Annotated in this window: 49 protein-coding genes and 1 CRISPR repeat array; of the genes, 38 read left to right on the forward strand and 11 right to left on the reverse strand. The window is 45.6% G+C overall.

Features of this window, described 5'->3' with window-relative positions; all coding sequences use genetic code 11:
• Positions 1-186: 186 nt before the first annotated feature.
• The 7 genes from BN1234_RS08865 to cas2 all read left to right on the forward strand — a co-directional run bounded on the left by BN1234_RS08865 (position 187) and on the right by cas2 (position 8,307).
• On the forward strand, positions 187-2,616 hold the full coding sequence (locus BN1234_RS08865) for a CRISPR-associated helicase/endonuclease Cas3 (RefSeq protein WP_054956305.1): 2,430 nt from the start codon (positions 187-189) through the stop codon (positions 2,614-2,616).
• A gap of 214 nt (positions 2,617-2,830) precedes the next feature.
• Positions 2,831-3,550 carry a type I-C CRISPR-associated protein Cas5c gene (gene cas5c / locus BN1234_RS08870; protein WP_054956306.1) on the forward strand — a complete coding sequence of 240 codons (720 nt, stop codon included), beginning with the start codon at positions 2,831-2,833 and terminating at the stop codon, positions 3,548-3,550.
• Positions 3,547-5,463, forward strand: a complete 1,917-nt coding sequence (cas8c, locus tag BN1234_RS08875; RefSeq protein WP_054956307.1) for a type I-C CRISPR-associated protein Cas8c/Csd1 — start codon at positions 3,547-3,549, stop codon at positions 5,461-5,463. Before cas5c ends, cas8c begins: the two co-directional genes overlap by 4 nt.
• Positions 5,464-5,466: 3 nt before the next feature.
• Positions 5,467-6,330 carry a type I-C CRISPR-associated protein Cas7/Csd2 gene (gene cas7c, locus BN1234_RS08880; RefSeq protein ID WP_054956308.1) on the forward strand — a complete coding sequence of 288 codons (864 nt, stop codon included), beginning with the start codon at positions 5,467-5,469 and terminating at the stop codon, positions 6,328-6,330.
• Complete coding sequence (gene cas4 / locus BN1234_RS08885; RefSeq protein WP_054956309.1) at positions 6,320-6,979, forward strand: CRISPR-associated protein Cas4; 660 nt, start codon at positions 6,320-6,322, stop codon at positions 6,977-6,979. The genes cas7c and cas4 overlap by 11 nt, the downstream gene beginning before the upstream one ends.
• Complete coding sequence (gene cas1c / locus BN1234_RS08890; RefSeq protein ID WP_054956310.1) at positions 6,976-8,007, forward strand: type I-C CRISPR-associated endonuclease Cas1c; 1,032 nt, start codon at positions 6,976-6,978, stop codon at positions 8,005-8,007. The genes cas4 and cas1c overlap by 4 nt, the downstream gene beginning before the upstream one ends.
• Before the next feature lie 9 nt (positions 8,008-8,016).
• Positions 8,017-8,307, forward strand: coding sequence for a CRISPR-associated endonuclease Cas2 (cas2, locus tag BN1234_RS08895; RefSeq protein WP_054956311.1), 291 nt, complete (start codon positions 8,017-8,019; stop codon positions 8,305-8,307).
• 168 nt (positions 8,308-8,475) lie between these two features.
• A CRISPR array of direct repeats spans positions 8,476-10,568; the repeat unit is 32 nt; unit sequence GTCGCACCCTTCGTGGGTGCGTGGATTGAAAT.
• A gap of 203 nt (positions 10,569-10,771) precedes the next feature.
• Here cas2 and BN1234_RS08900 read toward each other — a convergent pair.
• The gene (locus tag BN1234_RS08900; protein ID WP_054956312.1) at positions 10,772-11,551 is read right to left on the reverse strand and encodes a protein-glutamine gamma-glutamyltransferase; all 780 of its coding nucleotides are present in this window, start codon (positions 11,549-11,551) and stop codon (positions 10,772-10,774) included.
• A 154-nt stretch (positions 11,552-11,705) separates the two neighbouring features.
• Here BN1234_RS08900 and BN1234_RS08905 point away from each other — a divergent pair, with 154 nt between their 5' ends.
• From BN1234_RS08905 to BN1234_RS08920, 4 genes are all read left to right on the forward strand, one after another.
• Positions 11,706-12,053, forward strand: a complete 348-nt coding sequence (locus BN1234_RS08905) for a hypothetical protein (RefSeq protein ID WP_170308013.1) — start codon at positions 11,706-11,708, stop codon at positions 12,051-12,053.
• Positions 12,054-12,246: 193 nt separating this feature from the next.
• Positions 12,247-12,699 (forward strand): HEAT repeat domain-containing protein, encoded by a 453-nt coding sequence (locus BN1234_RS08910; protein WP_054956359.1) that lies wholly within the window; start codon positions 12,247-12,249, stop codon positions 12,697-12,699.
• Between the two features lie 17 nt (positions 12,700-12,716).
• Positions 12,717-12,902, forward strand: a complete 186-nt coding sequence (locus tag BN1234_RS08915; protein ID WP_054956313.1) for a DUF3934 family protein — start codon at positions 12,717-12,719, stop codon at positions 12,900-12,902.
• 53 nt (positions 12,903-12,955) lie between these two features.
• Positions 12,956-13,243: a hypothetical protein gene (locus tag BN1234_RS08920; RefSeq protein ID WP_054956314.1), complete on the forward strand. Its 288-nt coding sequence runs from the start codon at positions 12,956-12,958 to the stop codon at positions 13,241-13,243.
• A gap of 147 nt (positions 13,244-13,390) precedes the next feature.
• On the opposite strand, the gene BN1234_RS08925 is transcribed toward BN1234_RS08920, so the two are convergent.
• Both BN1234_RS08925 and BN1234_RS08930 read right to left on the reverse strand, forming a co-directional pair.
• Positions 13,391-14,617, reverse strand: coding sequence for a multidrug effflux MFS transporter (locus BN1234_RS08925; RefSeq protein WP_245640136.1), 1,227 nt, complete (start codon positions 14,615-14,617; stop codon positions 13,391-13,393).
• Between the two features lie 206 nt (positions 14,618-14,823).
• Complete coding sequence (locus BN1234_RS08930; protein ID WP_054956315.1) at positions 14,824-15,579, reverse strand: YheC/YheD family protein; 756 nt, start codon at positions 15,577-15,579, stop codon at positions 14,824-14,826.
• 186 nt (positions 15,580-15,765) lie between these two features.
• Between BN1234_RS08930 and BN1234_RS08935 the strand changes: the two genes are divergently transcribed.
• Positions 15,766-17,118, forward strand: a complete 1,353-nt coding sequence (locus tag BN1234_RS08935) for an MATE family efflux transporter (protein ID WP_054956316.1) — start codon at positions 15,766-15,768, stop codon at positions 17,116-17,118.
• Positions 17,119-17,188: 70 nt separating this feature from the next.
• Here the strand turns inward: BN1234_RS08935 and BN1234_RS08940 are convergent, their stop codons facing one another.
• Positions 17,189-17,377 carry a hypothetical protein gene (locus BN1234_RS08940; RefSeq protein ID WP_054956317.1) on the reverse strand — a complete coding sequence of 63 codons (189 nt, stop codon included), beginning with the start codon at positions 17,375-17,377 and terminating at the stop codon, positions 17,189-17,191.
• A 164-nt stretch (positions 17,378-17,541) separates the two neighbouring features.
• Between BN1234_RS08940 and htpG the strand changes: the two genes are divergently transcribed.
• From htpG to BN1234_RS08960, 6 genes are all read left to right on the forward strand, one after another.
• Entirely contained in the window at positions 17,542-19,422 is a 1,881-nt protein-coding gene (htpG, locus tag BN1234_RS08945; RefSeq protein ID WP_054956318.1) for a molecular chaperone HtpG, read from the forward strand.
• 311 nt (positions 19,423-19,733) lie between these two features.
• Positions 19,734-20,630, forward strand: coding sequence for a putative RNA methyltransferase (locus tag BN1234_RS08950; RefSeq protein ID WP_054956319.1), 897 nt, complete (start codon positions 19,734-19,736; stop codon positions 20,628-20,630).
• A gap of 232 nt (positions 20,631-20,862) precedes the next feature.
• Positions 20,863-21,036 (forward strand): hypothetical protein, encoded by a 174-nt coding sequence (locus BN1234_RS23065; RefSeq protein WP_370733827.1) that lies wholly within the window; start codon positions 20,863-20,865, stop codon positions 21,034-21,036.
• Between the two features lie 61 nt (positions 21,037-21,097).
• Positions 21,098-21,211, forward strand: a complete 114-nt coding sequence (locus tag BN1234_RS23070; protein WP_370733829.1) for a DinB family protein — start codon at positions 21,098-21,100, stop codon at positions 21,209-21,211.
• Positions 21,212-21,289: 78 nt separating this feature from the next.
• A complete protein-coding gene (locus tag BN1234_RS08955) occupies positions 21,290-22,816 on the forward strand; it encodes a DUF4127 family protein (protein WP_054956361.1) in 1,527 nt (508 codons plus the stop codon).
• Between the two features lie 343 nt (positions 22,817-23,159).
• Positions 23,160-23,603 carry an OsmC family protein gene (locus BN1234_RS08960; RefSeq protein WP_054956320.1) on the forward strand — a complete coding sequence of 148 codons (444 nt, stop codon included), beginning with the start codon at positions 23,160-23,162 and terminating at the stop codon, positions 23,601-23,603.
• Between the two features lie 110 nt (positions 23,604-23,713).
• On the opposite strand, the gene BN1234_RS08965 is transcribed toward BN1234_RS08960, so the two are convergent.
• Positions 23,714-24,568: a MerR family transcriptional regulator gene (locus BN1234_RS08965; protein ID WP_054956321.1), complete on the reverse strand. Its 855-nt coding sequence runs from the start codon at positions 24,566-24,568 to the stop codon at positions 23,714-23,716.
• A 229-nt stretch (positions 24,569-24,797) separates the two neighbouring features.
• Between BN1234_RS08965 and BN1234_RS08970 the strand changes: the two genes are divergently transcribed.
• Genes BN1234_RS08970 through BN1234_RS08980 form a run of 3 tightly spaced genes read left to right on the forward strand, consistent with a single transcriptional unit; the run spans position 24,798 to position 27,293 of the window.
• Positions 24,798-25,973: an iron-containing alcohol dehydrogenase gene (locus tag BN1234_RS08970; protein WP_054956322.1), complete on the forward strand. Its 1,176-nt coding sequence runs from the start codon at positions 24,798-24,800 to the stop codon at positions 25,971-25,973.
• Positions 25,966-26,622, forward strand: coding sequence for a cyclase family protein (locus BN1234_RS08975; RefSeq protein WP_054956323.1), 657 nt, complete (start codon positions 25,966-25,968; stop codon positions 26,620-26,622). Before BN1234_RS08970 ends, BN1234_RS08975 begins: the two co-directional genes overlap by 8 nt.
• A 2-nt stretch (positions 26,623-26,624) precedes the next feature.
• Complete coding sequence (locus BN1234_RS08980) at positions 26,625-27,293, forward strand: DUF6198 family protein (protein WP_054956324.1); 669 nt, start codon at positions 26,625-26,627, stop codon at positions 27,291-27,293.
• Positions 27,294-27,416: 123 nt separating this feature from the next.
• On the opposite strand, the gene BN1234_RS08985 is transcribed toward BN1234_RS08980, so the two are convergent.
• The 3 genes from BN1234_RS08985 to BN1234_RS08995 all read right to left on the reverse strand — a co-directional run bounded on the left by BN1234_RS08985 (position 27,417) and on the right by BN1234_RS08995 (position 32,286).
• Positions 27,417-29,246: an ABC transporter substrate-binding protein gene (locus BN1234_RS08985; RefSeq protein WP_054956325.1), complete on the reverse strand. Its 1,830-nt coding sequence runs from the start codon at positions 29,244-29,246 to the stop codon at positions 27,417-27,419.
• A 75-nt stretch (positions 29,247-29,321) separates the two neighbouring features.
• The gene (locus BN1234_RS08990; RefSeq protein WP_054956326.1) at positions 29,322-30,830 is read right to left on the reverse strand and encodes an ABC transporter permease; all 1,509 of its coding nucleotides are present in this window, start codon (positions 30,828-30,830) and stop codon (positions 29,322-29,324) included.
• A 13-nt stretch (positions 30,831-30,843) separates the two neighbouring features.
• Positions 30,844-32,286 carry an ABC transporter permease gene (locus BN1234_RS08995; protein WP_054956327.1) on the reverse strand — a complete coding sequence of 481 codons (1,443 nt, stop codon included), beginning with the start codon at positions 32,284-32,286 and terminating at the stop codon, positions 30,844-30,846.
• Positions 32,287-32,430: 144 nt separating this feature from the next.
• Here BN1234_RS08995 and BN1234_RS09000 point away from each other — a divergent pair, with 144 nt between their 5' ends.
• The 5 genes from BN1234_RS09000 (at position 32,431) to desA (ending at position 38,338) form a co-directional block, all read left to right on the forward strand.
• On the forward strand, positions 32,431-34,179 hold the full coding sequence (locus tag BN1234_RS09000; RefSeq protein WP_054956328.1) for an ABC transporter ATP-binding protein: 1,749 nt from the start codon (positions 32,431-32,433) through the stop codon (positions 34,177-34,179).
• Between the two features lie 209 nt (positions 34,180-34,388).
• Entirely contained in the window at positions 34,389-35,024 is a 636-nt protein-coding gene (locus BN1234_RS09005; protein WP_054956329.1) for an SGNH/GDSL hydrolase family protein, read from the forward strand.
• Between the two features lie 480 nt (positions 35,025-35,504).
• On the forward strand, positions 35,505-35,960 hold the full coding sequence (locus BN1234_RS09010) for an acyl-CoA thioesterase (protein WP_054956330.1): 456 nt from the start codon (positions 35,505-35,507) through the stop codon (positions 35,958-35,960).
• A gap of 50 nt (positions 35,961-36,010) precedes the next feature.
• Entirely contained in the window at positions 36,011-37,006 is a 996-nt protein-coding gene (locus tag BN1234_RS09015) for a Gfo/Idh/MocA family protein (RefSeq protein ID WP_054956331.1), read from the forward strand.
• 255 nt (positions 37,007-37,261) lie between these two features.
• Positions 37,262-38,338: a Delta(5) desaturase DesA gene (gene desA / locus BN1234_RS09020; RefSeq protein ID WP_054956332.1), complete on the forward strand. Its 1,077-nt coding sequence runs from the start codon at positions 37,262-37,264 to the stop codon at positions 38,336-38,338.
• Positions 38,339-38,447: 109 nt separating this feature from the next.
• Here desA and BN1234_RS09025 read toward each other — a convergent pair whose 3' ends face one another.
• Positions 38,448-39,443 (reverse strand): DUF4003 family protein, encoded by a 996-nt coding sequence (locus BN1234_RS09025; RefSeq protein ID WP_054956333.1) that lies wholly within the window; start codon positions 39,441-39,443, stop codon positions 38,448-38,450.
• A 138-nt stretch (positions 39,444-39,581) separates the two neighbouring features.
• On the opposite strand from BN1234_RS09025, the gene BN1234_RS09030 reads away from it, so the two are divergent.
• The 11 genes from BN1234_RS09030 to BN1234_RS09080 all read left to right on the forward strand — a co-directional run bounded on the left by BN1234_RS09030 (position 39,582) and on the right by BN1234_RS09080 (position 52,943).
• Positions 39,582-40,718, forward strand: a complete 1,137-nt coding sequence (locus BN1234_RS09030) for a sensor histidine kinase (protein ID WP_054956334.1) — start codon at positions 39,582-39,584, stop codon at positions 40,716-40,718.
• Complete coding sequence (locus BN1234_RS09035) at positions 40,715-41,314, forward strand: response regulator transcription factor (RefSeq protein ID WP_054956335.1); 600 nt, start codon at positions 40,715-40,717, stop codon at positions 41,312-41,314. The genes BN1234_RS09030 and BN1234_RS09035 overlap by 4 nt, the downstream gene beginning before the upstream one ends.
• 310 nt (positions 41,315-41,624) lie before the next feature.
• The gene (locus BN1234_RS09040) at positions 41,625-42,869 is read left to right on the forward strand and encodes a cation:proton antiporter (RefSeq protein WP_054956336.1); all 1,245 of its coding nucleotides are present in this window, start codon (positions 41,625-41,627) and stop codon (positions 42,867-42,869) included.
• A gap of 90 nt (positions 42,870-42,959) precedes the next feature.
• Complete coding sequence (locus BN1234_RS09045; protein WP_054956337.1) at positions 42,960-43,448, forward strand: cation:proton antiporter regulatory subunit; 489 nt, start codon at positions 42,960-42,962, stop codon at positions 43,446-43,448.
• Positions 43,449-43,799: 351 nt separating this feature from the next.
• The gene (locus BN1234_RS09050; RefSeq protein WP_054956338.1) at positions 43,800-44,855 is read left to right on the forward strand and encodes a LacI family DNA-binding transcriptional regulator; all 1,056 of its coding nucleotides are present in this window, start codon (positions 43,800-43,802) and stop codon (positions 44,853-44,855) included.
• A 113-nt stretch (positions 44,856-44,968) separates the two neighbouring features.
• Positions 44,969-46,147 carry a Gfo/Idh/MocA family protein gene (locus BN1234_RS09055; protein WP_054956339.1) on the forward strand — a complete coding sequence of 393 codons (1,179 nt, stop codon included), beginning with the start codon at positions 44,969-44,971 and terminating at the stop codon, positions 46,145-46,147.
• Positions 46,148-46,190: 43 nt separating this feature from the next.
• Positions 46,191-47,150 (forward strand): ABC transporter permease, encoded by a 960-nt coding sequence (locus BN1234_RS09060; RefSeq protein ID WP_054956340.1) that lies wholly within the window; start codon positions 46,191-46,193, stop codon positions 47,148-47,150.
• 12 nt (positions 47,151-47,162) lie between these two features.
• Positions 47,163-48,044 carry a carbohydrate ABC transporter permease gene (locus tag BN1234_RS09065; protein WP_054956341.1) on the forward strand — a complete coding sequence of 294 codons (882 nt, stop codon included), beginning with the start codon at positions 47,163-47,165 and terminating at the stop codon, positions 48,042-48,044.
• A 41-nt stretch (positions 48,045-48,085) separates the two neighbouring features.
• The gene (locus tag BN1234_RS09070) at positions 48,086-49,705 is read left to right on the forward strand and encodes a type 2 periplasmic-binding domain-containing protein (protein WP_054956342.1); all 1,620 of its coding nucleotides are present in this window, start codon (positions 48,086-48,088) and stop codon (positions 49,703-49,705) included.
• Positions 49,706-49,719: 14 nt separating this feature from the next.
• Positions 49,720-52,089, forward strand: coding sequence for a DUF4091 domain-containing protein (locus tag BN1234_RS09075; protein ID WP_054956343.1), 2,370 nt, complete (start codon positions 49,720-49,722; stop codon positions 52,087-52,089).
• A gap of 20 nt (positions 52,090-52,109) precedes the next feature.
• The gene (locus BN1234_RS09080) at positions 52,110-52,943 is read left to right on the forward strand and encodes an MBL fold metallo-hydrolase (RefSeq protein ID WP_054956344.1); all 834 of its coding nucleotides are present in this window, start codon (positions 52,110-52,112) and stop codon (positions 52,941-52,943) included.
• 117 nt (positions 52,944-53,060) lie between these two features.
• Here BN1234_RS09080 and chrA read toward each other — a convergent pair whose 3' ends face one another.
• The gene (chrA, locus tag BN1234_RS09085) at positions 53,061-53,603 is read right to left on the reverse strand and encodes a chromate efflux transporter ChrA (RefSeq protein WP_054956345.1); all 543 of its coding nucleotides are present in this window, start codon (positions 53,601-53,603) and stop codon (positions 53,061-53,063) included.
• A complete protein-coding gene (gene chrB / locus BN1234_RS09090) occupies positions 53,600-54,169 on the reverse strand; it encodes a chromate efflux transporter ChrB (RefSeq protein ID WP_054956346.1) in 570 nt (189 codons plus the stop codon). The genes chrA and chrB overlap by 4 nt, the downstream gene beginning before the upstream one ends.
• A gap of 392 nt (positions 54,170-54,561) precedes the next feature.
• Here chrB and BN1234_RS09095 point away from each other — a divergent pair, with 392 nt between their 5' ends.
• Entirely contained in the window at positions 54,562-57,597 is a 3,036-nt protein-coding gene (locus BN1234_RS09095) for a family 10 glycosylhydrolase (protein ID WP_054956347.1), read from the forward strand.
• Positions 57,598-57,671: the final 74 nt, after the last annotated feature.

A 57,671-nucleotide genomic window follows, 5' to 3' on the forward strand; every position in this document is an offset into this window, starting at 1 on the left:
AATAACCGCCGCTTTTTTTGTTGATATTTGTTCAATTTATATAAATAAAATTCGGAAATTGTATAATTTAGGAAGGTATAGAAGTGAGTCTATAGAATTAGATGTATGAACTGAATTTTACATGAATAGTTCCGTTAGTCTATATGCAATGGGTTATAAGACCTGCATGGGTAGAGGAGGCTATATATGACTTATATTGCTCATATTCGCGAGAGCGACCAGACGCACCAAAGTGTTGAAGAACATCTGCTAGGCGTGAAGGGTTTAGCTGAATCTTACGGTGAAAGTCTTGGCATCAAACATATTACGGGATTGGCAGGAATGCTGCATGACATGGGCAAATATACGGTTTTATTCCGAGATTATATACTCGAAGCCGTTCGCAATCCGCATGCTCCACCTAAACGGGGAAGTGTAGATCATTCAACGGCAGGCGGGCGAATGCTATATACACTGTTCCATACTGGGAAAATCGATCGATATAAAGGGATTCTTGCAGAGGTTGTCGGAAACTCAATTATTTCTCACCACTCTTATCTGCAAGACTTTCTAAATCCGGATCTTGAATCAAATTATTTACAGCGAGTACGCGACAAGATTTTAGATGAATTTGATGCGAGCAAGCAGCATTTTTTTAAACAAGTGATGGGTGAGGAAGATTTTCAGCGCTATGTTGATCAAGCTGCCCTAGAACTGGAGGCCTATCTTACTAAGAATTCCTCACTTAACTATGAGGCCAAATGTATGTTTCTTACAAAGTTTGTTTTCAGCGCTTTGATTGATGCCGACCGGACGAACACGAGATGTTTTGAAGACAACCGTGAGGAAGAAACTGAGCAAGAACCACAGAAGCTCTTCAGTACCTATTACGACAGACTGATGAATGAGATCCATTCCTTAGCAAAACACAAAATCGCCGAGAATCCTATTAATGTACTCAGAAGACGGATGTCTGAACAATGTGATAGGTTTGCTGAGAAGCCGTCTGGTATTTACACATTATCGATCCCCACAGGTGGGGGGAAAACATTGGCGAGTCTTCGATATGCTCTCAAACATGCAATAACTCATAACAAAAAACGTATTATCTATGTCCTGCCATATACAACAATCATAGAGCAGAATGCGGCAGAGGTACGCCGTATTTTGCAAGATGATGTAAATATTTTGGAACATCACTCCAATGTGGTTGAGGATAATTACGATGACGATGAGTTCATGGACGGCATGGTCAATATACGCCAAAAACTGAAGCTGGCGAAGGATAACTGGGATTGCCCCATTATATTCACAACGATGGTGCAGTTTCTGAATGTGTTTTATGCCAGTGGCAGCAGGAACATTAGAAGGCTTCATCATTTAAGTGAATCGGTCATCGTGTTTGATGAGGTTCAAAAGGTCCCGGTTTCGTGTGTGTCTCTATTTAATGAAGCATTAAATTTCTTGAACAGGTATTGCCATTCCAGTCTTGTGCTATGTACTGCTACTCAGCCAGCATTGGATTTTGTGGAGCATCGGTTGAATCTGAGCCCAGACGCCGAGATGATTGATGATCTCGATGAGGTTATTGATGCGTTTAAACGTGTGGAGATATGGGATCATGCGACGGATGAAGTGCTCAACAATGACAGTTTGACTGAATTTATTGCAGAGCGAATGACGGATGTGAGCAGTATTTTGGTCGTTTTAAACACGAAATCCGTAGTGAAAGAACTGTACCAGCAGTTGAAGATGATAATGATCGACACTCCGGTATACCATCTGAGCACCTCTATGTGCGCGGCACACCGGAAAAATATATTGGATGAGGTACGGGATCATTTGAAGAATGGAAACAGGATCATCTGCATTAGTACGCCATTAATAGAAGCGGGAGTTGACGTGAGCTTCGAATGTGTCATCCGATCCTTAGCAGGACTGGATTCCATTGCCCAGGCGGCAGGCAGATGTAATCGGCATGGTGAGCGTGAGCTGCAGAAGGTGTACATTATCGATCATGAAGAGGAAAACTTAAATCACCTGAAGGAAATAAAAAAAGGTAAACGCATCACCAAGAAAATTTTGATCGACCTGAAACGAGATTCGACCTGTTATGGCGGGCATCTTCTGTCCGTTAAAGCGATGGAAAAATATTTTCAGGAGTTCTATTCCGACCTTAGTGAGAATCTTAATTATTCACTTCCTAAGTTAAATACAAATATGACAGCGTTATTATTTGGTAATAAAGTCGACAACATATTCTATCAGAATTACTGCACCAATAAAAAGGAAAGTCTCCCTTTATTTTTGGCTAACAGCTATAAGACGGCGGCAGAGAATTTTCATGTTATTGAAACCCTTGCAACACCGGTTATTGTTCCTTATGGAGAAGAAGGAGAAACAATTATAGCGGAATTAAACGGGGCAAGCCGAATTGAGGATATGAGCAGATTATTGCGAAAAGCGCAGCAATATACGATTAACTTGTTTCATTATGAGCTCGACCATTTGGATAAAAACGGTGGATTAGAGAGTTGTTTGGATGGGCAGATCTTAGTGCTCAAAGATGGGGCTTATAATTCAGAGTTTGGTTTGGACCATGAGAATGATAGCTGGACGGGATCGACAATAATATAAAAACCCATCTTTTTAAAGATAGGTTTCCACATCATACAATATATTTTTCAATCCACACTACGGTTAGGCAGCGACAATAGCGATAGTCATTATATCATGAACAAAACTCCAAATTAAATATTCATATAATGTATTATGTATTTACAAAATATATAAAGTTGGTTTATGCTACATTTAGTTAAATTATTCCTATTTCAGTTAAGGAGGTGAATCAATGAGAAACGCTATTGAATTTGTTGTTTATGGCGATTATGCGTTGTTTACAGACCCGTTAACCAAGCTGGGCGGTGAGAAACTCTCTTACCAAGTGCCAACATACCAGGCAATGAAAGGAATTGTTGAAAGCGTTTACTGGAAGCCGACGATTTTATTCTACATTGATATGATTCGCGTTATGAAACCTATCCGCATGGAATCAAAGGGTATTCGTCCTATCGATTATGGCGGAGGAAATACTTTGGCTAATTACACGTACCTTCAAGATGTTTGTTACCAAGTGAAATGTCATTTTGAATTCAACATGAATCGTCCGGAGATGGCATATGACCGTAACGAAAATAAGCATCACAATATATTGAAGCGATCTCTTCAAGCTGGAGGGCGTAGGGATATTTTCCTTGGGGCACGAGAGTGTCAGGGATATGTGGAGCCTTGTGTTTTTGGCGAGGGTGAAGGATTTTATGACCATTATGGTGATATTCATCTTGGAAATATGGTTCATGGAATCAACTACCCGGATGAGACAGGCCGTGATCAAATGGAAGTAAGATTGTGGAACCCAGTAATGAAGAACGGCATCATTACATTTCCAAGGCCGGAAGAATGTACGCAGGTTCGTAAAGTTTCAGATATGAAACCAAAGCTTTTTAATGAATCCAATGTTGAGGCCGTTGATGACCTGCTGGCCAGATGGGGAGAGGAGGGAGATGTATGAGCTGGCTGTTAAATTTGTATGAAACGTATGAATCGAATCTGGATCGTGTAGGTGAAATCGAAAGGACGTATGGCGGTCGTGAGTTCACACTGTTACCTGTATCACATACCACCCAGAATGCGCACATAGAAGTGACTGTGACGGAAGCCGGCGAATTTCATTCAGCTGAGGTCATTGATAAGAGTGACGCGAGCACATTGATTCCGAGTACGGAAAAGTCGGCGAGTAGAGCAGGATCAGTGATATCTCCTTATCCGCTGCACGATAAATTGAGTTATGTGGCAGGGGATTTCAGAGCATTTGGCGGTACGATCAAGGGGGAAGAACCTTTTGCAACGTATATACAAGAGCTTCACAACTGGGCGGAATCATCCTATGCACATCCGAAAGTAAAAAGCATTTATCAATACTTAAGCAAAAGAACCCTCATTAAAGATTTGGTAACACACAAGATGCTTTGTGTTGATGAGGACAATCGCCTTATAGATAAATGGGATAAGAAATATGAATCTTTATATCCTGAGAAGCCTGCAATTTTTAGTGTAATTGCTGGTGAACAGGACAGTGCCTTTATCCGTTTTAATGTCTATTCACCTCGATCTATTATGGCTAAAGTGTGGAAGGATCCAGAAATGTATGATTCATTCATTCGATATTACCAGGAGCATTTGGGGGATGAAGACATTTGCTATGTTACAGGGAAAAGGCTGCCCAGCACCGATAAGCATGCGAATAAAATACGAAATGCGGCAGACAAGGCCAAGTTAATTTCGGCCAATGATACCAGCGGATTTACTTTCAGAGGCCGATTTAACCAAAGCAAGGATGCGGCAAGCATCAGTTATGAAGTATCGCAGAAGGCTCATAATGCATTAAAATGGTTGATTAACCGTCAAGGTAAAACGATAGACCAAAGAGTATTCCTTGTGTGGGGGAATGATGCACTTGATATTCCAGATCCAACGGAGGACACCTTTGCTTTAGACCCTGATCTAACTCTAAATGTTCCCGTGAAATCGAATACAAACGATACTTTTGCAAATGAATTCGATAAAGCACTGGATGGATACAAGAATAAATTAACCTCAAAGTCAGGCGATGTGTTTAAATCTGAAGTGAATATTATGGTTCTTGATTCTGCGACTACAGGTCGAATGGCGGTTCTTTACTACAGGAATCTAAATAAGGAATTGTATCTTGAAAAGCTGATTAAATGGCATAAAACCTGCGCTTGGCTTCATAAATACCGGAAAAATGCAGAAGGCTTCACCTTATTTTATGGAGCTCCAGCGACCAAGGATATTGCATTTGCAGCTTACGGGCCTAGAGCTAGCGACAAAATCGTCAAGGGGCTTATGGAGCGAATGCTACCGTGCATTATAGATGACCGTGAAATTCCTGGAGATATTGTAAATAGCGCATTTCACCGGGCATCTAATCCGGTATCCATGGAGAAGTGGGAATGGGAAAAAACACTTAGTATTACATGTGCCTTAATAAACCGACGGGAGGGATACCAATTGGCTTTAGATACGGAAAATACGAATCGTGATTACCTGTTTGGACGCTTGTTGGCCGTAGCAGATGTTCTGGAAAGAAGAGCCTTAGGAGCGGACGAAAAGAGGTCGACAAATGCGATCAGATTTATGAATTCTTTTTCCAGACATCCGGAAAGAACCTGGAATACCATTCAACAGAGCTTGCAGCCTTATCAGGCACGAATGGGAGCAAAAGCAATCTATTTATCCAAAATCATTGATGAGATCGCCTCCAAGTTTGAGATTGAGGATTTTAACAATAAGCCTTTATCCGGAAAATATCTATTAGGATTTTATAGTCAACGTCACGAGCTTTACCAATCGAAAGATAAAAATGAGGATGCCGTAGAAGCATCTGAAAATGAGGAGAGATAAAATATGAGCAGCCTGGATCATAAAATTGATTTTGCAGTGGTGTTGTCGGTCACGAGTGCCAATCCTAACGGAGATCCTCTAAACGGAAACCGTCCAAGACAAAACTATGATGGATACGGTGAAATTTCTGATGTGGCTATTAAACGTAAAATCAGAAATCGTCTGCAGGATATGGGAGAATCTATTTTTGTCCAATCCAATGACCGTAAGGTGGATAATTATCAGAGTTTAAGAGATCGGGCAGATGGAAACTCGGAACTGAACAAAATTTTGAAATCGAAAACAGGTTCCAATGATGAGTTTGCAAGTATAGCATGCCAAGAATGGATAGATGTTCGGAGTTTTGGTCAAGTCTTTGCCTTTAAAGGTACAGGAAATGGCGGAGGAGTCTCCGTTGGCGTAAGAGGACCGGTTTCCATTCATACAGCGAAAAGCGTTCATCCGATTGACATCACAAGTATGCAAATTACGAAAAGTGTTAACTCCGAGTCTGGAAAGGACAGGGGCTCCGATACGATGGGAATGAAACACCGCGTTGATTATGGTGTTTATGTTTTCTACGGAAGTATCAACACACAGCTAGCCGAGAAGACCGGGTTTACAAACGAAGATGCAGATAAGATCAAGCAGGCGTTGATAACGCTATTCGAGAATGATTTATCTTCAGCTAGACCGGAAGGAAGCATGGAAGTGCATAAAGTATATTGGTGGGAGCACAGCTCGAAACTTGGCCAACACTCATCAGCCAAAGTGCATCGTTCTTTATCCGTTGAATCTCGGGTAGAAGAACCTAGGACATTTGAAGACTACACAATTGAACTGAATGAGTTGGAAGGTTTAAATGTAGAGATTATAGATGGACGTTAATGAAGATGATCATTACCTGATGCTTTCCGGTATTCAGCATTTTGAATTTTGCAGGCGCCAATGGGCGCTCATTCACATCGAACAGCAGTGGGAAGAGAATGTGAGAACCGTAGAAGGTCAATATCTTCATAGGAAGGCTGATCAACCCTTTATCAGAGAGAAGCGGGGAGAGAAGCTTACCGTACGAGCAATGCCTGTGAAATCGGAGACGTTGAAATTAACAGGTATCTGCGATGTCGTAGAGTTTATCCAAAGTGATGAGGGTGTTGAAATCTATGGCAGCGAGGGAAAATACTTAGCTTTTCCTGTAGAGTACAAACGGGGCAAGCCGAAAATGAATGACGCTGATCTTTTACAGTTAGCTGCACAAGCTCTGTGTCTGGAAGAAATGTTGCTGTGCGAGGTCCGGGTTGGTTATTTTTACTATAATGAGATTAAACACAGAGTCGAGGTTCAGCTAACAACAGAAATGAAAGATAAGGTGAAGTTCATTGCGGCTGAGATGCATGATTATTATCGGCGCAGGTACACCCCCAAAGTGAAAACCGGATCTTTTTGCAAAAATTGTTCTCTTCAAGAGATCTGCCTACCTGAAGTCATGAGCAAGCGTACGGTGAGGAGCTATGTTGAGGGGAAGATCAAAGAATGAAGAAGCTCTTGAATACATTGTTTGTTACGCTACCGGATGTATATCTGTCGCTGGATGGGGACAATATTGTGCTGCTGAAAGAGCAGGAGAAGCTAGGGAGACTTCCGCTGCATAATCTGGAATCTGTTGTGGCATTTGGATATACAGGAGCAAGCCCGGCTCTTATGGGGTATTGTGCTGAGAGAAACATATCCATAGTCTTTCTAACCATGAACGGTAGATTTCTGGCAAGGGTGGTGGGCTCAAGCAAGGGAAATGTCGTTCTTCGGAAAAAGCAATGCCTTGTATCTGATGATGAGGTTTTGTCGGCGAGAATCGCACGCAATTTTATTATCGGCAAAATTTATAATCACAAGTGGATTCTTGAACGAATGACCCGAGATTACCCACTGCGAATCGATGTGTCCGAATTCAAGGCTGCTTCCCAGCAGCTATCTTCTATTATGGTGAAAATAAGACAGTGTGAGGACTTGGATCAGCTTAGGGGATTGGAAGGACAAGCTGCTTTAGCCTACAATCAACGGTTTAATCAGATGATTTTACAGCAGCAAGAGGATTTTTATTTTCATACCCGTTCTCGTAGACCTCCCCTCGATAATGTAAATGCAATGCTATCCCTTGCTTATACGCTGTTGTCAAATGATACAGCATCTGCCTTAGAAGGAGTTGGGCTGGATGCATATATTGGATTTTTGCACAGAGATCGGCCTGGACGAGCTTCACTTGCTTTAGACATGATGGAAGAGCTACGCGGAATCTATGCTGACAAGTTCGTGTTGTCCATGATTAACAAAAAGGTAATGAACAAGGAAGACTTTGTGCGTAAGGAGAACGGGGCTGTAATCATGACGGATGACGGCAGAAAGAAGTTCCTGAAGGCATGGCAAACCAAAAAACAGGAGAAGATAACCCACCCATACCTAGGTGAGAAGATATCTTGGGGGTTGGTACCGCATGCACAGGCATTATTATTGGCTCGTCATTTGCGCAATGATTTAGACGAGTATCCTCCATTCTTATGGAAGTAGGTGCAGTATATGCTCGTTTTGATCACGTATGATGTGAGTACAATGAGTAGGGAAGGTCAGAGAAGGCTGCGAAAAGTGTCTAAACTATGCCAAGATTATGGTCAGCGTGTCCAGCATTCTGTCTTTGAGTGTGTGGTCGATGCTACACAATTTGCTAAATTAAAAATGCAGCTGATAGACATTATAGATGAGGAACAGGATAGCCTAAGATTTTACCAGCTGGGGAACCATTACAAAAATAAGGTTGAGCATGTGGGCATAAAAGCAGCCCTCGACATGGAAGGTCCGTTGATTTTGTAGTGCGAATGTCAAGTGCACATGATTTTGCAGGGGGATTCGCACTATATAATATACTTAATTTTTATTTAAAACCAAAATAAGTAATTTATATTGATGTGTATTCGACAATTTTAGCGAAATTATTGAATAAATGACCGATTTTTCGGTGAAATTTGCTTGAAAGTCGGAGTCGCACCCTTCGTGGGTGCGTGGATTGAAATTTTCAAGGCTTTCCCCTCCCCGTATGCGTCTTCGTCGCACCCTTCGTGGGTGCGTGGATTGAAATCGACCATCAGAAGGTAAAAGAGATCGCCGAGATCCGGTCGCACCCTTCGTGGGTGCGTGGATTGAAATTACATCCCCGGAATTGGTAAATGTCCCTCTATAAGCGTCGCACCCTTCGTGGGTGCGTGGATTGAAATATAGGGGACTCAGATAGTTTTTGATTAAGTTCTTCGTCGCACCCTTCGTGGGTGCGTGGATTGAAATATACCACAAACGATTGTCGCTTGTGATCGTATCGGTCGCACCCTTCGTGGGTGCGTGGATTGAAATTTCTTTCGCTACGCCAACTGAAGCGTATGAAGCAGTCGCACCCTTCGTGGGTGCGTGGATTGAAATAATATACTATGAGCGAGCTATTTATCACAAGCAACGTCGCACCCTTCGTGGGTGCGTGGATTGAAATTTTAAGGTAAAACTCTCGAAATGTATATGCTTCGGTCGCACCCTTCGTGGGTGCGTGGATTGAAATCGTTATGCGGGCCGATTACTGGGCGTCCACGTAGTCGCACCCTTCGTGGGTGCGTGGATTGAAATCCATGTGGTAGCTGCATACACCGGACCGCCCCAAGTCGCACCCTTCGTGGGTGCGTGGATTGAAATTCCCCTGGGTGATACTATCGACTTAATCAAATACAGCGTCGCACCCTTCGTGGGTGCGTGGATTGAAATATTCATACGGGCGTTATACTCGGCTTGCTTATTGAGTCGCACCCTTCGTGGGTGCGTGGATTGAAATTGGTATGGAATCTGTGAATAATGATGTTTCAACCAGTCGCACCCTTCGTGGGTGCGTGGATTGAAATCCTGCCGTACATCTCTTGGCTGCGCGTCACCCGGTCGCACCCTTCGTGGGTGCGTGGATTGAAATATTTGGAGGGGTACTGTGCCCATTCTCATAGTTAGTCGCACCCTTCGTGGGTGCGTGGATTGAAATCGGGTTATAGCTGTCCAACATGGCTTTCCATGGGTCGCACCCTTCGTGGGTGCGTGGATTGAAATATTACGTTTGTTTCATCCGTTTCCATCGAATAATGTCGCACCCTTCGTGGGTGCGTGGATTGAAATCGAGGGCTGAGATGAGTTCGAATCAGAACTTATTCGTCGCACCCTTCGTGGGTGCGTGGATTGAAATCGTGCTCAATTAAGTTCTATGGGGATCGACCCTGTCGCACCCTTCGTGGGTGCGTGGATTGAAATGTTTTGAGGTACAGCTCAAGGGGTGTCCGAACAGGGTCGCACTCTTCGTGGGTGCGTGGATTGAAATTTCCTACGATCCTCTTTGCTCTATCTCGAAGCCTAGGTCGCACCCTTCGTGGGTGCGTGGATTGAAATAATACGCTGCAGACCTCACTAAAAAGAAATGGGGGTCGCACCCTTCGTGGGTGCGTGGATTGAAATGTTTGCATCTTGTGCGGCTCTTATGCTGTCCTCGTCGCACCCTTCGTGGGTGCGTGGATTGAAATATTCAAGACGCACAATGCTATTTTAGCCAGCTAAGTCGCACCCTTCGTGGGTGCGTGGATTGAAATGGCACTCTCGGCAAGGGAATCGCTAAAGGTGCGCGTCGCACCCTTCGTGGGTGCGTGGATTGAAATTTCGCGCGTAATCGCCTCGTATGGAGCGAGTGTAGTCGCACCCTTCGTGGGTGCGTGGATTGAAATGGTTGATGCTATGACAGAGGAACTTTCAAGTGAAGTCGCACCCTTCGTGGGTGCGTGGATTGAAATTATATCACCAGCGAAGTCTTCGTCATCTAATCCAGTCGCACCCTTCGTGGGTGCGTGGATTGAAATTTCGATGTTGCCGCCGCATCTCCGCCCGCCGTTTTGCGTCGCACCCTTCGTGGGTGCGTGGATTGAAATTAGATAGGTATGGGATCAAACAGGAAGAAATCAGAGTCGCACCCTTCGTGGGTGCGCGGATTGAAATCGCAATGCTCCTGAACTAAAAGTTGAGAGCAGTAAAGTCGCACCCTTCGTAGGTGCGTGGATTGAAATATCAAGTGGATGAAATATCGATTATTCATTCTCAAGTCAGGATTGAAATTCGGCGTGCTGGTCGTACTCGGTATCGTAAGTAATGTCGCACCCTTCGTGAGTGCGTGGATTGAAATTTGCCAACTACTCCCTAGGTTACCATTCATCAAATATTTCAAAACCTTGGATGCCTTACTGCATTCAAGGTCTTTTATTCATAACAGCTATACCAGGTAATACCTGCGCACTCCTATTCTCGCTTGATAGGACGGATTCAGCCGGCGTAAATATTCGAAGTCCAGGTAGTTGATCTGATCGGTTAAGTAAGCGGAGGTCGTGCTGCCCGGAATTCTTCTTCTATTTAGGGAAAGGATCATTTCCTCCCCGTTCCTGACTCCAATCCCATGCCCGAAGTACCGGTCCGTCGACAGCACAATGGCGTTCTCTCCGCGCCACTGCGGGGTCAGGGGATTAAAGTCGGGGTTCGCAAAATAGACAACATCCCCCGGGTAGGCTTCATTCTTATTGTGAATAATACGGATCGGCAGGTCGCGGTCATACTGCCAGTCATACAAGAGCAGGTTCTGGAAATAGATATTAAAAGCTTCCTCTCCGATCGTATCCAGCACAGCTTTATACAAAATAACCACCATGGCTGTAGCGCACTCGAAACCGTATAGGCGGCCATTTACAAAAATGTCGTTGAGTGCATCCGAGCTGCGTACATCCGGTCTTTGCTGTAAACCCCCGTCTTCTCTCCGGTACCAAAACCTTTCATTTGCCTTGGATGTTTTAAAAGTGGCAAAGGCCGCATTGCTGGCATCCAGGGCTATGGCCGCCCCTACAATGTGGCTTCGCATCCTCAGTTCAAACCGCAAGGCGTCAGGGGATGGATATCGGTACACAACCGGGCTGTTCTGTTTTTGCTGCAAAATGCTTCTCTCCAGCTCCGTTAGCGTGGATGCATTGATCTGCCCTATATCTCCATTCATGATCTGAATCATGCCGTCCCTCCATTTAACAAGTGACATGTGCATTTAACTATAGGATATAGTACGGTCTAACCGGGTACTTCGTGTACAATTTAGTGTAATTGATTTTCAAATCCTAAACTCCTGCGATCACGCATACATTTGGTATAAAGGGAGTGTGATCCATATGGACAATAAGCTGAGACGATACCACCACCTCAAGCAGAAACAGAAAGAGATAGAGCAGGAATTAACGGAATTACGGAGTGAGATTATAGACCATTGCAGAAACAATGAAGTGACAGAGCTCGAACAAGGGGGATACAGGGCGAAGCTTGTTCTGCAGGAACGGAAGGAATTCGATGACAAGAAGCTGTATGAAGCACTTCCTGATCCTGTAGTCTGGCAAATGCTCTCCAAGGCAGATTCCACGAAAATATCGAGCCTGGTCACTTTGGGTGTCATTTCCGCGGAGAAGATTAAAGATACATACTCAATTAAGCAGGTCACACTGCTGCAGGTGGATAAGAAATGAAACGGATAATCCCGCCGCTTATGTTAGGGAGGGGTTATTTTTTTTGTTTCGGTTCGGATCGGTCATCTACCGCAATATTTCATCATGCTTGTATGAATAATCCTGGAAAGAGGATATAATGAAGGTCCGAGCTATTTTTTGAGAGTTACAGGGTGTATTGAAGAAGGGAATGAATGATTTGACTACAGAAGATATGAATCACGAAGTGAATGAAGAGATCGCCACATATCAAGAACTGAAGGCAGCGGCTAACCGTACAGCAGATTGGCGTGAGCGTCTGAGAGCGGTGGAGGCACTGGGGAAGATCGACAACCCGCAAGCACTGGATGTTCTGAAGCACCGGATGATGAACGACCCGGTATATAAAGTCCAAGAGGCTGCATATGTACAATTAAAGGAAATTGGCGAGAATGTAGAAAAGCCTGCAAGAAGCCAGGAGGAACCTGTTAAGGGGCTAACGAAAATGCTGGTTAGAATTAAAAAGAGTCTTCCAGCGGGGCATACCTACGAGGAGTTCAAAGAAAAGCTCAAGAAGATGAGAATTGACGTATATGACACGTACGAAGGAAACAAAGGCGAGGATTTCGACAAGTGGCTCGAAGAGAAATGGGCTTCGCTGCGGACAAGCCAGTCGAAAAAGGCATAACATAACGGAGTGATGATTTGAGCAAAGCAAAGGGTAAGGGCGGAACAGGCCGGGGAACAGGAAAGAAAGGCTGGAATCGCTGGCAGGCAAGTGCCAACAGAGCGAAGAGTGCCCCTAAACCATATAAGAGTAAGAACACAAAGAATCAGGACAGTGTACAAGCGGATAATTCCAGGATTGATGAGAATAAATTGGACATGTAGTCCATATGGTGTGAACTTAATTAAGGAGTGGTCATTTGAGGAAACAAAAACCAATGTCATTTGAAGAACTGCTGGCAGATTTGCAAGGGCAGAAGGCAGCCCAGAACGATCCTAACCATGTATCATTAGATGTTCTTTTTAATGAATCGTTCATGAGCAAGCACTCTAAATTCAACAGCTTTAGTGCTTTTGTTGAGAAGGGGAACTTTCAAGTAGAAACGCAGGCGGATATCGACAATATTCCAGATGAACTGTTTGACCGGCATATTGCCAGAGAGACGGATTTTCCGGACTGGAAATCGATGCTGGATACAGCGACGAAAGAATATGCCAATAAATAACTGCATCATAATAGACCTCACAAAGACACGGGATGATTGTATGATTTCGTGTCTTTTTGTGTTTGTCGGGTTTACCTCACGAAACGAGGGCATCCCAGGTCAACAGACCAGACCTATTGGGATGCCCTCGTTTTTGCATTACTTTCATTAGGATAATACAACACTTCTTCGTTCTGATCTCCTCACAAGCAGGACATAACACAATACAGCTCCCAGATCGGTACCGAAGATGACCATCCCCATCGGAACAGCGGTCTGGCTGCCCAGAATGCCCACAAGCGGAATCACAAGCGCCCCTAAAATATACGACAATAAACCAAGCAGGGCTGAGGCACTTCCTGCTGCATGTCCATAATTTTGCAGTGCCAGTGAAGCGCCGGCTGTACCGACAATACCAACACAGGAAACAACGATAAAGAGCGGCGGCAGGATAAGCCCAAGTCCAGCGCCGCTTGCGATAGCCAGCAGCAGCATAGAGCCGCCGATCATTGCCAGCACAACACCGGATAAGAACAATTTCTGCTCACTGACCCTGCCTGCAAGACGTCCTGTGATTTGTCCTGCGATAATGATACCGATCCCGTTGGCTGCGAAGATAAGGCCGAATGTCTGTGGCGAAACACCGAAGATATCCTGCAGCACAAAGGGGGATCCGGAAATATATGCGAACATGGCGGCTGTAACAAGACCCTGGCACAGAGCCAGTCCTATAAATCTTCGGTCCCGCAGCAAGGCTCCGAATGTGGAAAGAGTATTCATGACCCCGCCTTTGGATCGCTTCTCGGGGCTCAATGTCTCAGGAAGCCCGAATAGTACTGCAAGAAGCATCGCGATACCGATTAGCATGAGCACGATGAACACACCTCTCCAGGAGGTGAATTTCAGAAGCTGTCCTCCTATAATCGGAGAGAGAATCGGCGCAGCTCCGTTAACCAGCATCAGCATGGAGAAGTATTTGGTCAGCTCAGAGCCGGAATACATATCTCTTACAACAGCCCGGGAGATAACGATTCCCGCAGAACCTGCGATTCCCTGGATGAAGCGAAGGGCAATTAACATTTCAATCGACGTGCTAAAGGCACATAGTAAAGATGCGACTCCATAAACAATCATTCCGATAATAAGAGGCAAACGTCTCCCGCGTACATCACTTAGAGGTCCTGCAAACAGCTGTCCCACAGACAGGCCGATCAGGCAAGAAGTCAGACTAAGCTGTGTCAGGGATGTCGTTGTATGCATGGTCTTGGCCAATTCCGGTAAAGAAGGCAAGTACATATCCAGCGAAAAAGGGCCAAAAGCAGATAAAGCTCCCAAAATCAGAATCAGCCATAATCGGCCTGATCCTGGCTTCTTACGCTTCTCCGACTGCTCCAGTTGTTGCGTTACTTTATCATTTCTAATCGTTTGTTCTGATTCACTCAACAGTTGCTCAACCTTTCCTTCCTATGTATGTTAACAGCATCCTTCGTGAGCCTATTTCTATAAACATTAGCATATTACTACGTTCTGTGACCATTCAATTTTGAAACCTGATATATAAAAAAAGACCCAAGCGATTAGCCTGAGCTCTGGAGGTGGTGCTATTTGGTTCGACCGTATTGTCTGGCATATGACAGAATCCGATGATAAAGCGATTTGTCCTTCAAATTTTTCACCGGATAGAATTGAGGTCGTGTGTTTACTTCTAATATCCATGGCTTCCTGTGCTTATCCAGAGCGACGTCCAGCCCGAGCTCCTTAAAACCTTTGTGATGGCGGTCGAAGCTTTGTCCTACCGATATCCCAAGCTGCTTCAGCTGCGACTCCATGCGCTGGATAGCTTGATTGTCATATCCCGCACCGGCGAGGGTTTTATGAAAATATCCGATGGATCCGCCTTGATTGTAGTTGGTAGCAATCTTATTCGGCTTTCCGATTTTGGTGAATAGGCCTGGGCTTGCCCAGGAGCCCTTGTTCGTTTTCTGGATCATCACCCGAATATCAAACGGTCTTCCGTTACTCTTTGCCAAGGTGATTCCCTTTTGCAGAAGGAAGTCTGTCTTCCCTGCGAATCGCTTGAGCTCCTTATACAGCTGTTCTTGTGTTTTGTAAGTCGTTTTCGCTGCATTATACTGCATCTGATAACCGTGGCCTTGTCTCTTGATTCGAATGATTCTTGACCCTCCGCTGCCATTGGTCGGTTTAAAGAAAACGGTAGAATAGGAGGAGAGCATGGATGCCAGATTTCCTTGGCTGAATGGCATTGTAGCAGGTACGTATGGTCTCAAATGAGACTCTTCCAGAAGCCATTTGGTTTTCTTCCATTTGCTTTTGATTGTACTGCTTTTATAGGACATGGTAAAACGATACCCTCCTCATTTTTTGACAGCATATGAAGAGGCATACCTGCTTGTCACTGCCATTGCCTACTAGAAGGGGAAACTATTAAATATTATGCACCAGGAGGTACTGATTATTTCAAGTAATTAGTATATATTGGTTAAAGCGGCTTCATTATTTCAAAAAAAGAAGGGTTCCCTATCATGAGCTTATTTGTACGTGAGAAGCAGTTCTACAAAAGTTTTTTCTGGTTGACCTTGATCATTGGCCTTCAGAATATTATTTCTCTTGGTGTAAATCTATCAGACAACATTATGCTAGGCGGATATAGTGAATCGGCCCTTTCTGGTGTATCACTGGCGAATCAGATTCAGTTCCTCTTACAGATGCTTGTGATGGGTTCAGCTGAGGGTCTTGTCATTATGGCATCCAGGTATTGGGGAGCGAAGGACATCGTGTCGATCCGCAAGGTGGCAAGCATCGGTATGCGCATGGCCTTGGTATTAAGTGCGGTATTATGGGCGGTAGTGTTCTTTTTCCCTCATGCGACATTATCTGTCTTTACAAGCGGAGAAAATGTCATTGGAGAAGGCGTTAAGTATTTGCAGATCATATGCTTTTCGTATATTTTCTTCGCGATCACCAGCATCCTGCTGGCCTCCCTGCGAAGTGTAGAAACAGTGAAGATCGGTTTTATTGTGTCCTTGTCCACGCTTGTGATTAATGTGGTATTGAACTATGTGCTTATATATGGTCATTTCGGATTTCCGGAGCTTGGCATTCAAGGCTCAGCGATAGCCACGCTATTAGCCAGAATCATTGAAACAGTTATTGTTATCACATATATCAAGAAATATGACCGCAAAATATTAATCCAGCTGAAGGATTTCTTCCAGCTTGACCTGAGTTTGTTTAGACAGTATATAAAAATCGGCTCCCCGATATTATTGTCCAATACGATCTGGGGTCTCGCTATGGGGGCGCAGACAGCAATTCTTGGTCATATGGGAGCATCGGCTATTGCAGCTAACAGCATAGCAACAACGGTGTTCCAGCTCGTCACAGTTGGGATTTACGCTTCAGCCAGTGCAACCGCGGTGGTTATCGGGAAGACAATCGGGGGAGGATTTTCAGATAAAATCAAAGCCTATGCCAAAACGCTGCAAATCCTCTATCTGTTCCTGGGATTGGTTTCGGGCGCAGTCTTGTTTATTCTAAAGGATTATGTGCTGGATTTATATACGATTTCTGGTGAAGCGAAGGCGCTTGCCCTGCAGTTCATGGCGATTTTATCGATAACGGTGGTCGGCTCCGCCTACCAGATGCCGTCGCTAACAGGAATTGTGCGGAGCGGGGGCGATACGAAGTTTGTGCTGTACAATGACCTGATATTTATGTGGCTCATCGTGCTGCCGTCTTCGTTCTTGTGTGCATTTGTGTTCCACCTATCCCCGGTGATCACGTTTATTTGCCTGAAATCGGATCAAATCCTCAAATGCTTCGTAGCTATTGTGAAGGTGAACCGGTTTAAGTGGATACGATCGTTTGAATCCTGATCAAGAAACGCGAAATAGAAAAGCACCCGAGGGGTGCTTTTTTACGCCGAATATACTTGGTTGAGCAACACTAGTGTCCTACATTATGAGACTGAGCATCAATGATCTGCAAAATACCAAACACGATAAGAAATATAGTCATTATGATAAGTGAAATGCCAATCCAGATAATCAGACGTTTATTTTCTGTATCTTTTTTTGATTTTACAATCAAAAGAATTCCTGCTAAAAGAAATAGCAGCGCAAGTATAATTACCACTATGAAACCTCCTGTTTTCACCCAGTATACATTAAAAATAGCCGTACTCCATAACACTAAACATATTGACATAAAAAAACAGAACGTGTTAAATAAAAGAAGTGTTGGCACTCTCGTTAGTTGAGTGCTAAAAAAGCTCATTACGATTGAAGGGGGATTCATCCATGGCTAAAAAGGAATTTAAAGCTGAATCGAAACGATTGCTGGAAATGATGATTAACTCCATCTATACGCATCGTGAAATTTTTCTAAGAGAGCTCATTTCTAATGCAAGTGATGCAATCGATAAAATTTACTACAAAGCGCTTACTGATGAAAATCTGGTATTTAATAAAGAAGATTACTATATCAAAGTGTCAGCTGATAAGGCGAACCGCACGCTGACGATTACCGACTCCGGAATCGGAATGACTCAGGAAGAACTGGAGAACAACCTTGGGGTTATCGCGAAGAGCGGATCACTTGCCTTTAAGGGAGAGAATGAAGCGAAGGACGGCCACAATATTATTGGTCAGTTCGGTGTCGGCTTCTATTCAGCGTTCATGGTTGCAGATATGGTAACCGTAACAACCAAAGCGCTGGGCAGCGACCAGGCGTTTAAGTGGGAGTCCACAGGTACGGATGGCTATACGATTGAGCCTTGTGAGAAGGATTCGGTCGGAACGGAAATTGTCTTGAAGATCAAAGCGAATACAGAAGAAGATCAATATGATGAATGTCTGGAAGAATACCGTTTGAAAGCGATCATTAAGAAGTATTCGGACTTCATTCGTTACCCAATCAAGATGGACATTAAAGGACAGCGTCCTAAGGAAGATGCCGAGAATGAATTCGAGGAGTATGTAGAAGAGCAAACCGTCAACAGCATGGTTCCGATCTGGCGTAAAAATAAGGACGAGCTGACAGATGAGGATTACAACAATTTCTATGCGGAGAAGCGTTATGGATTTGATAAGCCGCTGAAGCATATCCATATTAAGGCTGACGGCGCAGTGGTCTACAATGCTATTTTGTTCATACCAGAGAATACGCCATTTGATTATTACACGAAGGAATTTGAAAAAGGTCTGGAGCTTTACTCGAACGGCGTTCTCATCATGGAGAAATGCGGTGACCTGATTCCGGATTACTTCAGCTTTGTGAAGGGTATGGTGGATTCCGAGGATTTGTCTCTGAACATCTCCCGTGAGATGCTTCAGCATGATCGTCAGCTGACGATGATTGCGAAGAACATCAAGAACAAGATCAAGAGCGCTCTGCAAAGCATGCTGAAAGATGAGAGAGAGAAATATGAGAAGTTCTACAGTGCCTTTGGCAGACAGCTGAAATTCGGCGTTTACAACGATTACGGCACACACAAGGACGTTCTGCAAGACCTGCTGATGTTCTACTCTTCTACAGAGAAGAAGCTGGTCACGCTGGACGAGTATGTGTCGAGAATGCCTGAAGATCAGAAATACATTTACTATGCAGCTGGCGAATCCACCCAGCGTATTGAGAAGCTTCCGCAGACAGAGATGGTGGCTGATAAAGGATACGAGATTCTGTACTTTACCGATGATGTGGATGAGTTCGCAATCAAGATGCTGATGACTTATAAAGAAAAAGAATTCAAATCTGTATCGAGCGGCGATCTCGGCATCGAGCCGGATGCGGAGGATAAGCCATCCGAAGCGGAAGAAGGCGAGAACAAGGAATTGTTCGAGTCCATGAGCAGCATTCTGGCCGGGAGAGTGAAGAGCGTGCGCGCATCCAAGCGTCTGAAATCCCATCCGGTGTGCCTCACGGCTGAAGGTGAACTGACGATCGAAATGGAGAAGATTTTGAAAGCCATGCCGAATGGCCAGGATGTGAAAGCAGATAAAGTGCTGGAGATCAACATCAACCATGATGTGTTCAAGTCGCTGAAAGAGGCGTACAAGGGTGATCAAGAGAAGCTGGCGCTGTACACGAACCTGCTCTATAATCAGGCATTACTGATCGAAGGATTGACCATTTCCGATCCGGTAGAGTTTACGAACGATATTTGCAAGATCATGGTGTAATGGACACCTATATCTAACGCGTATAATATGAAAAAAAGAACCGCTCTTATAAAATGGTGGCAAGTGCCCCCTTTTATCAAGGGGCGGTTTCTTTTTGTTGTCCGGGGTATTTATCATGCTGCTGATATTATGCCCGCTCAAGGATAGAATTTGGGGCTCGAAATGAACGGCCACCGCATCGCAATGTTGTTATGCGCTGCCTAAGCCGCCTTCTGCATCAGTCGTAAAGAGAATGCGAGGTATGGTATGATAGCCGGGTAGAGGTGATTCCGCAGGTGTATTTTCAGCTTGAGAAGTGGAGTGTTCTTAGAATGACAAAGAGCGGGAAATTGTTAGCGCGTGCCCGGTTAATGGAGCAGAATGAATCTCTGTTCAGGTGCCCGATATGCCATGGTGAAATTAAGGTAGACGAAGGGAAAAGTCTGCTCTGTACAAATGCTCATCGATTTGATTTGGCTAAACAGGGCTATGTGAATATGCTGACGGCTCCATCCAAGACGAAGTATGATAAACGGATGTTTGATGGCCGAAAAATGATGAATGAGGCAGAATTTTTCGAGCCTATGCTGAGCCGGGTCAGTGAAATGATATGCCAGTGGCAGGAAGCCGCCAGTAAACCGAAGGTTACACTGCTGGATGCAGGATGCGGCGAAGGATCTCATCTGGCCTCATTACAGGAGAGGGTAGGCCGGCAGGTACAAGCGGACGTCCTGGGAGTGGGGATTGATATCTCTAAGGAAGGCGTTCTGATGGCCGCCAAGAATGACGATGCTAACCTGTGGTGTGTTGCTGATCTGGCAAAATGTCCATTTGCAGACGGGGCTTTTAATGTAATTTTGAGTATTTTATCACCTTCCAATTATGCGGAGTTTGAACGGCTGCTTTCAGATGACGGGATATTAATTAAGGTCATACCAGACAAAGATTATCTGACTGAATTACGTTCCGTATTCTATGCGGAGAGTGATCGGCGCGAATATTCCAACGAGCAGACGATAGAGCTGTTTGATCACAGCTTTGAGCTGCTGAAGCAGGAGCGAGTTAGCTATTCTGTCCGCCTGAATCCGGTGCAGCTGGAGTATTTGGTGCATATGACGCCATTATCCTGGGGAGCAGCAGAAGGGCAGACAGAGCAAGCTTTGGACCTGGGCATTTCTGAAATTACCTGTGATTTTACGATCCTGGTAGGACGGAAAAAGAATAAGTAAGTATCACCGATCATACTCGTATGATCAAGTGAATTAATAAGAAAGTCGCCTTTGATCGGGAGGATGTTCGTACATCCACCCTGGTAAGAGGCGATTTTCTTATTATTTTAACTTGCTTCGATTTGGACTTCGTGTTCTTCCGCTGAAAGATGTGGACTTATGGCTGTTTTTGTTATAATAATGACAATAGCTGGAACTGTTATGGTTTGAAACAGGAAACAAGCATAGAACCATGATGATGTCAAAACTGATGAATGGAGTGAATGGAATGAGCGGTATGAATGAGGTGAAACAGCTGCTGTTTGAGGAGTTGGTGCTTATCGTCAGAACGACATCCGGCTTGATCCGTAAAATATTATCCGAGCAATTCGATTACAGGCCGGCTGAGAATATGAGGACATTATAGGAGCTGGTTCAGCATCTTGTATCCGTACCGTCCGTAGCCTTTTTATCTGGAGCATGGCTCGGTGCAGGCCAAGTGGTTAATTGAGATTGTGACCCATGCCCAGCACCACCGGGCACAGATGTTTAATTATTTAAAGACGCTGGGTTATCAGGTAAGCATGTTTGATCTGTATTAGATGCATTTCCATTAATAAAGTTTTAAATAATAGAGCAGTTTTCCATTATTCCGGGCGATGGGGTGAGTTGTGTTGAGTATGAATAGCGTCAAGATCGTCTATTTACCGCTGGATGAGCGGCCTTGTAATTATGATTTTCCCGCACTGCTGGTAAAGGATACGAAGATTACTATGGTTCGGCCGAGTCTGGAATGGATGGGACGCAAGAAGCAGCCGGGTAATACGGATCAGCTCGGTGCCTGGCTTCAGGAGGAATGCCGTGATGCTTATGGGGCAGTCGTATCATTGGACACATTACTGTATGGAGGCATTGTTCCTTCCCGGCTTCATGATCTGGATGAAGCGGCAATCCGGCAGCGAATGGAAAGACTTCGTGAAGTAAAGAGGGAGAATCCAGATCTCAAGCTGTTTGCGATGCATCTTATCATGCGCTGCCCGCAGTACTCCAGCTCAGATGAGGAGCCTGAATATTACGGGGTTTATGGACGTGAGATTTTTCGTAAAGGATACATTTCACATCGGATGGAGCTTGGCTTGGCCTCGGAAGCGGAGCTTGAAGAGCTGCGCGCGATTGAAGCGGTGCTGCCGCAGGAAGTGGAAGATGACTATCTGGGAAGACGCTTGGTGAATTTATCAGCGAATCAGTTAGCGCTTCGTTATGTTGAGGAGGGCATTATTGATTTTATGATTGTCCCCCAGGATGATTCTGCTCCCTATGGATGGACAGCGAAGGATCAGCAGCTTCTAAGAAGTGAAATGAGTCATCGAAACACAGAGCTTCATGCGCTCATGTATCCAGGTGCAGATGAAGCGGGATGTACACTCACGATTCGAATGATCAATGAGATGAATGGTGACATGCCCTTGGTGTACCCAAGGTATGCTGGAGCAGGCTCGCCCTTTGTGATTCCTCTCTACGAAGACAGACCTTTGTCCGAGAGTGTGAAATATCAGATCCTGGCAGCCGGCGGGCAGGTGGCGTCGAGTGCACAGGAAGCGGACATTATCCTGCTTGTCAATGCGCCTGGGGCGGAGATGGTGGAATCGAATGATCAGCCATCGACAGGCAGCTCATATCAAGTACTGCGTAATATTGTGGAGCTCGTGGAGTATGGCAAGTTTATGATGAAGCGATTCGGTAAACCGGTAGCGGTTGCTGATGTTGCCTATGCCAACGGTGGAGATCTGCAGCTTCTAAAGCTGCTCCGCCAGCAGGGTATACTCTTTGATCTTTCCGGGTATGCCGGCTGGAATACAAGCTCCAATACGCTTGGAACGGTGATCGCTCAGATGATGCTGTATCTACGTTACGGAAAGACAAAGGCCCATATGGACTTTCTGGCTCTTCGTTACACCGAGGACCTGGGCTACTGTACAGCTGTCCGAAGAAGCTTAACAGATAACGAGGTACAGGCTATGGGTTATTCCTATTTCAATATCGATGGAGAACGCGGCCAGATCGCTGGGCTGGTGAAGGAGAGGCTTGCACAGTTCGTTCGCGGGCATGTAGATACCGATGACATCAGGGTAGAAATTATGGACGTATACATGCCGTGGAACCGGATGTTTGAGACAGGAGTTACAGTAAAGGCAATAGAAAAATAGCCGTATCTCATAAAAGATTGAAGCTGCAGCTAATGGGTTTTAATCTATATAAAGAAAGCCGTTGTTTCGCAGTCCGGATGAAGCTGGGAAACAACGGCTTTAGTAATAAAGGGACATTTCACAGATTCAAGCCAAGCGTTTATATTGTTTGATAAATGCTGCTGTAATGGTGTTGATAAATACTGTTGAGTTTGTGATTATATTCACATAATTTTCCTCCTAAATCGATTATTCTAAAGGCGAGATAACTTGAAGTAATAAATATATAATTAATCCTATAGAATAAGTGTGATATAATCATTTTATATCTATCACTTAAATATCATGGAGAAGAGGGATTGTTATGCCAGTTGAGACATTTAAAGCGACTGCACATCTGCAAAAGGGAATGGTTGTTAAGGCAAGATCAAGAAACTTTGAGGTCACGATCGATGAGCCCAAAAACTTAGGCGGTACAGACGAAGGCATGAATCCGGTAGAGCTGGTTCTGTGTGCTTTGGGAGCTTGCCAAGCTATTGTTGCTCGTGTTTATGCCCGTCAATTTGATGTCAATCTGGAGGACTTCTGGGTTGAGACAGAAGGAAACCTGGACACCGATGGATTTATGAATAAATCGGATGTCCGCCGTGGATATTCGGATATTAGATATAACATACATATTAAGACAGATGCACCAAGAGAGCGGGTGGAGGAATTCGTAGCATTCATCGAACGTACCTGCCCGGTAGGAGATACGATTCAAAATCCGGTTAATGTAAAATTGAATGAAATCATCATTGAAGCTTAATAGCAGCTTATAAAAATGTGAGGCTGTCCCAAAAGTAGATCATTCCATTGAGGGATAGCTCTAATGCTTATTGTATTTTAATAGTTGTGCCTGAACAAAGATGCCAAGCTTTAGCCTGGCATCTTTGTATTGTTTTTTGCAGTAAACCCGATAGAAATTTGAGTAACATAATTCTGCGGATTGGCCTCTGAAACTTCATCAATTAGACTCTCTTCGTAAGCATAGTCATCTAAGATCAAATCGTTGCGTTTAGCGTATTCAATTAATATAGGATAAGATTTGTAGCTTTCCCCATAGTACCCTTTATGATATAGGACTAAATAGTTACCTGCAGGTTTAATTACATATTCCTCCATCTCCTCCGGACGATCTATTTGAGAAAAATAATATTTATATAAAGTTGAATTCTTTTCTTGATCCTTGTATTTATGTACTCTGGCTATACCCCCGATAGCACGACCGCAATGTAACTGATGAGCCAATCTATATTGAAAATGCTCTCCTAATACCTTATATCTTTCGGAATCTGAAGCATGTGAAGTAATTTTTTCGCTGCGTTTGATATACACTTCAGAATGATATTCTACATAGACCATGTTTAAATTTACTTTTCTTGCTTTCTCAATTAACGAGCACTTAACGGTCATCATATTAACAATGAGGTTCAATTCTGTAATCATATTCTTAATCACGTTTTTTTGCTTATTAAATAAACTATAGGTTAAATCGACATTTCTTTTGTTTAGAAATTCCTTTATTTCGGTTAAAGACAGTCCAATGGACTTCAAAGACCTTATAGTAGCTATAATGTCAAATTGGCTAAAACTATAATATCTATATCCATTTTCATCCGTATATTCCGGGGGAAATAACCCTGATCTGTCATATAAGATAAGGGTCTGCTTACTAACCCCGCATATTTTGGCAAACTCACCAATTTTGAAGAGGTTTTCTACGTCCTGCATCCATTTTTCCTCCCTATAATTTACCTCTTAGAAAAGAGCGTTATCGTTATTGACTATATATTTTGTATATACCTTAGTATTTTTGGTGTAGTCAATGACATTTCATATTTCTCCGCTGTACTAAGTGAATTAATTCACATTCAATAAGGTAATAGGACGATTTGATTCAAAATCTGCTTAACCTGCATTGGGCAGCGAAGAAAACTGCTTAATCTTATGGAGGTGTACTATGAATAATTTTTATCATGCAACAAGAATTTTGGAAGGTAACGGAACCCTAAAAGAAGTTGGTAATGAAGCCAAATTGCTGGGTGCCACGAAGGTTATGGTTGTTACTGATGATTTTCTTAGCAAAACACCTGTTTTTTCTACATTAACGAAGAGCTTGGAAGATGCCGGACTTAGCTACATGGTTTACACCAATGTAAAACCAAATCCGCGTTCCGAAGATTGCGATGCAGCTACAGTAGTGGCAAGAGAAGAAAATGTAGATTTGATCGTTGCTTTTGGTGGCGGCAGCGCTATGGACCAAGCTAAAGCAGTAGCAGCTTTATTGACTAACGGAAAGACTTGCAGAGATTGGGATAACGTTCCGCTGGATCACCCAATGCTTCCAACCATTTGTATTCCTACTACATCGGGTACAGGCAGTGAAGTTACATTTGTATCCGTTATTACAGATACAGAGCGTCAATTTAAAATGAGCATTTTCGATCCTCAAAAATTAATCCCAGCTTTAGCGATTTGTGATGCTGAAGTAACTCTGGGATTGCCTAAATCCTTAACGGCTGCTTGCGGTATTGATGCATTGACGCATGCCATTGAAGCTTATACCTCTAAAGTTGCCCAACCCATCACAGATTCACTTGCACTGACTGCCATTTCTTTAATTAGTCAAAATATTTTGAAAGCATATGAAGATGGGTCTAATCTCGAAGCTCGTCAAAATATGATGATCGGCAGCACGATTGCAGGGATTGCTTTTATTAATTCCAATGTTGGTGCGGTTCACGCTATTTCTGAAACGATCGGCGGATGGTTTGATACACCTCATGGTGTTGGAAATTCTATCTTCTTACCATATGTCATGGAATTTAACGTATCTGCCAATGTCAAAAAATTTGCAGATGTTGCAGTTGCATTAGGAGTTGAAGTCACTCCAGAAATGACAAAAGAAGATATTGCAGCAGCTGGTGTTAAGAAAGTAGCAGAGCTTAACAAACAGCTTAACATTCCAGCCTTAAAAGATCTGAGCTACATAACACCGGAGCATTTTGATGCGATCGCAGAGCGTTCTGCAAAAAATATGCTTTCCGATGACAATGCCAGAGATATCACGAAAGAAGACTACTTGGATATTTTAAATAAGGCTTACACTGCAGGGAGGGTCATTAGTTATGTTTAAAGTAAAAAAAGTGGTTGATTTATCATGGGATTTAAATGAAAACACACCTATTTATCCTGGTGATCCAGAGCCATCTATCAAAGTTGCTACGACGATTGAAAATGAAGGATACAACTTATTCGGAGTATATGTAGGTACACAAACAGGTACTCATGTCGATGCTCCATACCATTTCTCAAATACGGGTGAAACCATTGATAATATGGAATTGGATTTCTTCATCGGATCAGCTGTTGTCGTACGTGTTACGGATAAAAAAGCGGAAGAAGAAATCACCATGGAAGACTTGGCTCCATACCTTGATAAAATCCAAGAAAATACCATTGTTCTTTTCAATACAAATTGGTATAAAAAACGGGGAACAGAAGAGTTCTTCCATCATCCCTATTTAAACGGGGAAGTGGCTGAATATTTAGTTAGCAAGGGTGTACGCTTCATTGGTATTGATACCATTAATGCTGACAAAACGGGCGGAACAGAATTCCCGGTGCATGATTTATTCTCCGAAAAAAGATTGATGATCGGAGAAAACTGGGCTTACTTCGATAAAATTGATTTTGAAAATGTGGTAGTAGCAGCATTCCCTCTTAAAATCGTAAACGGAGATGGTTCTCCTGTCCGTGCTGTTGCCATGGAGGTTGAAATTTAATAATGAGTGACTTTTTTAAATCTTACCTCAGAAAATGCTTGGCTATACTTCCATCCGTACCTATTGCTGCATTGGGTGTTGTATTGTTTGTACATGTAGGCTGGGGCTCCGATCCATTAACTACGTTTGAAATCGGATTATCGAATGTCCTCGGTTTGCAGCTGGGTACAACTGCCCTTCTGTTTGAAGGATTAGTGTTTGTCGCATTTTTCTTCTTGAAGAGGAACCTTGTTAACTTTGGTACGGCTGCATGGTGTTTCTTAATTGGCCCATTTATCAATGTATGGACTGATGCCCTTACACCTGTCCTGCCTGCTGCCGATGAAATGAGTATTATATTGAAACTTCTATTTATTTTAATTGGTTCTATACTCATCATTTTTTCTTTGGCTTACTATATTCCGATTGACTTGGGATATCAAACCAGTGATATTTTAGCTTTTACAGCTGCGGACATGATTAAGAAAAGTTATGGAGTAGGATTGACTATAGCTTATGTGATCTTGTTTGCTTTAGGTGTGCTTATGAAAGCTCCTTGGGGAGTGGGAACATTGGTTGCCGTGTTTACATTTGGTAAAGTGATTGATTTCCTATTGCCTAAATTCGCTCCTTTCTCCAAGAAAATTGCTGGGATGGATCATGAGACTGATAAGCAATTCTCTGCGGTTTAATAGCAAAACCTCACCATTTCCTTCTTATATTTTAACCCTCGAGCTCAGGTTCGAGGGTCTTTTTTATTGAAAGAGGCCTCCCTCAGTCGATGGACTGGAGGAAGCCTCTTTTCATAACAGACTTTATTTGGAAGCTTCTTGGTATTTAGCCAGGTGTTCCTTCACCTTCGCCGGGTCGGCTTTCAGCTCATTACCGGTTTTCACTAGCGGGCTGACGGTGGAGAATGCCTTGATCTTGTTACCGCCGTAGTAGGACAGGATTTCGTCCTGATTGATGGAGTATAGAACTGCTTTTCTCAGGTCTTCATTCTTCGCAACATCGCGGTTCTTGGTATTGAAGAGCAGGTAAGATACCGCGTTGCTCTCAATGGTCTGCAGCTTCAGCTTGCTGTCACTTTTTACGACATCATATTTCGTTTCCGGAACGCCGTAATACAAGTGAATTTCACCGCTGCGCAGAGCAGACAAGGTGCTGTCTGCATCTTTAATGAAACGGACTCTTACCTGATTGATCTTAGGCTCATTTTCTGTACCCTTCATGTAACCAGGGTTTTTGTAGAATATAGCTTCATAATCGTTCTTGTAAGACAGAATGTACGGGCCGCTGGCATACAGTGTGTTGTTATACTTGTCGCCTTCGGTCACTGTGTTCTGGTCGCCATAAGGGATGTCCTTATTCACATCAAATTTGGCTACCTCATACGTGTTAATGCTCTCCACCTGCTTTTTGGATACGATACCAGCAGATTGGTGAGCCAGATAATTCAGTACTTGCGGGAACGGCTCGGTTGTTGTCAATTTAATAACCTGATATTTACCGTCTTTTGTGCTTGCCTGGTTCTTGTCTGTCACAAGGGAGGAGATTGGAGCATCCAGCCCTTTTTCAAGCGATTGTTTTACAGTTTCGTCGCTGCCGGACACCTTGACTGCATCAAGTGAGCCCAGGTCTTTCACCACTTCAACATCCTTGATGTGCTCGTGCAGCGTGTATGTCCGGTGATCCGGAACAGAGTTTTTATCTTTAGCACGGTTTAATGAAAAAATAACGTCATCTGCGCCAACGCGCTCACCGGAATCAGCAGCGAGCTTGTCCTTCACCTGAGCGAAGTTGATATCATCTCTAAGAATGAAATAATACTCGGAGTTTCCTTCTGCAATGCTGTGATTGTAGGAAAGAGAGCCTTCGGAAGTAATCTTGTCATCATCCGTCAGGTTAATCAGACGTACGTTCATGTTCGTGTTAATAATATTAATCGAGCCGTCGTTACCCTTGATAGGGTCAAGGGATGTCAGCTCCGAGATCGATTGAGATAAAATCAGCGGTTCCTTATCACGCTTGGACGGATCCTTGAAATCAACAGCTTCCCAAGGCAGAGAGCGGGATTTGGACAATCTTACGGAATTCTCATCGAGAATATCCTTATTGAATGCCTGGCTTTTCAGCGAGATATACAGCGGTGCAATATAGGCCTTGTCTGTCACGAGGCGCTGCTCCAGCTGGTTGTAAGTTTCTTTAGCTTCCTCAGGTGTCTGTGTAGCGGCCTGATCAATCAATTTATCAATTTCTTCATCGGAGAGCTTGCTGTAGTCCCCGCCCGTCTTGAACAGGGAGCGGACCGCGTAGTCCGGGTTACCTGTTACGGTTGTCCAGCTGGAGAGGGAAACATCGTAATTCCCTGCATCCTCTTGAGCCTTAAAGCTCCCGAAGTCTGGCTGCATATTCAGCTTTACATTGAACCCGTTTTTGGTTAGCTGGTCACGGATAATATTCATATCCGATTCAGCTGAGCTCATGCCGAGAAGTTCAATGGTAACTGCTGACGGATTTACAGGTTGCTGTTCGCCCGCAGGTTCGGATGGCTTGGGAGCCGCTTCATCTTTCGTTTTGACTGTGCAGCCGCTGACCACCATAACAAGTGCGAGCAGCAGAAGCAGTAACGATCTTTTTTTCATGATGTGTTCCTCCTGATCTGTTTTTGTAGCATTTATCAAAATGCTTATGTGGTGAAAATATAATGCATCATGCGATTAATTCATCTTGGGATCGAGTGCATCCCTTAAGCCGTCACCCAGAAAGTTGAAGGATAATACGAGTGCTATAATGGCAAGACCCGGATAAATCGCCAGGTATGAGTTCGTTTCAAGATAGGTGCTGCCAATCTTCAGAATATTTCCCCACTCCGGTATATGAGGCTCTACCCCAAGTCCTAAATAGCTTAAGCTGCTTGTAGAAATGACAGCTCCCCCGATGGTCAATGTAGATTTTACAATCATCGGTGCAAGGGAGTTGGGAACGATATGTTTAAAAATAATGGACAGATTACTTGACCCAAATGCTCTGGCGGCATCCACATATTCAAAGGTAGATACGAGCAGCACATTGGCTCTCATCGTTCTCGCGTATGTTGGGATAGCTCCGATGCTGAGTGCAAGAATCAGGTTGACTGTATTTGCGCCAAAAGCTGCGATTATCGCGATGGCGAGCAGAATGCCGGGAATGGCATACAGGATATCCAATAAACGCATGATGATGTTGTCCGTATGGCGTCCATAGTAGCCGGAAATTGCACCAAGGATCCCCCCGATCACAAGTGGAATCACCGTGGACATGAATCCGACGATTAAGGAAATACGGGCACCGAAGACAATTCTGGAGAACAGACATCTGCCGAAGTTATCTGTGCCGAGCGGATAGGCAAGGCTTGGATGCTGCAGAATTGCTGAGTAGTTGTTGTCTACAGCAAATCCGTAATCAAATGTAAGCAGACTGCACACCGATACGGAGAACAGGAAGACGATAAAGAACAGTCCCAGCATTGCGGTTGTGTTATTCGTAATCCGTACCCATACATCGGACCAGCGGGTAACTGCAGGATTGCCTCTCTTGCGAATCTTGGACAACAGGTTCATGCCCAAAACCAAGGCGAATATATTCCCGGTAACCGCCGTAAGAATGAGCGGAAATGCCAGCCAGATCAATTTTGGAGGGGCAGTATCCCTTTCCACATATTTAGCCACCAGAAGAAGGGCTATGAAATGGAAGACAGCGACGATCAGCAGGATTGCCATGCCCATCAGGAACGTATCAGCCACATAAGGCTTAAACATATTCAGCGCAGAGAGCGCAATGACGAACACTTGCGTCAGCAGCATATATACCGCGATCGTATATTCGGGATTTTTTTGCTTCTTAACGAGATTGAAGGCAAACGTGACAATAAAAATATTTCCTGTAACAATACTAAGCAGCAATACATAACCCAGTGCCCGGGTAGAACGGCGAATATGCCCGTCACGAAGCAGATCTTTTCGGATCAGGAGGGTGGCGGTGATTTGTAATATGGTAAATAAGGCGTAGGCGGCAAAAGCAGAGAAAACAAACGGCTTAAGCGTTTTGTCAGTGAAATCATAGCTGTTCAACAGCAGAATCAGGGTGAGTACCAGAGAGACAACGGTTGTGAAGCCGGCCTGGCTATACTCTTTCGAGGAATTCAGCTGATGCCCGGCTTGATGCTTGTTAAGTAGATTCTTGATCATGAGTACACCTGCTTTAGTATTGTTTCATCTTGGATCGGATTCTTGGATCAAAGAATGCATACAAAATATCAATGATGACATTCACCAGCGAGATGGTGATGGCTGTATAGACAACCCCGCCCATAATGGCAGGGATATCAGGGATAAACTGCTTATCCACGATATAACTTCCGATACCGCTGATATTAAATACTTTCTCGGTTACTGCAGATCCGCCGAGCATACCGCCGAATTGAAGCCCGATGACTGTAATAATCGGAATAAGGGCGTTTCGAACCGCATGTTTACGCAGGATTTGGCGCTTGCTCAGTCCCTTCGCTCTGGCTGTCATCATGTAATCTTCATGAATAACCTCAAGCGTCGAAGAACGAGTCATTCTTGCTACAGCAGCGGTTAATCCTGTACCCAGCACGATGACCGGCATAATGATAGACAGCCAGTTCTGCGGGTTAAAGGTGGCAGGCAGCCACTGCAGCTTAATTGAAAAATTAAGTATAAAGATAAGCCCTTGCCAGAAGCTTGGAATGGATAAGCCTAACAAGGCAATAAACATAAACGTATAGTCAAAAAACGAGTTTGGCTTGGTAGCCGAAATAATGCCGACCGGTATAGCGATAAGTAATGCCAGGATTAGCGAAATGACGGTTAACGTCAGCGTAATCGGGAATTTTCTTGCAATCGAGGCCGTGATCTCTTCATTACCGGCAAAAGATTTACCAAGATCGAAGGTAGCAATCCCCTTGATGTTATTCCACAATTGAGTCAGATAAGGCTGATCCAGTCCATGCATCTGATTAAAGGCAGCAATCTGCTCCTTCGTAGCCGTTTCCCCGAGAATGTTGGCAGCCGGGTTGAACGGGGACAAGTGCAGAATGGTGAAGACCAGAACCGAAACGCCGAATATAACAAAGACGCTCATGATAATGCGTTCAAATATATATTTCAGATAAGGATTGCTGTATAAAAAGATCAGGATATACATGAGCAAGCCCGGCAGTAAGGATATCGCAAGAAAAATCGGACGTTCTATGAGTGAGGCGAAAGTGTCGGCAAAAGTAATCCGGCTTCTTCCGCTTAGCTGCATTTCCTTGCGGGTCCGTTCGTCTACAACTTCCCGGAACTGGGCATCTGTCAGGGCCTCTGCTTCTCGCCTCAATTTACCCTCGTTTACCTTCTGTTTAAAGAAAGTATGCTTCCTAAGGAGCTGTTCTTTATTATCTGATAGCAGTTTGTCCCGAAAGTCCGATGCGAGGAGCTCAGCCTGGATTTTCGTTCTGAGCGTGGAATAAGCATCCTTTTTGCTCTGAACCATATAAATAAGGAACACCACCAGATTCACAGGCGCTCCTAATAATAGAAGAATATATTTATATGAAGGATTCAGAAGGATCTTTCTGTAAGTCTTGCTAATTGTGCTAGCTAACCGGATCTTACCGGCTGCTTCTGTCCCCGCCATAAGATGTCGATCCTCCTTTTTATATGAAATTGCATTAATCCGAGTGATATAGTATATTTTATTTTAGGTATTTTTAAAAGTCAATAGATTAAGAGGTTAACATAATTCAATGATATTTATATAGGATAAGGCAGGCGAAGTTAGATGGAACCGATACTGCAAGTGAAAAACCTGAGCGTATCCTTTCAATCCCGAGACTCGGAATTTCATGCTGTACGTGGAGTCAGTTTTGAACTTAACAAGGGGGAAACGCTCGGAATTGTAGGTGAATCCGGCAGCGGCAAAAGTGTTACAGCCCGTTCGATTATGAAGCTGCTTCCTTCACCTCCTTCTATAATGAAGGATGGAGAAGTTATTTTCCTTGGTGAGAATCTTGCCGGTAAGACAGAGAAAGAAATGGAGAGCATCCGCGGTCGTGATATGGGTATGATCTTTCAAGACCCGATGACTTCTTTAAATCCGACCATAAAGATCGGAGAACAAATATCAGAAAGTCTGATCAAGCACCAGAAGCTTTCGCGGAAAGAAGCGAAGAAGCAGGCAATGGACATGCTGAAGCTGGTTGGAATCCCGAACAGCGAGGAGCGTTATAATCAATATCCGCATGAGTTCTCCGGAGGGATGCGCCAGCGGGTTATGATCGGGATTGCCCTTGCCTGCCAGCCTTCCTTGCTTATAGCTGACGAGCCTACCACAGCACTGGATGTTACCATCCAGGCTCAAATCCTGAATCTGATGAAAGATATGCAGGAGCGCTTCGGCACTTCTATTATTCTGATTACACATGACCTCGGCGTTGTGGCAGGGATGTGTGACCGTGTAGCTGTTATGAAGGATGGAGTTATTGTAGAGACAGGAACGACGGAAGAGATATTTGAGAATCCACAGCATCCGTACACACTCAAGCTTCTTAACGCACTGCCTCGTCTGGACGAGAAGAAGAAGCCGAAGCCTGCTCCGCTGATCATAAGCGGAGCAGATCTGGAACGCCCGCTGATCGAAGTGAAATCGCTGAAGCAGTATTTCGATATGGGCAAAGGGAACGTACTGAAGGCTGTGAATGATATCAGCTTCCATATAAATGCCGGTGAAACGCTCGGCGTTGTTGGTGAATCCGGCTGCGGCAAGTCCACAACCGGAAGAGCGATATTAAGACTCCACCAGCCAACCGGCGGTGAGGTGCTGTATCAGGGAATGGCAGTTAACCGTCTGACCTCCTCAGAGATGAAAACGATGAGACGCTATATGCAGATGATCTTCCAGGATCCGTATGCCTCGCTGAACCCCCGGCTGAAGGTGCTGGATATTATCGGTGAAGCACTGGATGTGCATAAGCTGTCAGGAAGCAAGCAGGAACGCAGAAAACGGGTTGAAGAGCTTCTGGATATGGTAGGGCTTGACCCTGCATTCGCTTTGCGATATCCGCATGAATTCTCGGGCGGGCAGCGCCAGCGAATCGGGATAGCCCGGGCACTTGCCGTAGAGCCGAAATTCATCGTCTGTGATGAGCCTTTATCTGCACTCGATGTTTCGATCCAGTCACAGATCGTCAAGCTGCTCGAAGAGCTTCAGCATCGGCTTGGACTGACGTATCTGTTCATTGCCCATGATCTTTCCATGGTCAAGCATATCAGTGATCGTGTAGCTGTAATGTATATGGGTAAAATCGTGGAGCTTGCGGAAAGTGAAGAATTATACTCGAATCCCCAGCATGACTATACGAAATCATTGCTGGCAGCTATTCCGGTCCCGGATCCTAAGATCGAAGCGAAGAAGAAGCGTGTCTTGATGGAAGAGCGGACCGGTGCAGACAAATACAATTTAGAGCACTCCGAACTGGTTGAGGTGTCACAAGGGCACTGGGTTGCCCGCCCAATCGGCACTTCTGCCTAGAGTGCATACTTGTTATCTATATTACTTAGGGAGTTTCTCTACTTGGCCGTTTTGGCGGGGGGTGGGGAAGCTCCTTTTTTGCTGGGCCTGGATGTTTCTGAAATCGTCCAAGATTATACAAGGTTTATATTGACAATTTTTCTGTTTCGATTACATAGTTAATGGAAGGATAGGAACCCATTTTAGGAAGATTCTTAGGAGGAATTGGAATGAATCGATTGCGTAAAGGTGACATTGTGCTTTTTCAGGGAGACAGCATTACTGACGCAGGAAGAGATCGTAATCATCCGAATGATCTGGGTAAAGGATATGCGCTGATGACGGCCGGCCTGGTAGGTGCGGCGCACCCAGAAATGAATATCACCTTTCTGAACCGGGGAATCAGCGGTAACCGCGTAAAGGATTTACAGGCAAGATGGCAGGAGGATTGCCTTGATCTCAAACCGACTTGGGTATCCGTTTATATTGGTATTAATGATTGCTGGCGCCGTTACGATCATCAGGACCCGACCAGTGTGGAGCAATTCAAGGAAGGCTACCGTGATCTGTTGAACCAAACAAAGGATAAACTTGACGCGAAGTTAATTCTACTTGAGCCGTTCGTTCTGCCGCATCCGGTGGACCGTAAAGCTTGGCGGGAGGATCTGGATCCGAAGATAGCAGCGGTCAGAGAGCTCGCTGCTGCATTTGAAGCCTTGCTCGTACCGCTTGATGGCTTGTTTGCCGCAGCCGCAGCGCGGCGTGAGCCAGCTTACTGGGCTTCAGACGGTGTACACCCTTCACCTGCGGGTCATGCTCTTATTGCGAATGCTTGGATGGAAACGATGGGACTTCGCTCAAGATAGAGTAAGAAATCTATCAACTATCCCAATATAATCCGATAAAGTGTTACACTTATAAGGGGCTGTCCCCATAGTAGAATGTTTTCTACGAAGGACAGCTCCTTTATCTATATATTTTTTGATGAATGCACACGGGGCAGCAATGGAAGGAAGAATTCGTACTTGCAGCGTCAAATAGAAGACATTTCGTTATGCGGCTCGCACTTGAGATTTATAGCTTCAACGGAGAAGGCAGAATTAATCTGGAGAAGCAAAGCGTTCGCCTTAAAAGCTTTCCGGAGGAAAGCTGCATCGAAAGCATAAGCTTTCCCGGATTTCAACAATAATACTAATCCAGAAGAAATCCGGGAACAAGAGCGATCGGAAGATTGATCTGCATTCGCAGTGATGAGTTACTAAGTTTTGCCACGTCATTATTGACGAATATCACATTTTTTCATTATTCTAGTAGAAGTGACTTTCATCAGCAAAAGGGGAATCATCATGAAAAAAGAAAGCTTTGTAAAACCAGATCCTCAGAGTTGGTTGAATACATTCCATTTTTCCACTCCAATCAAAATTCGCTATTGCGAGACAGATATGCTGGGACATGTGAATAATGTCAGTTATTTTATGTATTTTGAACAAGGACGAATTGAATATTTCGAGAACCTGGGCTTGACGGAGGAGCTGTTCAGTGAGGAGAAGGTTTCCATTGTGGCTAATCTGGAATGCCAATACCTGGCGCAGATGTATCTCAAGGACCCTCTTGTTCTCCATGTAAGGGTTGCTGAGATTGGCCGTTCCTCCATGGATGTACAGTATGCCATCATGGTGGAAGACCAGTTGAAGGCTGCAGGACGCGGAACGATTGTGCTTATCGACACCAAGAGCGGTAAGAGCACGCCGATCCCTGACTTCGTCCGGAACAAAATTGCATCTTTCGAGGACTGGAAATAATCGCTGGCGGCGATGCGCCTGCATATAACAGGAAGGAAGGCGAAGAAATCATGAAAGTGCGCTTTGGAATTATCGGTACCAATTGGATTACAGAACGTTTCATACAGGCCGCTATGGAGACTGAGCAATTCGTACTGGCAGCAGTCTATTCCCGCACGGAAGAGAAGGGGAAGGCTTTTGCTGCAAAATATGATCACTCCCCCGCTGTATATACCGATCTGAAGCAAATGGCATCAAGTGATGAGGTGGACGCCGTATATATTGCAAGTCCGAACTCTTTTCACGCCGAGCAGGCCATTCTATGCATGAATCACGGAAAGCATGTATTGTGTGAGAAGCCCATTGCCTCAAACACAGATGAAGTGAGAAGAATGATCTCTGCCGCGCAGGAGAATGATGTGCTGCTTATGGAAGCATTAAAGTCAACGCTCATGCCTAATTTCAAAGCGGTCAAGGACAACCTGTATAAGCTTGGCCGGATACGCCGCTATTTTGCAAGCTATTGCCAGTATTCCTCCCGTTATGATGCTTTTAAACAAGGGACGATTCTCAACGCCTTCAATCCTGAGTACTCCAATGGATCTCTCATGGATCTGGGGGTCTATTGTATTTATCCGATGGTAGCTTTGTTCGGTAAGCCGGATAAGGTACAGGCTGCGGGTGTAATGCTGTCCTCCGGGGTGGATGGGGAAGGAAGCATACTGCTTCAATACCCCAAGATGGATGCTGTCATCATGCACTCAAAGATTAGCCATTCATATGTTCCTGCCGAAATTCAGGGTGAGAATGGAACGATGGTGATTGACAAGATCAATCAGCCTTATGATGTGAAGATTTATTATAGAGATGGAACGATTGAGGATATTACACAGTCCCAAACACATGAGTCCATGTATTATGAAGTGAATGAATTTATCGAGCTGCTCGAAACCGGCAAGAGAGACAGTGTAATCAACTCGCTGGAGAACTCGATCATTACTGCTGAAATTGCGGAGGAAGCAAGACGACAGATCGGTCTTCGTTATCCTGCGGATGAGAGACTATGAATTTGGCATGATAACATTGCGCGTCTATCAATCATTTTTATATAACTCAAGCTGCGGTGAAGCTTGGGTTTTTCTTTTGTTTATAGAAGAAGATTCAAGCCCTTACTACCCCTCTATATGACATTTGTCATATATACGAATTGACGTTTATGACTACTGCATATGACACCTGGTACTTATAATTAAAAGTAGGTTTATATATAACAGGTACTCAAGCATCAACGCACTTCATGAAAATCGAGGGGGAAACCTGCAATGGCCCAATCCAACAGCTTGTCGAGTTTGAAGAAAAATGTTGCGCCCTATGAAAAAATAGAGACGAAATCGAGTATCAAGCAGCTTTTTAACACGTTAGTGCCATTGATACTGTTGTGGTATGCCGCGTATTTAAGTTTATCCGTATCCTACTGGCTAACGCTTCCGATCGCCATCGTTGCATCGGGGTTTGTGGTTCGGACATTTATTATATTTCATGACACCTGTCATCAATCCTTCTTCAAGAGCCGCCGGGCGAACGAAATCCTTGGTACCATTACCGGTATAATCACGCTCGTTCCTTATCAAAAATGGAAAATAAGCCACTCTATCCATCACGCGACCAGCAGCAATCTGGATAAGCGCGGAACGGGAGACATGTGGGTTCTCACGGTAGAAGAATATGAGGAAGCTTCATTCTGGACTCGTTTATCGTATCGTTTTTATAGAAATCCCTTGGTCATGTTTGGACTTGGTCCGATCTTTATATTTCTGATAACGTATCGCTTCAACCGGAAGGGTGCGAAACGTAAGGAGAGAGTCAGCACCTATATCACCAATGTATCTCTAGTGGCTTTGTATTCACTGCTGATCTGGGCAATCGGCTGGCAGGCTTTTGTTCTCGTCCAAGCCCCGATCTTCTTTTTCTCCGGTATGATGGGGATCTGGTTGTTCTATGTACAGCATCAGTTCGAAGACACCTATTTTGAGCACGATGAGGAATGGTCGTATATCAATGCTGCAGTGGAGGGTAGTTCATATTATAAGCTTCCGAAACTGCTGCAGTGGATTACAGGTAATATCGGCTTCCACCACGTGCACCATCTGAGTCCCAAGGTTCCGAATTACAATCTGGAGAAGGCGCATAATGCTACACCACCTCTGCAGAAAGCAACGACGATTACGGTTCGTACCAGCCTAAAGGCAATCCGGTTTCGTCTGTGGGATGAAGAGAGCAAGTCGTTTATCACCTTTAGAGATTTGAAGCGGAGAAAGCAGGGGAAATCGATGGCTGATCGGACAGTACCTGTCGCAGAGGCGATGCATCGACCAAAGCCTGGGCTGCAAGGGAAATAAGTGTTAATGCAAATATAATAAGTAAAAAATATCGGTCAAAGCGGCGTTAATCCGCAGTCTTGACCGATATTTTGTTACCGGAACTTCCGTTCCGTGTTCACGGATCAGCTTATGAGTTCGAAGAAGAGGAAGCTGCAGCAGCAGCCGATGCAGCCGCAGCCGCGGCAAGAGCTGCTTGCTGAGCAATCACAATATTGGTAATGCTGGTCGAGAGTGCCGTAGTTAATACACCGTTTCGCATCTCATCAACATATTTGAAAGCTACAAGCGCGGCCGACAGAAGCAGTAATTCCTGTTTACCAATGGAGAAGCTGCCGAAGCCTTTTTTGGTACGCAGATGTTCAAATGTCTCCGAGATCTCTGTAACAAGATCCTCACTGCTGCAAGGGAGCAAAGATAGCACGCCAAGAGAAGAGAGCGTGTATTCCTTATGCATCTGAATGCCTTGGGCGCGGAACGCATCACGTAATACCAGTACACGGTCCGCTCCTTCCGGAACTTCATTACCAAGAACGAGCACCTGTGTCAGTGCTTGCACACTGTTCCCCGACAGAAATTCAGGCTTAAGTGAAGAATAGAGCTGCTCCATCTGTTCCACTCCGCTTTCAACCTCAAGATCAGAAAGACCAAGCATAGCGGAGAAGATATAATCATCCTGACGTGTGAGGAAACGGTGCTTGGCTTTCATACGATCGTAAAACATTTTGGCGCGCTCTACCGTAGATTGATATCGATCTGGAGTTGTATGAGCTGCGATTTGATAAGCAGCAACGACCAGATAATCAGAGGCTCTAAATTTGGACTCCTTCATGATGTCGTATACGATTAGGGTGTTTGAAAACTGCTGCTCCTTGTCTGGAGAAAGAGAGAGCATTGCAGCAATGTTGATGACTGACGCACCTCTAAATAAAGAGAACAGCCCGGTATTTTTCTTAATAAGCTCGTGGCTCGCACGAATCGCTTCCACATCTGCTTCTTTATTCGCGGCTGTGTACAGTAATCCCGCCAAACGGTTAATCATTGTATTTTGCCAGGGGAAAGCTTTTTTGATCCTCTGTGCATTCTCTGCGAATAAATCAAGCCTTGCTGCAAACGGTTCATTCATATGACACACCCCTAAACAAATTTATAAATTACTATTACATACGAAGAAAACTTAGATACAGATTCATTTTACGCAAAGTTAAAGCGGACGAATTATGATAGAATATTAGGTAATAAAGACGAACCGAGGTGAGGGCCTATGCAGAAGTGGCATCAGATTTTTCAGAGAAACACAGGGCTGAATCCGTATGTATGGGTCGTCTTTTATATTTTACCTTTTTACTTTATATTTCGCTCTTCATCCACCTATCAAATCGTAATCGGAATTCTTTTGATTGTGGTTTTCTTTATCTGTTATGTGCTTTCCTTTGTATCCAAAGGCTGGCTTGTGTATTTTTGGACAAGTGTTCAAATTCTGATATCGGTTACGATGTCACTTCTGTTCGGTTATGTATATTTCTCGCTTTTCCTGGCGTTCTTTATCGGGAATATTAAGAACAAGATCGGATTTTTCACCTTGTATTCGGTTCATCTCGTCACGACAATCATGACGATTAACTATGGATTTATATCCAAAACCCCGTGGTTCATGACGCAGTTACCCTTTGTGATAATAAGTGTGGTAGCGGTGATTTTGCTGCCGGTAACGACATACAACCGTAATAAGAATGATAAGCTTCAAAACCAGCTTGAGGATGCGAACAAAAAAATATCGGAAATGGTGAAGCTGGAGGAACGGCAGCGGATTGCTCGTGATCTTCATGATACATTGGGACAGAAGCTGTCCCTGATTGGCTTGAAAAGCGATCTTGCCAGCAAACTCATAACGAAGGATCCATCCCGCGCTCAGGCGGAGATTGATGATGTAAGACAGACGGCAAGAACAGCATTGAAGGAAGTACGGGAGATGGTTACCCAAATGCGGGGCACTCGGCTGGAGGATGAAATCTTCCGCATCAAACAGATTTTAAAGGCGGCGCAGATCGAGTTTACACTGAATGGAAGTACGGAGTTCAATAATGTTTCACTTATGAACGAAAATGTACTGAGCATGTGCTTGAAGGAAGCGGTTAATAATATTGTGAAGCACAGTAACGCCACTGCCTGCTCCATTTCATTTGAATCAAGCAGAAGCGGCATTACGGTCACCGTTCAAGATAACGGGATCGGCATACCGAGTGATGCGGTATATAACCGTGGAAACGGTCTGAGAGGAATGTGGGAGCGGCTTGATTTTGTAAATGGAAGTATGGAAATAAAGTCAGATCAGGGAACGATTCTGGTGATCAAAGTACCTTTTGTGCTGAAACAGCTGGAAGAGGGGGCGGAGAAATGATTTCAGTAGTTATAGCGGAAGACCAACGAATGCTACTCGGGGCTCTTGCCTCCCTGCTGGATCTGGAGGACGATATGCAGGTGGTAGGAACGGCGAATAATGGAGAGGATGCTGTAAAGCTGGTCCAGCTTCACCAACCGGATGTATGTATCATGGACATCGAGATGCCGATCAAGAGTGGGCTCGAAGCAGCCGAGGAACTCAAAGGTACGGGATGCAAAATATTAATATTAACAACATTTGCACGCCCCGGATACTTTGAACGGGCTTTAAAGGCTGGTGCTCATGGTTATCTGTTAAAGGATAGTCCGAGTGAAGAGCTTGCAACGTCCATTCGCAGCATTATGGATGGCAGACGCATATATGCTCCGGAGCTTGTGGATGAAGCTTATGGTGAGGAGAATCCGTTAACCGTGAGAGAGAAGGAAGTACTTGGCCTTATTGCAGATGGAAAGAATACGAAGGAAATTGCCAATGAGCTGTTTCTTACGACAGGCACCGTTCGTAATTATATCTCTGTTATCCTGGATAAGCTGGGTGTAAGCAACCGAATTGAGGCAATTACCCGGTTTAAGGAAAAAGGCTGGTTTAAATAAAAGTATGCTTGGAAGATAGAACACCTTTTTAAGAAAGGGTGTTTTTTATTTTTAAATATGAATTTTTATACATCAAAATGAATAGATTTAAACAAAGGAAGGCTGATAAAGAAATTCTTAAGGCCTCATTCCATACATATAATGTAAATACAAACTGCTTGATAAATAAGCACTTTATTTATATGAAAATATGAACATATAATATAATTTAATTGAAATTAAATGCTGCTTGCTATGTAATTCTATGCAAAATAAATGTATAATAGATAATGATTGCCTATAAATGACTAAGGGGGAGGATGAATGTTAGATGGACCATATGATCTTTGAAGTCGGTACGGCCCTGATGCTGATTGCCCTTGCTTCTGTATTGGCAGGTAAACTCAAGTTTTCCATTATTCCGTTTCTGATTGTACTTGGAATGCTCGTGGGGCCACACGCCCCAACCATTGGAATCCTGGATTTCAGGTTTATTGAGAGTCAACCTATTATTGATTTTCTAGGAAGAATCGGGGTATTATTCCTATTATTTTATCTGGGGCTGGAATTTTCGGTTCAGAAATTAATCAAGTCGGGTAAAAATATTGTTTTTGGCGGCACGGTTTATGTCCTGTTAAATTTCTTACTTGGACTCGGATACGGCTTCTTATTCGGGCTCCCGTTATATGAGACGTTAATAATAGCAGGAATGCTCTCTGTTTCATCGAGTGCCATTGTGGCTAAGGTTCTGGTTGATCTCAGACGTACCGGTAATTCGGAAACCGAGCTGATTCTTGGGATGATATTATTTGATGATATTTTCCTCGCTGTATTTCTATCCGTTATGTCCGGGCTGCTGCTTGGAGGAGCTACTTCGGTAGGAGCCACACTGTTATCGGTATCCATTTCTATCGGATATATGCTGCTGTTCTTCTTTATCGCAAGAAAAGGAACGCCGATTCTGAATAAGCTGCTTAACATTACATCAAGTGAAATTTTTATCATTGTAGTATTCGCTTCGTTATTCTTCATAGCCGGCTTTTCGGAGACGCTGCATGTAGCAGAAGCTATTGGAGCGCTGCTGTTCGGGCTCGCCTTATCGGAGACAGAGCACAGTAAAAGGATTGAGCATCTTGTTGTGCCTTTCCGGGATTTCTTCGGGGCTATTTTCTTCTTCAGCTTCGGGCTGAGTATTGATCCATTGGCACTCGGAGATGCAGCCTGGATGGCACTAGGAGCCATCGCTTTAACAATCATCTGTAATGTTATCGCAGGAATGATTGCCGGGCGCAATGCGGGTCTCTCTCATAAGGCTTCTGCTAATATTGGTCTGACTATTATGGCTAGGGGAGAATTCACCATCATTGTTGCTAATCTCGGGATTTCAGCAGGGCTTGCTCCAATCTTAAAACCGTTCTCGGCGCTGTATGTATTGGTACTGGCTATTCTAGGTCCGCTGTTGACCAAGGAGTCCAAGCATATTTACAAAGTGCTGAACAAGGTGTTTAAATGGAGCGAACCAAAATCAAAAGAAAAAATAAAAGAAAAAGAAAAAGTGAAAGAAATAGGAGAATAATTGCTACGAGGGTGCTAAAGTATGTTATCTTCTTGGTAAGGCTATAAATGAAAGCATTATAAATGCTGTTTGAACAGGAGGATTCAAAGAATGAGCATGATTAGGGAAACCGATCTGCCTGGGATCGGAAAAAAGTTTCAAGTCGATATGAGATCTGGTGATAAACTGGTGATTGTTATACATGATGATGGTCGCAGGGAACTGTATCATTTTGAAGATGATGATCCGGATGAGAGTATTTCCATGGTGTCGCTTGAAGACGATGAAGCCCGTCAAATCGCAGGGATTATCGGGGGAATGACGTACAAGCCCAAGGCCCTTGAGACCATTGAGGTGTCCCTTGATGATCTGATTATCGAATGGTTCCGAATCGATCCCCACTATCCGACAGTCGATAAGACGATTGAAGAGCTTCAGATCCGTCAGCGCACGGGAGCTAATGTACTTGCGATCGTGAAAAAGAATGAGCAGAAGATCAATCCTGGACCGGACGCTCGTCTAACGGCAGGCTCAACACTTGTTATCTCAGGAGAGCGCAAGCAGATTATGCAGTTGAAAGAGCTGTTGGTACAAGGGTAACCTTTTAAACTATCGATCTTTTGCAGAAAAAAATTCTAGTGGAACAGTAAAATGTACCCTATAAAGCAGACACCTCAATGAGGGCTGCCTTATAGGGTACTTTTCTTTTTAAGTCAGGAATATCAGACTTGGTGACGGCAAAAGAAGAATTGCACCAAATGTAATTTGGGGCCAAATTCATAACGTATTATGTAGAAAAATCGTCTTTATAAACCTTTGACAATTGCTGAAGGTCCCTGCTATGATGGCATTATTAACCAATTCATTTTTGGGACCAAAAGTTTTGGGCACAGGATGCATCATTATTTATGAATATTTCAATCTGGCATTGGAGGGAAGCAAAGCGTACATATGTCTACACTGAAGGATATTGCCCAGCATGTGGGCGTTTCGATTTCCACCGTTTCCCGAGTTATGAACAACGATTACAGCCGGCATATAAGCCAGGCAACACGAGCCAAAATCGTGGCGGCGGCCGAGGAGCTGGGATACGCCTCCCAGAAAGAACAGCGTCCGTCGCAGCCTAAGCTTCAAGTCGTACAGGAAGCGCCGTTTCGGCAGATTGGCTGCATCGTATCCGTAACTCAAAATAAATACAATCATCCTTATTTTTCACCGATTCTGGACGGAATCGAGAAGAAGCTGTCAGAGATGAACAGCGTGCTGGCTTATGTCACCACTATGGAAGAGGTGCAGGGCGAAGGAGCTATTCACCAACTGATCCGGGACAAAAAACTGAATGGCATGATTATTATTGAGGGCATCACGCCCGAGATATATGATTTCATCAAACAGGCCATTCCCGCAGTAGTCGGCATCGACATTGCCGATCCAGACGTTCCGGTTATTCATTACAACCGTGTAGAAGCGGCAAAAGCAGCGGTAGAACATTTGATCGAGATGGGGCACCGGCGAATCGGGTTCATGGGGGGACCCGGCCTGACCGGAGAGCTAAATCGGGAAAAGAGATATCGCGGATACCGGCAGGCGCTTGAGGAAGCGGATCTTGAATTGGATCCCCGTCTGGTCGTCAACACCGGCTGGAACGTCAGTGAAAGCTATACCTTGGCGTGCAGACTGATGGAGCTTCCGGTGGAGGAGCGTCCGACGGCTGTGTTTGCGGCTAGTGACATGATGGCGATATCCGCTATTCGAGCGGCCACGGAGTATGGGCTTTCGATCCCGGAGGATATAGCATTTGTCGGACTGGATAACATTGAGGTGTCACAGTATACATCGCCTCCCTTGTCGACCATTCATATTCCCAAACAGGAAATGGGTATGATGGCTGCCAAGGTGCTGATTGACGAAATCGAAGGTAAAAACGCCCTGCCGTTCAGGCTGGCTGTTCCCCATAAGCTGTTGGTACGAAAGTCGTCGGACTATCGTTTACCGGATAAAAGATAAACTGCCCATAGAAATGAATAACCGAGGTGCACAAGGCGCCTCTCCTTACTTTTGCCCTTTTGGGAAAAACATAGGGGATTTGGGGCCAAAAATATAATTTGCAGGAGGAAGTCATGGATAAAATACGAATTGGAGTGATTGGTCTCGGTCAGAGATCAGGGTTTACGAAATATTGGCATCAGCCGAACGGCGGTCGATCTATTGTCGTCGCAGGCGCGGATATCGATCCCGCCCGGTTGAATAAATTCAGGGAGCGGGTCAATCCCGATGCCGATGTCACACTGGACTACCAAGAGCTGCTGCAGCGGAAGGACATTGATGCCGTTGTTATAACTACACCGGATAATGAACACGTTAAACATGCTGTGGAAGCGCTTAATGCCGGGAAGCATGTGTACTGCGAGAAGCCGCTGGCGATTACCGTGGAGGACTGCGACCGTATTCTGGATGCCTGGCAGAAATCCGGCAGACATTTCATGATCGGCTTCAATATGCGCTATATGAACATGTACCGTACGATGAAGGCGATTGTTGATAGCGGTGAGATTGGGGAAGTGAAGGCAGTTTGGGTTCGCCATTTCGTAGGGCGGGGAAGCGATTACTATTATCACAGCTGGCATGGGAATTCTGCCAATACAACTTCGCTCCTGCTTCAGAAAGCGTCGCATGATATTGACATCATTCACTATCTGACTGGGCGGTACACGAAAAAGGTCACAGCGTTCGGCGGCCTCGATTATTTTGGCGGCAACAAGCCAAATGATCTGACCTGCCTTGAATGCAGTGAGAAATTGATCTGTCCGGAATATCGTACAGGCCCGCTCGTTCAATGTGCATTCCGGGAGGAAATTGACGTGGAGGACAACAGCATGGTTCTGATGGAATTGGAAGGCGGCATCAAGGCGTCCTACCTGCAGTGCCATTTTACGCCTGACTACCAGCGGAATTATACGATTATCGGTACCGAGGGACGTATCGAAAACAGCGAGTATGAGCAAAAAGTATTTATGAAAACGCGTACATCAAAAACCTGGAGGGAACTTTCAGATCGTGTCTATGAGATTAAGAAGGCAGAGGGTTCGCATAACGGGGCAGATCCGATCATCTGTGAGGACTTCCTCGACATGATTCTGCTGAACAAGGAGCCGGTCGCAGACCCGCTGGCAGGCCGGATGAGCGTGGCTGTCGGCTGTGCGGCAGCGGAATCCATGCGCGCCGGAGGGCGCGTAGTCCATGTAAAAGAGCCTGAACCGTGGATGTCCGGGACCAGTCCAAGACTTATGGACGTTTGACGGCGTGGAGACAGGCAAGTCAAGCACAAGGGGGAATATTCAAATGAATTCAGCGCCGGCGACACAGGTGAAAGCGCCGAAGGCAAAGTCTCGGAAAAGGACGCGCTTCGGCAAGTCGTTCCGCAAAAACTGGGAGCTGTACCTGCTCATTTCACCCGTCATTGCCTACTTTATTATCTTCGATTATCTGCCCATGTACGGCGTCCAGATTGCTTTCAAAAACTTTATGGCTGCCAAGGGAATTTGGGCAAGCGACTGGATCGGACTTGATCATTTCGTACGCTTTTTCAAGAGCTTCTACTTCGAGCAAATCATCTTCAACACGATTTCCATCAGTCTTTATCAGCTGGCGATCGGCTTTCCGTTCCCGCTCCTTCTCGCGCTCCTGATCAACGAGGTCGGGAGCCAGAAATTCAAGCGTTTCACACAAACGGTTACCTACGCACCCCACTTCCTTTCAACCGTTGTCATGGTAGGCCTCATCATGATCTTCCTTTCTCCTCAGAACGGCATCATCAATCATCTCATTGATTTTTTTGGCGGACAACGCATTTCTTTCATGATCGAATCGGAATGGTTCAAATCGATCTACGTATTCTCTGGTGTCTGGCAGGGCATGGGCTGGAGCTCGATCATTTATCTGGCTGCTCTCGCGGGTATTGATCCCACCCTTCATGAAGCCGCCCGGGTGGACGGCGCCAGCAGGCTCCGCCGTATCTGGCATATCAACCTTCCGGGAATCCTGCCTACGGTCGTCATCCTGCTCATTCTGAACGTCGGTCAGGTGATGAGCGTCGGGTTCGAAAAAATTTACCTGATGCAGAACGACCTGAATATCGAAAGCTCCGAAGTCATTTCCACCTATGTGTACAAACAAGGCATCATTGGCGCCCAATACAGCTTCTCGGCTGCTGTTGGCCTGTTCAACTCTGTCATCAACCTTGTGCTTCTCGTCACCGTGAACCGGATTGCCAAAAAAGTAAACGAAACCAGTCTTTGGTAAGGAGGAAAAGGGATGAAAGAGTCTTTGCAGGATCGCATTACGCTCGGCGTCATCTATGTGCTTCTTTCGATTATTCTTGTTGTTGTGCTTTATCCGCTTATTTTTGTAGTCAGTGCCTCCATTAGCGATCCGCTTTCGGTCTCCAAGGGAGAAATGTGGCTGTTTCCGACGGATCTGTCTTTTATCGGATATGAACTTGTATTTGCCAACAAGGAAATTTGGACCGGATATGCCAACACGCTGCTTTACACCTTCGTCGGCACGTCCATCAATCTGGTAATGACCATTCTTGCGGCCTATCCGCTGTCCCGGAGCGATTTTGCAGGGAGAAACGTCATTACAGGCTTTATGGTATTCACCATGTTTTTCAGTGGTGGCCTCATTCCGACCTACCTGCTGATCAAAAATCTTCACATGATCAACACCATGTGGGCGCTGATCATTCCAGGCGCTGTATCAGTATGGAACATCATCATCATGCGGACATTCTTCCAGACCTCCATTCCGAATGAAATCCAGGAGTCCGCTTCGATTGATGGGTGCTCCACCATGCAGACTCTTTGGAAAATCGTGCTGCCGCTCTCCATGCCGATTATCGCCGTGATGGTGCTGTTCTACAGCGTGGGCCACTGGAACGCCTACTTCAACGCATTGATCTACCTGAACGATCGGGATAAATATCCGCTGCAGCTGTTTTTGCGGGAAATCCTGATCAAGTCCCAAGTCGATCAGATGGCCGGCAGTATGGATTCGTCGGTACAAAAGCATCTCATGGAGGCAGAGGCGATTAAATATGCGATTGTTATTGTGGCCAACCTACCGGTGCTCGTGCTGTATCCATTTTTGCAAAAGTATTTCGTGAAAGGCATTATGATTGGCGCTATCAAGGGCTAGACTCTTGTTCGCAATATAAAATCAAGGTGGAGGTCTAAATAATGGTGAAGAAGAATTTCAAGCGCTTCACATCGCTGCTGCTGACAGGAGTCATGACCATGAGTCTCGTGGCGGCATGCGGAGGTGGCGACAAGGAGAAACCGAAGGGGGAGACCCCCGGGGACAACAAGGAAAAAACCGAGGCGGTAAATAAAACCGGCTTTCCAATCGTCAACGAGCCAATCAAGCTGACGTTTTTCGCGGGGAAAGCAGCTTCCGCTCCTCCGGACTGGAATGTTCTTCCGGTATGGCAGGAGTACAAGAAGATGACGAATATCGACGTCAACTTCCAGCTCACGCCAGCAGAAAGCTTGGGGGAAAAACGTAACTTGGTTCTCTCGGGCGGGGATTATCCGGATGCGTTTCATACAGCCCGCCTGACGCCCAGTGATTTGATGAACTACGGGGGACAGGGCATTTTTATTCCTCTTAACGATCTGATCGACCAGTATGCGCCGAATTTCAAAAAGCTGCTGGAGCAGTATCCGGAGGTTAAAAAAGGTATGACCATGCCGGACGGCAACATTTATTCCTTTCCAACCTTCTATGATCCGAATTTTAAATCGGTGCTGATCGGCACGAAACTGTGGTACAACAAGGCGTTCCTGGATGCGCTCGGCATGAAGGAGCCGGCTACGACAGACGAGTACTACGAGTATTTGAAAGCGGTTAAAACACAGGATCCGAATAAAAACGGCAAACAAGATGAAATTCCATTCGCCGCGAGCGGATATGGCTCCCTGCTTGACGAGCTGAAGGGTGCCTGGGGTCTCGGTAACCGGGGTAACCTCCATCCACGCGTGGATATGGATCCAAGCAGCGGCAAGCTCCGTTATCTGCCTGTCGATCCGAAATATAAGGAAGTTCTGGAATACCTGAATAAGCTGTACAAGGAAGGTTTGATGGTTCCGGATATTATGACGATCGAGGGACCGCAGGTGAACGCGTTGATGGATGAAGGCCTGGTCGGCTCCGCGGAAACGAACAGTCCTCACGCCATCCCGGGCGTGACGATTGAGAATTTTGTTGGTGCACCGACCTTGAAAGGGCCTTATGGCGACCAGATTTTCTCGAGAGCACGTTCTCCGCTCATTGATGTTGGAGCCTTTGTCATCACGGACAAAAACAAGCATCCGGAAGCGACTGTTCGCTGGATTGACCACTTCTATAGCGAAGAAGGCAGCAAGCTGTTCTTCATGGGTGTCAAGGATGTCAGTTATATTGAAAAGCCGGACGGTAATATCGAATACACCGAAGAAGCGGAAAAGGAAAAGTCGAAGTTCCTATCCTGGGCCGGTGGCTTCTATCCAGCCATGCTGACAGACAAAACGTTTAAGGCAGGCGAGGCAACGAAGGAGAGCCTGGAGGCTGCAGCTAAGGTAGAAGCACAGTGGCCGGAGGAAGTTTGGCCGGCGTTCACGTATACGCAGGATGAACTGGTACGGTTCACTCCGCTGGAAGCGGACCTGAAAAAGTACGTAGATGAAATGACCGCCAAATTCATTGTTGGAGACGTGCCTTTCAGTGAATGGGATAAATATGTGAGCACCATTGAAAAAATCGGCCTTGCCGATTATTTGGAAATTTACACGGCCGCTTATGAGCGGTACAAAGCGGATTAGGAGGACTTTTTTGGATGAGAAATAAGCTGTTTCTGTTCCTGCTGTCGGTACTCCTGCTGACGTCTTTTCTTCCCAGCAACGCCGAGGCGAATACCGAAGCGATGTTTGATGTATGGGTGCCTACGAATACGGAAAAGGTTCTGCGGAACCAGCCGTTTCCCGAGCCGGCCAATGCGGTCATCCGCCTTGGCGCAGCACGCAACGAATATGAAAGCGCACAACTCATTGTAAAGGCGGGCAATCAGCCTTTGCAGAAGCTGCAGATATCGATGAGTGAACTGAAACAGAAGGATGGATCAGCCAAAATATCCAAAGATGACATTCAATTGTTCCGTCAGCATTATGTTGAAGTAACAGTATCCACGACTGCCGCGTATCCGAAGGGATGGTATCCCGACGCCCTGATTCCGCTGGATGGCACACTGGATGTTGCTGCGGGCAATAATCAGGGAATATGGATTAAGGTCCATATTCCTAAGGGACAGCCGGCGGGGACTTACACGGGAGAAGTCATGCTGCACGAGCTGGGTAACCCCGTCCGGGTGACGGTGGAGCTTACCGTTTGGGATTTCGAGCTGACGGATGAGAGCCATGCGAAAACGAATTTCGGCGTCTGGGGAGGACCGGTTCAGGAGCATCATGGCAACGTGGTTGGTGAAGAAGCCTGGAAATACATTGAGAAATATTATATGGCTTCAGTCGAGCATCGCCTGACGCCGGGATTTCTGCCCATCCCTGATACGGATATCGAAAGCTACGTGGAACGGGCGCCGAAATATATCAATGACCCAAGAATTTCAGCTTATCGACTGCCCTATTACCGCACAGCGGACGGTGAGCCGGATATTGAGCGGATCCGGCAGCTGGTTGACCGGCTGAGAGAGAAGGACCTGCTGTCCAAAGCCTATTTCTATGTATCCGAAATCGATGAGCCGACCCGGGACAAATACGACCGTGTCAAGCAGATCGACCACGCTCTGGAGGAAGCTGCTCCTGGTGTACCTCATCTAGTCACCATTCAGCCGGTGGATGAGTTGACAGGGGATGTCGATATCTGGGTGCCGGACATCGAGAAATTCGATCCAGTGTTTGCGAAAGAGCAGCAGGCCGCGGGAGATTCGGTATGGTGGTACACGTATGTGAAGCCGAAACATCCGTACCCTTCCTATCATGTTGATGATGATCTGGTAGGAACGAGGCTTCTGACCTGGATGCAGCGGGACAATGGCGTGGAAGGAACGCTGTATTGGGCAACGACCCAGTTCGGAAAGTATGATTACGCATTGAAAAAATACATCCCTCGCGATGTATGGAAAGACCCACTCGCGTTTCCAGGCGCGAATGGGGACGGATATTTGTTCTATCCGGGTACCGAGGTCGGCGTGGATGGCCCGATCGGCACGATCCGTTTGGAGGTACTCCGCGAAAGCATGGAGGATTACGAATACCTGTGGATGTATGAGCAGGGACTGCGTAAAGCCGCCGCACAGCTGGGTATTGAAAATGAATTCCCATATCGAGAGGCTGTACGTCCGTTTTATGACCGGTTGTACGAGAACATAAAGACCTTTGATGAGGATCCGTCCAAGGTCATGCAGGTACGGACCGAAATCGCGGAGGAAATCGCCGCGCAGGCGGACAGCGTACCCGTGCTGGTGACGGTGGATACGCCGAAGGATGGAGCGCGGAATGTAACGGTTTACACGGAAAAAGGCTCGGAGGTAACGATCAACGGGCAGCAGATGCCGGCAGTAGAGCAAGGGGAACAGCACACTCGTTTCTCGACAGAGCTGGCTCTGGAGGCGGGCGTTCACGAGCTGGATATTGCGGTAAGCAGGGATGGAAAGACTACGGTGGTGAAGCGCCAGCTGGTTGTCTATGAAACCGATGCGCCGCATTCAATCGTCCTGAACGATGCCGAAACGCCGGAGGCGGTCAAGCGCTTTACCTCATCCACGGTGAAAACAGGTCTCTCCGAGCAGCATGTAACGGAGGGGACGTATTCCATGGAGGCGATATACCCGGCGAACGTCAACTTCCCGAACCTGCGTCTGTTTGAAGCAGGCAAGGGATTCCGGTCCAGTGACTGGTCGGCATTTGAAACGCTTGAGTTTGATGTGTTCAATCCGGGCGAAACAGTGCAGTTTTATGTGAAGTTCCATCAGCTCGACGGAAAGAGCGATGATACCTTTATCCAGACGGTCCGGGCGGGCCAGGACAAAAAGGTGGTAATCCCGCTGCGCCAAGTCAATCTGGATATGACCAAAATCAAGGGCATTGAGCTGTGGATGTGGCGGCAGTCCGCTCCGCAGACGCTGTACTTTGACAACTTCCGTTTCACTTCGGCAGCTCCTCAGGAGCCTATGATACCGGGTGGAAACTAGAGAAGGAGAACCGGAAAAATATGAAGCTTACATTTTTGGGAACCGGAGCGGCGGAGGGAATCCCTTCCCCGTTCTGTGATTGCCCGGGCTGCGAGTATGCCAGAGCTCATGGTGGGCGAAATGTCCGCCGGAGACAGAGCGTGCTCGTCAATGATGATATGCTCATCGATTTCGGGCCGGATATTTTTCCGTCCTGCGCGGCGCTCGGCCTGTCGCTGTGCGGGTTGAAGCATCTGCTTGTCACGCACAGCCATGCGGATCATTTTAATGTAGACCATCTGAAAATGAGAAGCAGACCTTTCCGCCTGTCCACTGAGCTTCCGGAAATGACGATGATCGCCGGACCTTCCGTGTGGTCCAAATGGAGCGAGCTCGGGGGCAGCGACCAGGGGGCGGGGATCCGGAGGAGAATCATTCTTCCGAGGCAGTCACTGGAGCTGCCGGAATATTCGATTGCATCTCTCGCAGCCTGCCATCATCTGCAGATCGGCGACGCGATGAACTATATAATCGATGACGGCACTGTAAAGCTGCTGTACGCTTCGGACAGCGGGTATTATGACGAGCCGGTGTGGAAGGAACTTCAGAATCACTATTTTGACGCAGTCATCCTGGAGGGAACGATCTGGAACCGGCCGGCGGGCCGGGAGCATCTGAATGAAGGCGATTTTGTCAGGATGAAGGATCGGCTTCGCTCCATTGGAGCCATAACCGATGAAACGCTGGTGATTGCAACCCACTTCTCACACCAGTCGGTGGATTCCCATGAGAATTTGGAGAAGAGCGTAGCCTGGCACGGCGCACGCTGCGCCTATGACGGGATGACGGTAGAAATCGTTCCGGTGAAGAAATAAAAGCATACTGCTCTGTCATGTTAATGGTAGAGCATATGAAGGATGCAGGTTCGGTCGTCAGCCCTTGCGGCTGGCGGTCCGAGCCTGTTCTTATATTATCCGTGCAGACAGTAAAATTCACACCATGTGCGATAATACGATCGCACCATAAGCAAATGCTGCAACAATGACCAGTGCAGGATGAATTTTTCGGATGTTCATCGCCCAAAAGGCTACGGCGGCGATGCCGAGCGTTTGAATGGTTCCTATGGAAACCATAGAGCTCTTGCCCATCTGCCAGGTCAGTGTCACCATCATGATTGCAATGACCGGCTGAACAAGCAGGGTCATACCCTTAACAACCGGTGATGTCCGGTATTTCTGAAGCAGCTTGAGCAACAAAATGAGAGCAGCAGCCGACGGGATAACGGTAGCAGCAAGCGCTGATGTGAAGCCAGCCCATCCGGATACACCGTAACCGACAAAAGCTGCGATTTTCGTAGCGATCGGACCCGGGAGAGCATTTCCCAGGGCAAGCATGTTGGAGAAATCCATATCACTAAGCCAGGCGCGGCGAGTGACGACTTCATCGTACATCAGAGGAATCGAAGCGGGACCTCCTCCGTATCCAAGGACATTAGCGACAAAAAAACTGATGAACAGTTCAATCCATTCCACTATTCAGCGTCCTCCTTTTCCCGTCTTTCCTTCTTCAGTTTAGCAACGACTTTAAAGTGCACCGCACCGTATGCAAGGAAGAGGATAATCACGATGGCCGGATGAACCTCGATGATTTCAAGCAGGAGGAAGGATATCAGGAAGAACCCGATGCCTGCATATATACCGAGTCCTTTCACAGCCTTCTCAGCAAATTCATATGCCATGGTACCCAGCATAACGGCAATCACAGGAGTGACGCCGGCTATCATGCCTGCTATAATTTTGGAGCTGCTTAGATATTGTACGGCGGACAGCAGTAAAATCATGGCGATACAGGTCGGCAGAATATGAGCAAGTACGGCAATGATGGCGCCAAGTGTCTTTTTTTGCTGATAGCCGAGATAGGCGGCCATTTTGGTTGCAATGGGTCCCGGAAGCGCGTTGGCAAGAGCGAGAACCTCTCCGAATTCATCGTTGTTTAGCCATTTGTAGCGTATAACAGCTTCATGGCGGATCAGCGGAATGACAGAAGGTCCTCCACCATAACCCAAAATCCCGGTCCGGAACATAGCCAGGATGAGATGCATGTATGTATTTCCCGTTCTATTCAAGGTAAGGACCCTTTCTATGGTGAATTCTTGCAATAGGTTCATGTATAAATATATAGAGGTTACCTTTCATTTTCAATGAACCTGGCTTTCCTGCCTTCTATTCATATCTCCTTAATGAATGATTTTTATCCCTTCCCCTATGCTATGTCACCTTATATTCCTGCAAAAAAAATTAAAATAAAATTTTAAAATACTATTGAAATCCGAAATAATTCTTCAATATGATATGGATACACCTTGATCATTCATCTGGAGATTCGGTTCAGCGATAACTGAATAAAGGAGGCGGGACTGGTTCACTGCTAGGCTGGTTGTAAAAATGTGATGAAGAGCATCTGCATTATTACATTTAAGGAGTGAATTCATGTATGAAACGTAATCGTAAAGTTCGGCGAAGCAGAACGGCTCTAAGTTGGGCAATGGCTCTCCTTATGCTGTTCAGCACGATAGTGTCAGGCCAGGTAAACATGATACCGAACGTATCAGCAGGGCCATTAACGGATGCTGAAGCAGATATTTCGTCAGAGCCTTCACCGGATGGAGCAGAAGACATTCATTTGGACCCTTCGGGAGAGGCAGAGAATTCGGCAGATGAGTTAACAGAGGCTCCAGCTGATGTCATAACTGAGATGCCGGAGGGAGTAGCTGAGCTGCAAGCCCTGAGTTCTTCAACGGGAATCATTGAGCCGTTTGAGAATTTATCATTGCTGCAGGCTTCCGCTGTTCGAGCGACTGCCCATCTTGGCCTGGTAAGCAGACCGGAAACGATTTATGATGGTAATCACGCTGTGCAGCTATCATATGATTTTACAGGTACAACTGGTACATCGGCAGCTTACATCAACTTTAAGGACCCGAACGGCTCCGCTGGAAGAACTATTCCAGGCAAGCCAATGAGCATGGGGTTATGGGTATATGGTGATGGAGCGAACCACTGGCTTCGGGCACAGGTCCAGGGAGCAGATGGTACCAAAACAGCTTTGGATCTCACATCGTCGACAGGACTAAGCTGGACAGGATGGAAGTACATCACATTTCAAATTCCTGCTTCGATCCCTGCGCCTGTGAAGCTCACTCAGATTTACGTTACCGAATTAAAGGATACAAATAAAAATAGCGGTTCGCTTTATTTTGACCGACTGACAGCCATGTACAGCAGCTCCAAAATCTACGCTCTGGACATCGCCGGAATAACGCCGATGAAGACAGGAGAAACGCAGCGCCCTGATGTCTATGTGACTTCTGCGAATATGACTGAGCCCGCCCTAGTAACTGCAGGGGTAACGTTTAAAAGTAATAATGAAAGCGTTATCAAGGTAACCGGGGCTACATATGATACCTTATATGCAGCTGCGCCGGGTGAGGCTTTGATTACGGTACAATATGGCGATTCAGCGCCAGCCGTATTTAATGTATCGGTTACAGATGAAGAGGTATCGCCTCAGCAAGTTATATTATCCGGACCTGTACATCTGGAAACGAGCATGACCGGCCAAATTAAGGCTTATGCGGTATACGCCGGTTATGACTACCCACTGCAGCTTGCGGATGGCGTGACATTCGTAAGCAGTCATCCTGATATTGTTAGTGTAAATAATGATGGCCAGCTCACAGCTCTTTCTTCAGGCTCGGCGGTTATTACCGTAAGCTTTAAAGGAGTTCAAGCTGAGCATTCGGTCACGGTGACTGCACCGGTTCCTGTTCTGCAGGGTATTGAGCTGCTGGGAATGACCGGGATTAGTGCAGGAGATTCTTTCGAAACGAAGACCTTGGCGACGTACACGTGGCTGGAAGAACCCGTAGAGCTGACTGACGGGGTGGTATTCAGCAGCAGCAGGCCTGACGTGGCTTCCGTGGATGAGAAAGGGGTCGTGACTGGGTTGAAAGTAGGTGCATCCCGAATTACGGCATCATATGAAGGCAAGACCACCTCCTTATATATTACCGTTCACGAAAATGCAGCTATGCCTAAGGCGGAGATGAGAGCAGCGTGGATCGCGACGGTGGAGAATATCGACTGGCCTGTTAAGGGTGCAGACCCGGCCGCTCAGAAGCAGCAGTATATCGATCTCCTGGATCAGCTGCAGGATGTAGGCATGAATGCGGTTATTATGCAGATTAAACCGACCGCAGACGCTTTTTATCCATCGGAATACGGACCGTGGTCCGAATGGCTGACGGGTGTACAGGGGAAAGACCCTGGATATAATCCACTGGAATTTTTGATTGAGGAAACACATAAGCGGAATATGGAGTTTCATGCATGGTTTAACCCTTACCGGATCAGTATGAAGGATGACATCAATAAACTGGTTGAGAATCACCCGGCAAGACAGCATCCAGAGTGGGTTGAATCCTATGGCGGGAAGCTGCTCTTTAATCCGGGAATACCGGCGGCGCAGCAATTTATTCTGGATAGTGTGATGGAAGTCGTAAAGAACTACGATATTGATGCGGTTCATTTCGACGATTATTTTTATCCTTATCCGGCGGGCGGAGTGGACTTCCCTGATGATGATACCTATGCTGAATATGGGCAGGGCTTTACGAACAAAGGAGATTGGCGCAGAGATAATGTAAATCAATTCGTAAAGAATATGAGTGAAGCGATTAAAGCAGAGAAAAGCTATGTGAAATTTGGCATCAGCCCATTCGGTATTTGGAAGAACAAGAGTGCGGCTGCACCGGACGGTTCGGAGACGAATGGACTTAGCAGCTATGATTCAATTTATGCAGACTCTAAAAAATGGGTTGAGGAAGAGTGGATTGATTACATTACACCTCAAATCTACTGGTATAGAGGTTATGCGCCAGCGGCTTACGATAAGCTCATCGAATGGTGGAGCGGCGTAACGGCAGGCAAGAATGTACAGCTGTACAGCGGCCAGGCAGTGTACCGGATTAACACGGTGGACAGCTGGCTCGACCCTGAAGAAATGCCAAACCAGATATTGTACAATCGGAGTTTTGAAGAGGTTGCCGGAAGCATGTATTTCAGCGCAAAATGGTTCGCAGACAATCTGCTGAATTTCTCGGACCGCCTTCGTGATGATTTATATCGCTACCCTGCTCTGGTTCCTGCAATGCCGTGGCTCGATAACACCGCGCCTTCAGCTCCGGTCGGTGTAACAGCGAAATCCGGGAAAGAGGGGATTCAGCTGAACTGGAGATCCAAGGATGATGAAACCTACTATGTGATTTATCGTTTTGAAGATAAAGAGCCTCTAAATACTAGTGATCCATCCAATATCGTTAGAACAGTCCGGAAACAAGCCGGAGTTGTCCAGACTTACCTCGACACTACAGCATTAGAAAAAGGGAAGTATAGATATGTTGTTACAGCTGTGGACCGGCTTCACAACGAGAGCATACAGAGCGGACCTGCAACGGTACATGTGAAATAGAGCGAACTATCTTATATGATCTTGGTCTGATAATCGATGAAAAGAAGGTCCTGCCACACAGCAGGTACCTTCTT

The organism is Paenibacillus dakarensis (assembly GCF_001373415.1).
GTDB classification, from domain to species: domain Bacteria; phylum Bacillota; class Bacilli; order Paenibacillales; family Paenibacillaceae; genus Paenibacillus_AQ; species Paenibacillus_AQ dakarensis.

Coding starts and splice junctions, on each gene's coding strand:
- BN1234_RS08865 (WP_054956305.1), top strand. CDS start 187: ATGACTTATATTGCTCATATTCGCGAGAGCGACCAGACGCACCAAAGT.
- cas5c (WP_054956306.1), top strand. CDS start 2,831: ATGAGAAACGCTATTGAATTTGTTGTTTATGGCGATTATGCGTTGTTT.
- cas8c (WP_054956307.1), top strand. CDS start 3,547: ATGAGCTGGCTGTTAAATTTGTATGAAACGTATGAATCGAATCTGGAT.
- cas7c (WP_054956308.1), top strand. CDS start 5,467: ATGAGCAGCCTGGATCATAAAATTGATTTTGCAGTGGTGTTGTCGGTC.
- cas4 (WP_054956309.1), top strand. CDS start 6,320: ATGGACGTTAATGAAGATGATCATTACCTGATGCTTTCCGGTATTCAG.
- cas1c (WP_054956310.1), top strand. CDS start 6,976: ATGAAGAAGCTCTTGAATACATTGTTTGTTACGCTACCGGATGTATAT.
- cas2 (WP_054956311.1), top strand. CDS start 8,017: ATGCTCGTTTTGATCACGTATGATGTGAGTACAATGAGTAGGGAAGGT.
- BN1234_RS08900 (WP_054956312.1), bottom strand. CDS start 11,551: ATGATTCAGATCATGAATGGAGATATAGGGCAGATCAATGCATCCACG.
- BN1234_RS08905 (WP_170308013.1), top strand. CDS start 11,706: ATGGACAATAAGCTGAGACGATACCACCACCTCAAGCAGAAACAGAAA.
- BN1234_RS08910 (WP_054956359.1), top strand. CDS start 12,247: ATGAATCACGAAGTGAATGAAGAGATCGCCACATATCAAGAACTGAAG.
- BN1234_RS08920 (WP_054956314.1), top strand. CDS start 12,956: ATGTCATTTGAAGAACTGCTGGCAGATTTGCAAGGGCAGAAGGCAGCC.
- BN1234_RS08930 (WP_054956315.1), bottom strand. CDS start 15,579: ATGTCCTATAAAAGCAGTACAATCAAAAGCAAATGGAAGAAAACCAAA.
- BN1234_RS08935 (WP_054956316.1), top strand. CDS start 15,766: ATGAGCTTATTTGTACGTGAGAAGCAGTTCTACAAAAGTTTTTTCTGG.
- htpG (WP_054956318.1), top strand. CDS start 17,542: ATGGCTAAAAAGGAATTTAAAGCTGAATCGAAACGATTGCTGGAAATG.
- BN1234_RS08950 (WP_054956319.1), top strand. CDS start 19,734: ATGACAAAGAGCGGGAAATTGTTAGCGCGTGCCCGGTTAATGGAGCAG.
- BN1234_RS23065 (WP_370733827.1), top strand. CDS start 20,863: ATGATGATGTCAAAACTGATGAATGGAGTGAATGGAATGAGCGGTATG.
- BN1234_RS08955 (WP_054956361.1), top strand. CDS start 21,290: ATGAATAGCGTCAAGATCGTCTATTTACCGCTGGATGAGCGGCCTTGT.
- BN1234_RS08960 (WP_054956320.1), top strand. CDS start 23,160: ATGCCAGTTGAGACATTTAAAGCGACTGCACATCTGCAAAAGGGAATG.
- BN1234_RS08965 (WP_054956321.1), bottom strand. CDS start 24,568: ATGCAGGACGTAGAAAACCTCTTCAAAATTGGTGAGTTTGCCAAAATA.
- BN1234_RS08970 (WP_054956322.1), top strand. CDS start 24,798: ATGAATAATTTTTATCATGCAACAAGAATTTTGGAAGGTAACGGAACC.
- BN1234_RS08975 (WP_054956323.1), top strand. CDS start 25,966: ATGTTTAAAGTAAAAAAAGTGGTTGATTTATCATGGGATTTAAATGAA.
- BN1234_RS08980 (WP_054956324.1), top strand. CDS start 26,625: ATGAGTGACTTTTTTAAATCTTACCTCAGAAAATGCTTGGCTATACTT.
- BN1234_RS08985 (WP_054956325.1), bottom strand. CDS start 29,246: ATGAAAAAAAGATCGTTACTGCTTCTGCTGCTCGCACTTGTTATGGTG.
- BN1234_RS08990 (WP_054956326.1), bottom strand. CDS start 30,830: ATGATCAAGAATCTACTTAACAAGCATCAAGCCGGGCATCAGCTGAAT.
- BN1234_RS08995 (WP_054956327.1), bottom strand. CDS start 32,286: ATGGCGGGGACAGAAGCAGCCGGTAAGATCCGGTTAGCTAGCACAATT.
- BN1234_RS09000 (WP_054956328.1), top strand. CDS start 32,431: ATGGAACCGATACTGCAAGTGAAAAACCTGAGCGTATCCTTTCAATCC.
- BN1234_RS09005 (WP_054956329.1), top strand. CDS start 34,389: ATGAATCGATTGCGTAAAGGTGACATTGTGCTTTTTCAGGGAGACAGC.
- BN1234_RS09010 (WP_054956330.1), top strand. CDS start 35,505: ATGAAAAAAGAAAGCTTTGTAAAACCAGATCCTCAGAGTTGGTTGAAT.
- BN1234_RS09015 (WP_054956331.1), top strand. CDS start 36,011: ATGAAAGTGCGCTTTGGAATTATCGGTACCAATTGGATTACAGAACGT.
- desA (WP_054956332.1), top strand. CDS start 37,262: ATGGCCCAATCCAACAGCTTGTCGAGTTTGAAGAAAAATGTTGCGCCC.
- BN1234_RS09025 (WP_054956333.1), bottom strand. CDS start 39,443: ATGAATGAACCGTTTGCAGCAAGGCTTGATTTATTCGCAGAGAATGCA.
- BN1234_RS09030 (WP_054956334.1), top strand. CDS start 39,582: ATGCAGAAGTGGCATCAGATTTTTCAGAGAAACACAGGGCTGAATCCG.
- BN1234_RS09035 (WP_054956335.1), top strand. CDS start 40,715: ATGATTTCAGTAGTTATAGCGGAAGACCAACGAATGCTACTCGGGGCT.
- BN1234_RS09040 (WP_054956336.1), top strand. CDS start 41,625: ATGGACCATATGATCTTTGAAGTCGGTACGGCCCTGATGCTGATTGCC.
- BN1234_RS09045 (WP_054956337.1), top strand. CDS start 42,960: ATGAGCATGATTAGGGAAACCGATCTGCCTGGGATCGGAAAAAAGTTT.
- BN1234_RS09050 (WP_054956338.1), top strand. CDS start 43,800: ATGTCTACACTGAAGGATATTGCCCAGCATGTGGGCGTTTCGATTTCC.
- BN1234_RS09055 (WP_054956339.1), top strand. CDS start 44,969: ATGGATAAAATACGAATTGGAGTGATTGGTCTCGGTCAGAGATCAGGG.
- BN1234_RS09060 (WP_054956340.1), top strand. CDS start 46,191: ATGAATTCAGCGCCGGCGACACAGGTGAAAGCGCCGAAGGCAAAGTCT.
- BN1234_RS09065 (WP_054956341.1), top strand. CDS start 47,163: ATGAAAGAGTCTTTGCAGGATCGCATTACGCTCGGCGTCATCTATGTG.
- BN1234_RS09070 (WP_054956342.1), top strand. CDS start 48,086: ATGGTGAAGAAGAATTTCAAGCGCTTCACATCGCTGCTGCTGACAGGA.
- BN1234_RS09075 (WP_054956343.1), top strand. CDS start 49,720: ATGAGAAATAAGCTGTTTCTGTTCCTGCTGTCGGTACTCCTGCTGACG.
- BN1234_RS09080 (WP_054956344.1), top strand. CDS start 52,110: ATGAAGCTTACATTTTTGGGAACCGGAGCGGCGGAGGGAATCCCTTCC.
- chrB (WP_054956346.1), bottom strand. CDS start 54,169: ATGCATCTCATCCTGGCTATGTTCCGGACCGGGATTTTGGGTTATGGT.
- BN1234_RS09095 (WP_054956347.1), top strand. CDS start 54,562: ATGAAACGTAATCGTAAAGTTCGGCGAAGCAGAACGGCTCTAAGTTGG.